This window comes from Paenibacillus sp. IHBB 3054 (assembly GCF_051594305.1).
Lineage (GTDB): Bacteria > Bacillota > Bacilli > Paenibacillales > Paenibacillaceae > Paenibacillus_AQ.
Window position 1 is genome coordinate 57,672 of the sequence record NZ_JBOFBG010000004.1, and the last position, 57,671, is coordinate 115,342.

53 protein-coding genes and 2 pseudogenes (2 of these 55 cut by a window edge) are annotated in these 57,671 nt (G+C 48.1%); 14 read left to right on the forward strand and 41 right to left on the reverse strand.

From position 1 onward, the window contains the following. Positions 1 to 863 carry the 3' portion of a DHA2 family efflux MFS transporter permease subunit gene (locus tag ACQ76X_RS07035; RefSeq protein WP_438492859.1) on the forward strand. The gene continues 574 nt to the left of window position 1, outside the view, so 863 of the gene's 1,437 nt are visible here — the last part of the coding sequence; its start codon lies off the left edge, out of view; the stop codon is at positions 861 to 863. 115 nt (positions 864 to 978) lie between these two features. Here ACQ76X_RS07035 and ACQ76X_RS07040 read toward each other — a convergent pair whose 3' ends face one another. The 11 genes from ACQ76X_RS07040 to ACQ76X_RS07090 all read right to left on the reverse strand — a co-directional run bounded on the left by ACQ76X_RS07040 (position 979) and on the right by ACQ76X_RS07090 (position 16,630). Beyond that, complete coding sequence (locus ACQ76X_RS07040; RefSeq protein WP_438492542.1) at positions 979 to 1,872, reverse strand: hypothetical protein; 894 nt, start codon at positions 1,870 to 1,872, stop codon at positions 979 to 981. Between the two features lie 187 nt (positions 1,873 to 2,059). Further along, a complete protein-coding gene (locus ACQ76X_RS07045; protein WP_438492543.1) occupies positions 2,060 to 3,256 on the reverse strand; it encodes an MFS transporter in 1,197 nt (398 codons plus the stop codon). A 70-nt stretch (positions 3,257 to 3,326) separates the two neighbouring features. Next, entirely contained in the window at positions 3,327 to 4,541 is a 1,215-nt protein-coding gene (locus ACQ76X_RS07050; protein ID WP_438492545.1) for a M24 family metallopeptidase, read from the reverse strand. Positions 4,542 to 4,546: 5 nt separating this feature from the next. Beyond that, positions 4,547 to 5,380 carry an ABC transporter permease gene (locus ACQ76X_RS07055; RefSeq protein WP_438492547.1) on the reverse strand — a complete coding sequence of 278 codons (834 nt, stop codon included), beginning with the start codon at positions 5,378 to 5,380 and terminating at the stop codon, positions 4,547 to 4,549. Further along, positions 5,373 to 6,290 (reverse strand): ABC transporter permease, encoded by a 918-nt coding sequence (locus tag ACQ76X_RS07060; RefSeq protein WP_438492548.1) that lies wholly within the window; start codon positions 6,288 to 6,290, stop codon positions 5,373 to 5,375. Before ACQ76X_RS07060 ends, ACQ76X_RS07055 begins: the two co-directional genes overlap by 8 nt. Then, the gene (locus ACQ76X_RS07065) at positions 6,287 to 7,414 is read right to left on the reverse strand and encodes an ABC transporter ATP-binding protein (protein ID WP_438492550.1); all 1,128 of its coding nucleotides are present in this window, start codon (positions 7,412 to 7,414) and stop codon (positions 6,287 to 6,289) included. Before ACQ76X_RS07065 ends, ACQ76X_RS07060 begins: the two co-directional genes overlap by 4 nt. A gap of 41 nt (positions 7,415 to 7,455) precedes the next feature. After that, positions 7,456 to 8,625 (reverse strand): ABC transporter substrate-binding protein, encoded by a 1,170-nt coding sequence (locus ACQ76X_RS07070; protein WP_438492552.1) that lies wholly within the window; start codon positions 8,623 to 8,625, stop codon positions 7,456 to 7,458. Between the two features lie 72 nt (positions 8,626 to 8,697). Next, entirely contained in the window at positions 8,698 to 10,677 is a 1,980-nt protein-coding gene (locus ACQ76X_RS07075; protein ID WP_438492553.1) for a hydantoinase B/oxoprolinase family protein, read from the reverse strand. Beyond that, positions 10,674 to 12,719, reverse strand: coding sequence for a hydantoinase/oxoprolinase family protein (locus ACQ76X_RS07080; protein WP_438492555.1), 2,046 nt, complete (start codon positions 12,717 to 12,719; stop codon positions 10,674 to 10,676). Before ACQ76X_RS07080 ends, ACQ76X_RS07075 begins: the two co-directional genes overlap by 4 nt. A gap of 26 nt (positions 12,720 to 12,745) precedes the next feature. Further along, positions 12,746 to 13,489 carry an FCD domain-containing protein gene (locus ACQ76X_RS07085; RefSeq protein WP_438492556.1) on the reverse strand — a complete coding sequence of 248 codons (744 nt, stop codon included), beginning with the start codon at positions 13,487 to 13,489 and terminating at the stop codon, positions 12,746 to 12,748. A gap of 330 nt (positions 13,490 to 13,819) precedes the next feature. Next, positions 13,820 to 16,630, reverse strand: coding sequence for a sugar-binding domain-containing protein (locus ACQ76X_RS07090; RefSeq protein ID WP_438492558.1), 2,811 nt, complete (start codon positions 16,628 to 16,630; stop codon positions 13,820 to 13,822). 491 nt (positions 16,631 to 17,121) lie between these two features. On the opposite strand from ACQ76X_RS07090, the gene ACQ76X_RS07095 reads away from it, so the two are divergent. From ACQ76X_RS07095 to ACQ76X_RS07120, 6 genes are all read left to right on the forward strand, one after another. Next, entirely contained in the window at positions 17,122 to 18,915 is a 1,794-nt protein-coding gene (locus tag ACQ76X_RS07095) for a cache domain-containing sensor histidine kinase (protein WP_438492560.1), read from the forward strand. After that, on the forward strand, positions 18,908 to 20,467 hold the full coding sequence (locus tag ACQ76X_RS07100; protein WP_438492562.1) for a response regulator transcription factor: 1,560 nt from the start codon (positions 18,908 to 18,910) through the stop codon (positions 20,465 to 20,467). The genes ACQ76X_RS07095 and ACQ76X_RS07100 overlap by 8 nt, the downstream gene beginning before the upstream one ends. A gap of 124 nt (positions 20,468 to 20,591) precedes the next feature. Continuing rightward, positions 20,592 to 21,548: an ABC transporter permease gene (locus tag ACQ76X_RS07105; protein WP_438492564.1), complete on the forward strand. Its 957-nt coding sequence runs from the start codon at positions 20,592 to 20,594 to the stop codon at positions 21,546 to 21,548. Between the two features lie 9 nt (positions 21,549 to 21,557). After that, complete coding sequence (locus ACQ76X_RS07110; RefSeq protein WP_438492566.1) at positions 21,558 to 22,460, forward strand: carbohydrate ABC transporter permease; 903 nt, start codon at positions 21,558 to 21,560, stop codon at positions 22,458 to 22,460. Positions 22,461 to 22,536: 76 nt separating this feature from the next. Further along, positions 22,537 to 24,282, forward strand: a complete 1,746-nt coding sequence (locus ACQ76X_RS07115) for an ABC transporter substrate-binding protein (RefSeq protein ID WP_438492568.1) — start codon at positions 22,537 to 22,539, stop codon at positions 24,280 to 24,282. Between the two features lie 181 nt (positions 24,283 to 24,463). Continuing rightward, positions 24,464 to 25,381: a VanZ family protein gene (locus ACQ76X_RS07120; protein ID WP_438492570.1), complete on the forward strand. Its 918-nt coding sequence runs from the start codon at positions 24,464 to 24,466 to the stop codon at positions 25,379 to 25,381. 46 nt (positions 25,382 to 25,427) lie between these two features. Here the strand turns inward: ACQ76X_RS07120 and ACQ76X_RS07125 are convergent, their stop codons facing one another. Together ACQ76X_RS07125 and ACQ76X_RS07130 are read right to left on the reverse strand one after the other, a co-directional pair. Beyond that, positions 25,428 to 26,423: a Gfo/Idh/MocA family protein gene (locus tag ACQ76X_RS07125; protein ID WP_438492572.1), complete on the reverse strand. Its 996-nt coding sequence runs from the start codon at positions 26,421 to 26,423 to the stop codon at positions 25,428 to 25,430. Position 26,424: 1 nt separating this feature from the next. Further along, the gene (locus tag ACQ76X_RS07130; protein WP_438492574.1) at positions 26,425 to 27,444 is read right to left on the reverse strand and encodes a Gfo/Idh/MocA family oxidoreductase; all 1,020 of its coding nucleotides are present in this window, start codon (positions 27,442 to 27,444) and stop codon (positions 26,425 to 26,427) included. 144 nt (positions 27,445 to 27,588) lie between these two features. Here ACQ76X_RS07130 and ACQ76X_RS07135 point away from each other — a divergent pair, with 144 nt between their 5' ends. Then, a complete protein-coding gene (locus ACQ76X_RS07135) occupies positions 27,589 to 28,455 on the forward strand; it encodes a MurR/RpiR family transcriptional regulator (RefSeq protein WP_438492576.1) in 867 nt (288 codons plus the stop codon). Here ACQ76X_RS07135 and ACQ76X_RS07140 read toward each other — a convergent pair. Continuing rightward, on the reverse strand, positions 28,450 to 28,857 hold the full coding sequence (locus ACQ76X_RS07140; RefSeq protein WP_076111903.1) for a MerR family transcriptional regulator: 408 nt from the start codon (positions 28,855 to 28,857) through the stop codon (positions 28,450 to 28,452). The two genes, ACQ76X_RS07135 and ACQ76X_RS07140, sit on opposite strands and share 6 nt — an antisense overlap. Before the next feature lie 131 nt (positions 28,858 to 28,988). Between ACQ76X_RS07140 and ACQ76X_RS07145 the strand changes: the two genes are divergently transcribed. Beyond that, positions 28,989 to 29,840: an aldo/keto reductase gene (locus tag ACQ76X_RS07145; protein WP_438492578.1), complete on the forward strand. Its 852-nt coding sequence runs from the start codon at positions 28,989 to 28,991 to the stop codon at positions 29,838 to 29,840. A 139-nt stretch (positions 29,841 to 29,979) separates the two neighbouring features. Here ACQ76X_RS07145 and ACQ76X_RS07150 read toward each other — a convergent pair whose 3' ends face one another. From ACQ76X_RS07150 to ACQ76X_RS07165, 4 genes are all read right to left on the reverse strand, one after another. Continuing rightward, complete coding sequence (locus tag ACQ76X_RS07150) at positions 29,980 to 30,567, reverse strand: NAD(P)H-binding protein (protein WP_438492580.1); 588 nt, start codon at positions 30,565 to 30,567, stop codon at positions 29,980 to 29,982. A gap of 16 nt (positions 30,568 to 30,583) precedes the next feature. After that, positions 30,584 to 31,000 (reverse strand): MerR family transcriptional regulator, encoded by a 417-nt coding sequence (locus tag ACQ76X_RS07155; RefSeq protein WP_438492582.1) that lies wholly within the window; start codon positions 30,998 to 31,000, stop codon positions 30,584 to 30,586. 32 nt (positions 31,001 to 31,032) lie between these two features. After that, complete coding sequence (locus ACQ76X_RS07160; RefSeq protein ID WP_438492584.1) at positions 31,033 to 32,388, reverse strand: MATE family efflux transporter; 1,356 nt, start codon at positions 32,386 to 32,388, stop codon at positions 31,033 to 31,035. Positions 32,389 to 32,469: 81 nt separating this feature from the next. Continuing rightward, positions 32,470 to 33,510: an NAD(P)-dependent alcohol dehydrogenase gene (locus tag ACQ76X_RS07165; protein ID WP_438492586.1), complete on the reverse strand. Its 1,041-nt coding sequence runs from the start codon at positions 33,508 to 33,510 to the stop codon at positions 32,470 to 32,472. A gap of 616 nt (positions 33,511 to 34,126) precedes the next feature. Between ACQ76X_RS07165 and ACQ76X_RS07170 the strand changes: the two genes are divergently transcribed. Then, positions 34,127 to 34,675, forward strand: a complete 549-nt coding sequence (locus ACQ76X_RS07170; RefSeq protein ID WP_438492588.1) for a TetR/AcrR family transcriptional regulator — start codon at positions 34,127 to 34,129, stop codon at positions 34,673 to 34,675. Between the two features lie 237 nt (positions 34,676 to 34,912). Then, on the forward strand, positions 34,913 to 35,473 hold the full coding sequence (locus ACQ76X_RS07175; protein ID WP_438492590.1) for a hypothetical protein: 561 nt from the start codon (positions 34,913 to 34,915) through the stop codon (positions 35,471 to 35,473). A 119-nt stretch (positions 35,474 to 35,592) separates the two neighbouring features. Here ACQ76X_RS07175 and ACQ76X_RS07180 read toward each other — a convergent pair whose 3' ends face one another. Genes ACQ76X_RS07180 through ACQ76X_RS07190 form a run of 3 tightly spaced genes read right to left on the reverse strand, consistent with a single transcriptional unit; the run spans position 35,593 to position 38,454 of the window. Further along, positions 35,593 to 36,468, reverse strand: a complete 876-nt coding sequence (locus ACQ76X_RS07180; protein WP_438492591.1) for a sugar phosphate isomerase/epimerase family protein — start codon at positions 36,466 to 36,468, stop codon at positions 35,593 to 35,595. A 41-nt stretch (positions 36,469 to 36,509) separates the two neighbouring features. After that, positions 36,510 to 37,367 (reverse strand): sugar phosphate isomerase/epimerase family protein, encoded by an 858-nt coding sequence (locus tag ACQ76X_RS07185; RefSeq protein WP_438492593.1) that lies wholly within the window; start codon positions 37,365 to 37,367, stop codon positions 36,510 to 36,512. Between the two features lie 28 nt (positions 37,368 to 37,395). Continuing rightward, the gene (locus ACQ76X_RS07190; protein ID WP_438492595.1) at positions 37,396 to 38,454 is read right to left on the reverse strand and encodes a Gfo/Idh/MocA family protein; all 1,059 of its coding nucleotides are present in this window, start codon (positions 38,452 to 38,454) and stop codon (positions 37,396 to 37,398) included. Between the two features lie 83 nt (positions 38,455 to 38,537). Here ACQ76X_RS07190 and ACQ76X_RS07195 point away from each other — a divergent pair, with 83 nt between their 5' ends. Then, positions 38,538 to 39,386, forward strand: coding sequence for an AraC family transcriptional regulator (locus ACQ76X_RS07195; protein ID WP_438492597.1), 849 nt, complete (start codon positions 38,538 to 38,540; stop codon positions 39,384 to 39,386). A gap of 19 nt (positions 39,387 to 39,405) precedes the next feature. Here the strand turns inward: ACQ76X_RS07195 and ACQ76X_RS07200 are convergent, their stop codons facing one another. The 4 genes from ACQ76X_RS07200 to ACQ76X_RS07215 form a co-directional block, all read right to left on the reverse strand. Then, a complete protein-coding gene (locus tag ACQ76X_RS07200; protein WP_438492599.1) occupies positions 39,406 to 40,038 on the reverse strand; it encodes a type 1 glutamine amidotransferase family protein in 633 nt (210 codons plus the stop codon). A gap of 127 nt (positions 40,039 to 40,165) precedes the next feature. Then, the gene (locus ACQ76X_RS07205) at positions 40,166 to 40,345 is read right to left on the reverse strand and encodes a hypothetical protein (RefSeq protein ID WP_038591888.1); all 180 of its coding nucleotides are present in this window, start codon (positions 40,343 to 40,345) and stop codon (positions 40,166 to 40,168) included. A 107-nt stretch (positions 40,346 to 40,452) separates the two neighbouring features. Continuing rightward, the gene (locus ACQ76X_RS07210) at positions 40,453 to 41,175 is read right to left on the reverse strand and encodes an SDR family NAD(P)-dependent oxidoreductase (RefSeq protein ID WP_438492601.1); all 723 of its coding nucleotides are present in this window, start codon (positions 41,173 to 41,175) and stop codon (positions 40,453 to 40,455) included. Then, positions 41,168 to 41,734 (reverse strand): cysteine hydrolase family protein, encoded by a 567-nt coding sequence (locus ACQ76X_RS07215; protein WP_438492603.1) that lies wholly within the window; start codon positions 41,732 to 41,734, stop codon positions 41,168 to 41,170. Before ACQ76X_RS07215 ends, ACQ76X_RS07210 begins: the two co-directional genes overlap by 8 nt. Positions 41,735 to 41,874: 140 nt before the next feature. On the opposite strand from ACQ76X_RS07215, the gene ACQ76X_RS07220 reads away from it, so the two are divergent. Continuing rightward, positions 41,875 to 42,465: a TetR/AcrR family transcriptional regulator gene (locus ACQ76X_RS07220; RefSeq protein WP_438492861.1), complete on the forward strand. Its 591-nt coding sequence runs from the start codon at positions 41,875 to 41,877 to the stop codon at positions 42,463 to 42,465. A gap of 265 nt (positions 42,466 to 42,730) precedes the next feature. Next, positions 42,731 to 43,444: a YwiC-like family protein gene (locus ACQ76X_RS07225; protein WP_438492604.1), complete on the forward strand. Its 714-nt coding sequence runs from the start codon at positions 42,731 to 42,733 to the stop codon at positions 43,442 to 43,444. A 77-nt stretch (positions 43,445 to 43,521) separates the two neighbouring features. Here ACQ76X_RS07225 and ilvB read toward each other — a convergent pair whose 3' ends face one another. The 16 genes and pseudogenes from ilvB to ACQ76X_RS07305 form a co-directional block, all read right to left on the reverse strand. Further along, positions 43,522 to 45,198, reverse strand: coding sequence for a biosynthetic-type acetolactate synthase large subunit (gene ilvB, locus ACQ76X_RS07230; RefSeq protein ID WP_438492605.1), 1,677 nt, complete (start codon positions 45,196 to 45,198; stop codon positions 43,522 to 43,524). A 34-nt stretch (positions 45,199 to 45,232) separates the two neighbouring features. Then, positions 45,233 to 46,249, reverse strand: coding sequence for a GTP 3',8-cyclase MoaA (gene moaA / locus ACQ76X_RS07235; protein WP_438492607.1), 1,017 nt, complete (start codon positions 46,247 to 46,249; stop codon positions 45,233 to 45,235). A 24-nt stretch (positions 46,250 to 46,273) separates the two neighbouring features. After that, on the reverse strand, positions 46,274 to 47,518 hold the full coding sequence (locus tag ACQ76X_RS07240; protein ID WP_438492608.1) for a molybdopterin molybdotransferase MoeA: 1,245 nt from the start codon (positions 47,516 to 47,518) through the stop codon (positions 46,274 to 46,276). Positions 47,519 to 47,565: 47 nt separating this feature from the next. Then, positions 47,566 to 49,056, reverse strand: a complete 1,491-nt coding sequence (locus tag ACQ76X_RS07245) for an MFS transporter (RefSeq protein ID WP_438492609.1) — start codon at positions 49,054 to 49,056, stop codon at positions 47,566 to 47,568. A gap of 608 nt (positions 49,057 to 49,664) precedes the next feature. Beyond that, on the reverse strand, positions 49,665 to 49,826 hold the full coding sequence (locus ACQ76X_RS07250) for a transposase (RefSeq protein WP_438492863.1): 162 nt from the start codon (positions 49,824 to 49,826) through the stop codon (positions 49,665 to 49,667). Further along, positions 49,781 to 50,113 (reverse strand): hypothetical protein, encoded by a 333-nt coding sequence (locus ACQ76X_RS07255; RefSeq protein WP_438492611.1) that lies wholly within the window; start codon positions 50,111 to 50,113, stop codon positions 49,781 to 49,783. The genes ACQ76X_RS07250 and ACQ76X_RS07255 overlap by 46 nt, the downstream gene beginning before the upstream one ends. Before the next feature lie 143 nt (positions 50,114 to 50,256). Beyond that, positions 50,257 to 50,368, reverse strand: a pseudogene (locus tag ACQ76X_RS07260) (transposase); the annotation flags it as partial. Positions 50,369 to 50,371: 3 nt separating this feature from the next. Then, positions 50,372 to 50,617: pseudogene (locus ACQ76X_RS07265) on the reverse strand (hypothetical protein); the annotation flags it as partial. A gap of 273 nt (positions 50,618 to 50,890) precedes the next feature. Further along, a complete protein-coding gene (locus tag ACQ76X_RS07270) occupies positions 50,891 to 51,418 on the reverse strand; it encodes a hemerythrin domain-containing protein (protein ID WP_438492613.1) in 528 nt (175 codons plus the stop codon). A 24-nt stretch (positions 51,419 to 51,442) separates the two neighbouring features. Further along, a complete protein-coding gene (locus ACQ76X_RS07275; RefSeq protein ID WP_038591872.1) occupies positions 51,443 to 52,090 on the reverse strand; it encodes a response regulator in 648 nt (215 codons plus the stop codon). Positions 52,091 to 52,097: 7 nt separating this feature from the next. Then, complete coding sequence (locus ACQ76X_RS07280; RefSeq protein ID WP_438492615.1) at positions 52,098 to 53,150, reverse strand: sensor histidine kinase; 1,053 nt, start codon at positions 53,148 to 53,150, stop codon at positions 52,098 to 52,100. A gap of 11 nt (positions 53,151 to 53,161) precedes the next feature. Continuing rightward, entirely contained in the window at positions 53,162 to 53,620 is a 459-nt protein-coding gene (locus tag ACQ76X_RS07285) for a GAF domain-containing protein (protein WP_438492617.1), read from the reverse strand. 49 nt (positions 53,621 to 53,669) lie between these two features. Beyond that, complete coding sequence (gene narI, locus ACQ76X_RS07290) at positions 53,670 to 54,356, reverse strand: respiratory nitrate reductase subunit gamma (RefSeq protein ID WP_038591863.1); 687 nt, start codon at positions 54,354 to 54,356, stop codon at positions 53,670 to 53,672. After that, positions 54,353 to 54,919, reverse strand: coding sequence for a nitrate reductase molybdenum cofactor assembly chaperone (gene narJ / locus ACQ76X_RS07295; RefSeq protein ID WP_438492619.1), 567 nt, complete (start codon positions 54,917 to 54,919; stop codon positions 54,353 to 54,355). Before narJ ends, narI begins: the two co-directional genes overlap by 4 nt. Beyond that, entirely contained in the window at positions 54,912 to 56,483 is a 1,572-nt protein-coding gene (gene narH, locus ACQ76X_RS07300; protein ID WP_076111930.1) for a nitrate reductase subunit beta, read from the reverse strand. Before narH ends, narJ begins: the two co-directional genes overlap by 8 nt. Further along, positions 56,473 to 57,671, reverse strand: partial view of a nitrate reductase subunit alpha gene (locus ACQ76X_RS07305; RefSeq protein ID WP_438492622.1) — the 3' end only. The gene runs 2,476 nt beyond the window's last position; the window shows 1,199 of its 3,675 coding nt (coding positions 2,477–3,675); its start codon lies beyond the right edge, outside the window; the stop codon is at positions 56,473 to 56,475. The genes narH and ACQ76X_RS07305 overlap by 11 nt, the downstream gene beginning before the upstream one ends.

The window sequence follows — 57,671 nt, forward strand, 5'->3', positions numbered from 1 at the left end:
TCGGCTTTGGCGCTTTGCTGTATGGCTTCAGCCGGGCCGGCAGCGCAGGCTGGTCGAGTGCGGAGGTGCTCTTGTCTCTTGGTGCGGGTATCCTTTCCCTTGCCCTGTTTACTTGGCGGCAGCTGGCTTCCATAAACCCGCTTCTCGATCTCCGGGCCTTCAAATATAAGATGTTCTCCTTAACCACCGTCATAAGTATCGCAGTTACAATCGTGATGTATGCGGATATGATTCTGCTTCCCCTGTACCTGCAGAGTGCCCGCGGCTATACGGCCATGGAGTCCGGCTTACTGCTGCTTCCCGGCTCGCTTGTGATGGGACTGCTTATGCCGGTCACCGGAAAGCTGTTCGACCGGTTCGGAGCAAAATGGCTTGCCATCATCGGTCTGCTTATAACGATCACCACGACCCTAAGTTTTGTTAATTTAACGGACTCTACCAGCTATATCTATCTGGTGTTCATGTCAACAGGCCGGCAGATCGGAATGGCGATGTTCCTGATGCCTATACAAACCGCAGGATTAAATCAATTGCCGGCAAAACTTCATGCGCATGGTACCGCAATCTCTAATACCGTTAAACAAGTCGCGGGTGCCATAGGTACTTCTTTGCTGGTAACCATCATGACAAGCCGTACCACAACTCATTTGCAGAATCTTATGGGCGCAAGTGGCGCAAAAAGCGCAACCCAGGAACACCTGATGATGGAAGCGTCCATCCAGGGCATAAATGATGCCTACCTCGTTATTGTGGGAATCGGCATTCTCGCCTTGCTGCTCTCCTTCTTCATCCAACAAGTGGGACAGTCCACCGGGAAAGAGTCCGAAATCAAGTTAAAAAAGATGATTGCCGAAAAATCCTGAATTTAAATTGTGGAGAACTCTATAAAAGTAAAAAAAATAACAGGCGCCCTCCTCTACGAGAGACGCCTGTTATTTTTTTTTTGCTCCGTTTACCGAGTCATGGCTTGGAAACTCTCTACAAACTCAACTTCTGTTGGAGCAGTACTGCCAGCTCCTCGGCTGTATCCCAAACCATCGGACGGATATCTTGTATTTGTACAAAAAGGTTATCGGCATCGCTGCCGTTTACGGTCCAGATCACCGGGATGTTTAAACCGAGCGCATATCCCGCTGCAAAATACACCTCGGGGGATTGACCGGATAAGTCCGCAATCATTAGTTTACTGTCCGCGATAAGCTCCAAGGAATACTGTTCACGGCTCTGCGTTTTTGTATGTGTAAGCAATCGCGGCAGATAACCGCACTGCTCGATTTTCGGCAACAGTAGTTCCAACCACTCCGTGCGTAAATCCCCCTCATCCGAAATGAGAACGACGCAAGGCTTTAGTTTTTTTCCTCCTGCGTTCGCAGCGGCTTCGCTCCATCCTTTGTCGGTAAGCTTAAAAGACATGCCTTCCCTGATGAGCAGCTGCTCGTTGATCAGCTTATCAATGATATAGACCAGCTCTTGCAGATTGGGCGAATAGGTCAGATTATAACTGCTGGAGAGTGGTTGAATGACCACGGGTTCCTCCGGCCCTTCGGAATGTCTGTACAAATATTGCAGTAGACGGTTTCCTTTATCTTCAATGGTAACAGGTATTTTCGGAGAATTTGCAATCGACTCTAAGTCGTTGGCCGCTAGAGTGACCTTTTCATCGCAATCGGTCAGCTCCCGGATATAAGCTGATATTAAATGAAGCATATCGCGTTTCTTGGGGTGCGGCAACGAATTAATAGGTTCGTAGCTGTCTCTCCGCAGGCTATAGAAACCGCCGGGTGAACAGGCACAGCCAATATATCTATCGTAATCGCCTTCCGGTTTAATGGGAACAATCTCATCGCAGAACAAACAGTGTTTCTTATTCATGACAACTTCTCACCTCTTATTAATTGCTAACCTCTACCTTACCAATTTTTTTAAGGAAAGTAGACAAGCAGATATTTCCTTCACTGCTGAAAACAGACGTCTATTGATGAACTTATAGTCTATCCACAGTCGGCGATCATACAAAAAAGACAGCCGTCAGGCGGCTGCCTCTTCTTTGTTTATGGAATTATAGTTTCTGAGTCCCTCCCCCGCTCTTGTGCACTAGGAAGCCGCATAACATCAGGCTAATTGCCACATAGGCTGCGATCATGCCGATGATGCCGAACCAGCCAAAATGGCTGTACAGCACCCCGCCGCCAGTACCACTCACACTAGAGCCTACGTAGTAGAAAAAGAGATACAGTGCATTGGCCTGCGACTTATGTTCATCGGCCACCAGGCCCACCCAGCTGCTGGCAATGGAATGGCCACCGAAGAACCCAAAGGCGAACAGTGCGAGGCCGATGATTTTGACCCATAGGAAGGGATGCAGCGTGCAAAGTGCTCCCGTTAAGATGATGGCAAGGGCTAACCTAATGACACCGGTACGGCCATACCGGTCAGCCAGCCGCCCCATCCAGGTGGAACTGAAGGTTCCCATCAGATACACGACGAAAATGCTGCCTGCCAGTGATTGGCTAAGATTGTACGGTTCACCGGTCAACTCGAAGCCAATATAATTAAACAAGGTGACAAAGCTGCCCATTAGCAGAAAACCTAGCCCATACAGACAAAGGAGCCGCGGATTACGGCATTGCGACCAGAGCAGTGGAATCACCTGGCCCAGCTTGCCTGTCTGCTTCACGAAATGGCGTGAAGGCGGAATCACCCTCCAGAATATCAAAGCCGCAGCCAGACCCAACACGCCTATGACACCGACAGCTGCGCGCCAGTCAAACCAGTCGGTCAACAACCCGCTGATGATCCGGCCCCCCATTCCTCCAATGGAGTTGCCGCTAATGTAAAGACCCATTGCATAGCCCAGACTGAGGGGTTCGATTTCTTCCACAAGATAAGTCATTGCTATAGCGGGTAATCCGGCGAGCGCAATACCTTGCAATATACGCAACAGCAGCAATACGGGGAAAAGCGGGCTAAAAGCGGAAATGACGGCGATCACGGAAGTTGCAACCAGAGAGGCCGTCATGATGGCTCTGCGGCCAACCGCATCGGATATGGAACCGATGAACAGCATGGTCAATGCCATGGATAGAGTGGTGACCGACAAGGTTAAACTGGCTTCCGTCGGCGTGATTCCAAACGCTTCGGTAATTTCCGGCATCAAAGGCTGCAAGGTATAAAGAAGCGCAAATGTGACAAAACCTCCGGCAAACAGTGCAAGACTAATATTTCGGAACGATTTTGAACCCTGCTGAATTTTCATTGCTCCCTACTTTCTTTGCTGGAGAAACTCCGATTGTCGGAACAGGACAGGGTGACCGGAACCCTCCTTGTTATTTGCGGAACAGCTTTCGTTCCATCTGTGTTAAGAACTCGTAGCCGTCTGCTGTCACCACGATCGTATCTTCAATCTGAAATCCGCCTGCGCCCAGTTCATAATAAGGAACTTCCACACACAGCACCATCCCCTGTTCTAGAATGCGGTGATCTCCGGGCGACAGAGTTACATCATCGTACAATTCCAGGCCGATGGCATGCCCCACATGCTGGCGCCGGTAATGCGGAATGCCTTCCTTCTGAACTCTGGCTACGGCTGCCTGGAAGACATCAGATGCTTTTACGCCGGGACGGATCATTTCAAGCGCCTGCTCCCAGCCGCTGTGAACCGCATGAAAGTGCTGTTCCATCCAAGGTGTGGCTTCTCCAAGCACTACAGTCCGGCCTGTATCTCCCCAGTACCCGTCCAACTGAAGACAAAGATCAAAACGGATCTGGTCCCCCGGCTCGATGACGCGGAAATAATTCTCAATCAGCGGCAGAGCGCTTCGCGGACCCGCACCCACTGCCGTCATCGCGGGGGTGCCCCCTGCTTTCATCACGGTAAGCCGGTAATGGTCGGCCAAGTCCTTCTCGTGCACACCCGCGGCGATCAGATCGATAAGTTGCTGCTCAATTGTCTCGTTCAGAATCGCAGACTTCCGCAGACGTTCGATTTCAAATGGTGTCTTAATCTGCCGGATCTGGCGGAACAGCTGGTAGGCTGCTACAGCCTGTCCGCCGGGAAGCCCTGCGGCAAATTTGGCAAGCAGATCCGGAGCGATCCTCATTTCGTCCACCCCTACTGCTTGTCCTTTGAGTCCAAGAGCTTCAAGAGCCGCCTCCAACGCTTCAAGCGGCCCCGCATAGGTTGTCGTATTCTGCAGCAAAGCGTAAAAAAGATCGATATCCGGAGTGGATGGTTTGCCTTCGATAGACCCCTCCACAAAGAAATCACTGTACACATATAAATCCGCTCCGGTAATCCCCAGCTGCGCGATTACACCTAGCCGGTTGGTAGGGATAATGACACAGGGACGGGTTTCCGGTTCACGCGGCAGTACAGCATAAATTTGCATCGTCCAGTTGCTGGCCCGCAGCTGCGAGCCAAGAATATAGTTGATGTTTTCCGGCGTGGTCGCCACAAGAGCGGCCAGACCTCTGGTTGCCATAAGTTCAGCGGCACGCGGCCGGTTGACTCCGGAAACAGGATTCGAGATTTGCTTGTCCATCAGGTTCAAGACCTCCTTTTATTCGTTCGGCTGCCGAGCAGTTTTTCCAGACCCGGTGCGGAGCGGATTACCAGTTTGATTGCAAAAAACAGAACAAGTGCAAAAGCGATAAGCACCATGGACACGACAGCGACCGTAGGATCCTGCCATTTTTCCATGTACAAGAAGAGCTGTATAGGCAAGGTGTAACTTCCCTGACGTAAGATAAGCAGTGCCGTCTCGACCTGATCAAAGGTGAAGACAAAGGCAATCGAACCGGCTAAAAAAAGCGAAAGCCGCAGCTGCGGCAATGTGATCGTAAAGAAAATGCGAAACGGTCCCGCCCCCAAATCGGCGGCAGCTTCGCGGTGTGCCGGATTGAGATTGGCGAGAGCGCTGCCAACAATGGACAGGACAAATGGCAGGACGATGACCGCCTCTCCCAGAATCAGGGCAAATAATCCGCCAGCGATGTGCATCTTTGAGAACAGGATCAGATATGCCACACCTAATGTAATCTTGGGCATTACCATTGGCGACATGAAAAAGGCGCGCAAAAGTCCCCTGCCCGGAAAAGGATAATGGACAATCGCCAGCGCAGCCATTGTGCCAGTAACCAGCGCCAGCAGAACTGCACCCGCTGAAGACAGCATACTATTCCGGAAGGCTTCCAGAAACTGCTTCTGATCACCCAGACGGCTATACCATTCCAGCGTCAGCCCCTCAGGCGGAAACTTGCTGGAGGCTCCGCTGCTCACTGAGGTCACCAGGATCATCAACAAAGGCAGCAGCAGATATAAGCCGACCGCGCCGGCACATACGTAGAGAATCCATTTGTAATCCCGTGGTTTTTTAGTCATGGGCCTGCCCTCCCGTCCGGGTACGCCGGAACATCAGCCGGTCAGCTCCCTTGTTAACAATCAATGATACAAAGATTGATGAAGCAAACAAAAAGAGGCTCGCCACAGCCGCCATCGGCCAGTTCGTATCCAATGTCCGCTGATAGATCAGCACCGGAAGCGTCATGACGCGCCCGCCTCCGATCAGCTGAGGCGTTGTAAATGCGGTCAGGCAGAGTGTGAAGACAATCTGCACCCCGCTCGCAATGCCCCTCGCGGACAAGGGCAGTGTAATGGTTAGAAACGTGCGCCATTTGCCTGCGCCCAGATCATGGGCTGCCGCTTTCAGTGAATCATCGGTTTGGGTAAGCACATTCAAGATCGGGAACACCATAAACGGCAGAAAGATATGTACAAGCGCAACGATAACCCCGGTCTCGTTATACATCATCTCAAATCCGCTATCCGTCAGTCCCAGTTGCATGAACAACCAGTTCATAAAACCCTGCTTGGACAACAGCAGCTGCCATCCATACGATCTGACAACAGCACTGACGAGAAGCGGAAGAAACGTTAGTAGCAAGAAGAACTGTTGTATGCCTGGCCGTTTCAGGCCGGCAATACAGTAGGCTAGCGGATAGGCAAGCAGCAGACTCCATAAAGTTACCTTGGCGGCGACTCGAAAGGTGGTACCTATCAAGGTCCAATAATAGGGGTCTCCCAGGAAAGAACGGTAGGAATCGAGATTCCAGTCCCGGATCAGCCTCCCGTTCTCGTAGAGGTCAAAACTGTACCGGCCGAAGATCAGCAGTCCACCTAGATACACGATGCCCATCAAGGCAAGCGCAGGCAACAGCAGCAGCAGCTGAGCCGCCCAGGTTCGGTTCCCCGGAGAGAACAGCCCCACGAGCTTGCCGGTAGCTTTCATCATAAGGAACCTACTCTTTGAGGAGGTCCATCAACGGGCAGGAGCAGACCGTCTTCGGGATTGAACCCGATTTGCAGCGAGTCGCCCGGAGCATACCGGGCATCTCCCCGCTGATACAGAGTGCTGGCATGGAGCTGGACATGGCCACCCATATCCAGCGTGTACTTGATGCTTGCACCGCCATATGCACATTCGGTCACTCTTCCTTCCAGCCGGTTGTCGCAGCCACTTGCTGCTTCTCCGATCCGGAGATACTCGTAACGGACGGAGAGTGAACCCGTACTCCCTGCAGGGAGCGGGGGCTGCCCTTCCGGCGGGCGCACGGCAAGCTTCAAGCCACCGGCTTGAACCCAGACCCGGCCTTCTTCCGCACCAAGTACCTTCACCCGAAGCAGGTTGGTGTCGCCGATAAATTTGGCAACAAAGCTGTCCACCGGCCGTTCGTAGATTTCATCGGGTGTTGCATATTGAAGCAGCTTGCCGCCCCGCATGACACCGATGCGGTCAGACATGTTCATCGCCTCATGCTGATCATGGGTAACGAAGATAAACGTGCCCCCGAATTCACGTTGTATCCTTTTCAGTTCACGCTGCATATCCAGCCGCAGCTGCAAATCCAGTGCTGACAGTGGTTCGTCCAGCAGCAGCACCTCCGGCTTGTTGATTAAGGCGCGGGCAATGGCAACGCGTTGCGCCTGTCCGCCGGATAGCTGGGAGACGGCGCGTTGGCTGTAGTCGCCAAGCTGCACCAGTTCCAGCATGTCCTGTACTCGCTGTTTGATTTCGTGCTTCGGGGTATTTCTGACTTTCAAACCGTAAGCGATGTTATTGTAGACATCCATATGGGGGAACAGCGCCAGTTGCTGAAAAATCATATTCGTATTCCGTCCATAGGCCGGGATCCCCGAGACATCTTGTCCCGACAGCAGCACAGTCCCCTCATCAGGCTGCTCCAGGCCGCCGAGAAGCCGGAGCAGCGTGGTTTTCCCACAGCCGCTGGGCCCGAGCAGAGAGACGAATTCTCCCCGTTTCACCTGTAGCGACACCTGATTAACGGCCGTATTTCCCGCATAACGCTTGCTCACATCTCGCGTCTCGATTGCAATCGGCCCCACTCCGTCACTCATTGTCCCAACTCCCATCTCTTCGGTTGCTGCCAGCAGCCGGTTTATAATTTTGTTTTGACCAGACGGTCCCACAGTTCCTTCCAGGCGGAGCTGTTCTTAGCCAGCGTATCCCAGTCCGGATTCATTCCCTTACTCTGCTCCTCAACGGAGAAGGATGGATCATCCTTGTATTTATCCGGGATGACTGCTGCCGTGCTCGTCACTGGAGTTCCTGTCGCCTCGGCGTAACGGGACAGCGCATCTGCGCTAAGCAGCTCGTTAATGATCTCGTTGGCCACTTTTGCCTGCTCCGGCGTAGAACCTTTGACAACCTGCAGCGAATAAGGGAAGGAAATCGCACCTTCCTTAGGATAAGCTACGGCCAGCGGCGAGCCGCCGTCGATCCAAGTCTGTGCTACTTGTGAGCTGAACGGAGCAATCAGGGCGTCGCCCGAATCGAGCAGACCCTTAAGCTGGTCGTTCGAGGTAACCAGTGTGCCGATCTGCTCGCTGTTATCCGCCCAGAACTGGAAGGCCGGCTCTGGATTCTCGTAGGATGCGCCGAGTTCTTCCCCTTTTACAGCCAGAAGCGGGGACAGATAAGAATAGAACATATAATCCCACAATGCGGTTTTTCCTTTGAACTCTTCGCTTCCCCACAGGTCGTTCCAGCTTGTCGGCGGTGTTTTTACCAGATCTTTGTTGTAGACCAGCGCAAAGCTCGACACGCCCCAGACGATCCCCTTATTATCAGCGGTATGGAATGCTTCGGGAATGTCCTTCATATGGGTGACTATGGCCGGGTCAAGCGGCTCCCACATATCGTCATTGATGCCTTTGGCTGAAGCATCTGCGTTGAAATAACCGAAGTTTACAATCGGATTGTTCGGGTCAGCCTGCTTGCCTGCCAGCATTTTCGGATACATTACAGCATTGGAGGATTCTTCAAAGGTCACCTCAACGTTCGGATGGTTCTTCACATACTCTGCTACGACTTCCTTAGGAACCACATCCTGATTGGATCCGGCCCAGATAAACATAGTCAGCTTGACCTTTTCACCACTGCCGGCTGCTTTCGAATCTTCCGATTTCCCGGCAGCATTGTTTTCAGCAACATTGTTTCCGGTAGCATTATTCGCGTTGCTTCCCCCTCCACAAGCTGTTAGTGCCACAATCATGGCAAGCGACATTGCCGGTAAGATATAAGAGCGTTTAGGTTTTTGAGTACTCATTCGGTTCTCTCCTTCAGGTTATTTAATATAATTCCTAATTTTGTCGCCTTCCGGTCATAGCCGCTGTTGTCATTAGCGCAGCCCTATTCCCCTGCGCAATTCTTCCATGATCTCTGGTACTGCTGAAGCCGAAACTGGATGGCCCGCAGCAACTCTGGACTCAGCTTCTGCCATCGTCTGTCTCTTCAAATAATCCCGAAGTGCCAGCGGATAGCTGCTTAGGGCAGCATTAACGGCGAGCTGCATTTTATCCGTCCACACCGTTTCAAACGCAGTCCGGGCTTCCCCGAAGCTGAAAGCTTCACCATTCTTACTGCGGCCATTACGCAGCAGCTTAGTGGATGCTTCATCAATGGTTTTGCCATTTGAATTTAGCACTACGCCGTATTGTTCACTCGCCTGATCTTCTGACAAAAGTCCTTTCTGCACATCATTCAGTACGAATGCAGGATCCCGTTCATAAGGATCTCCATATCCGCCGCCGCCCTGGGACAGAAAAGTCACGGTATCTCCCGGCTGTAGTAAAAGCTCATCAATCCGGCCAAGGTTACGTTCATCTGGCCGGCCTTCATTAAATATCGCTTCTCCATGCTTACCTACACCACCTCCCAAGCGGCCCCAGGGCTGGAATTCCATCCGTTCCATATTTCTTGCGGTCATCACGGTATCCGGACTGAGAATCCTGACGCGCAGGTCAATGCCGCTGCCGCCTCTGAATTTGCCGGCTCCGGCTGAATCCGCCCTTAAGCCGTAACGTTCAATCAGTACAGGCATCTCCGCCTCAACCGTTTCCGCCGGGATATTCCGCAAATGGCCTACGGCGAAATCCATCCCGTCAATTCCGTCCTTCATCGGTCTAGCCCCTGATCCGCCGCAGATCGGCTGAATTACACCGACTTTACTCTTGCCGTCGGAAGCATCGGTCATTGCCATCATCACAATGCAGGCTTGACCTGCTCCTGCAGCCGGCACCTTGCTGCTCTGTGCCTGGCTCAGCGCCCCCGTAATGACATCCATCACCCGGATAAAGGTCGCCGCTCTCGCACCTACCGCCGCCATCGGTTCCGGATTAAGCACCGATGCCGGAGGCGCGTAGTTGCGCACCATCCGCACCATCCCGGAATTCCATGGAATGGCCGGATCAAGTGTCCGGAAGTAGCGGATCAAAGCCGGCACAAGCATATAGTGCCCTTGCTGGTTATGCGTCGGAATATTAAACGAAGCTCTAACCTGCGGGTCGGTTCCGCTAAAGTCCAGATAGATGTCCGTGCCGGTAATTGTCATGCGGCAGCGCAGCCGGATCGGATAGCCGCCGGGCCCCTTCTCCAGATAGTCCCAGAAGTCATAGGAGCCGTCGGGAATATCCTGAATGATCGCGCGGGCTTTAAGCTCCGCATACTCCAGCAGGTTCTCAATGCCTTGCTCCACCTGCTCCGCACCATATCTGCCGATTAGTTCCTTCAGCCGCTGCTCCCCTCTGTTCAGCGCAGCCATAAGCGCCTTGAGATCGCCAAGGTTCTGCTCGGGGATCCGGCTGTTGTCCAGCAGCAGCCGGAGCACCTGCTCATTCATACAGCCTGCCTCATACAGCTTGACCGGCGCAATCCGGATGCCTTCCATATGTATGTCATAAGCGCTTGGCGATACGCTGCCCGGAACCTTTCCGCCGACATCCGAAGAATGTACGAAGCAAAGCCCAAAAGCAATGATCCTGCCGTCATGGAAATAAGGCTTAATCAGGTGAATATCCGGCAGATGGGTAACCATCCCCCCAGTGGTATAGGGGTCGTTGCAGATGACTATGTCGCCTTCCTGCCACTGGTCTATTGCCTTTATGGCGGTAACCGCAGGAATTCCCAGGGAGAGGTTGTATCCCGTATCCAGCGGAGAGCCGAACGTCTCGCCTTCCGGCGATAACAGGTAGGTGCCGAAATCACCCGTTTCTTTGACAAAGGCGGTAAAGCCGGTGCGCAGCACGACATTGGCCATTTCCTCTACTGCTGCCTGAATCCGGTTGTTGAAGATTTCGAGGAAGACTTTATCCGTAATCATAGATCTGCCTCCCCGATAATATTTCCGTTAGCATCTCCGTGTATTGTGTAGCCGGGAGGTACAAAGACCGTCGTATCATATTCCTCAAGGATAGCCGGACCGGAGATTCTTGTATCTGTGGTCAGATGCTCCCGGTTAAGCACCTTAGCCTGGTAATCCAATCCGTCAAAAGTGATTCCCCGGGTCTCTACAGGTTTTCCACTGCCTGCTACCTGCGGAGAAGCTGCCCTAATCTTACTTGGTAGAAGCCCGACAATGCTTGCCCGCAGATTGACAAACATGACTTCCGCCTCCGGCTGGCTGATTCCGAAGACGGATTCATATTTGCGGTGGAATTTAATCTCCGCTTCTTCAGGATCAAAAATATCGGAATCTGAGAGGGTAACCTCCAGATCAAATGCCTGTCCATCATATCGCATATCCGCGCTGTATATGACGTATGTACCTCCCAGGGTTACTCCACCCTTGGCCTCATCCTCGATCCAGCGGCGTCCTTGCTGCTCAAGCGAAAAGAAATGTGTCTGAAGTTCTCCGGCATCCAGTCCACGGCTGCGCTTGTGGAGTGTGAAGACAAAGTCGTTGCGCAAATTGGCAACCGTGCAGCCCAGTGCACAAAGCGTTCCAGGAGAAGGTGGAATCAGCACCCGGCGGATGCCAACTTCACGCGCCATCAGAAAAGCATGCATCGGGCCCGCCCCGCCATAGGCAAGCAGAGTGAAGTCACGGGGATCGACTCCTTTTCGCGCCATCAGCGGTGAGAATTGGGCATACATATTCGCGGTGGCTACATCCAGAATGGCCTGCGCCGTCTGCTTGGCAGTCAGCCCGAGCTGGTCACCCAAAATCGTAAGCGCCTGTTCAGCCAGTTCAGGGAACAGCTGCATCTGGCCGCCGAGAAAGCGGTCAGCCTGCAGAATACCCAAATGCAAATAGGCATCAGTGGTTGTTGCCTGCACACCGCCGCGGTTGTAGCACGCCGGTCCCGGCTTGGCGCCTGCACTGCGCGGCCCTACCTTCAATATCCCGACCGAATCAACCCAGGCGATCGAGCCTCCGCCCGCTCCAATGGCGGTCACATCTACCGCCGGAATAATGACCGGGAAATCCCCCACCTGATTCTCTGTGGAGTAGGCAGGCTCCTTGTCGATTAAGGCGACATCTACGCTTGTCCCGCCCATGTCGAAGGTAACGACCTGGTTAATCCCTGCCTGCTCCGCGATAAAGGTTGCGCCAATCACACCCGAAGCAGGACCGGACAGGAGCGTCCTTACTGGCTCGGCTGCAGCGCGGGCAGCGGTCATCATACCACCGTTTGACATGGTGGACAGCAGCGTCGCCGATACGCCGTAGGGTCCGATTCCGGCTTGCAGACGCTTGAAATAAGACCCCATCCGTTCGCCTACATAAGCATTCATCACTGTGGCCAGCGTCCGCTCGAACTCTCGCTGCTGCGGCCAGATTGCACTGCTTCTACAGATGAACAGCTGCGGATAACGCTCACGGATCAGCTGTTCGGCCAGCTGCTCATGCCCGGCATTGGCATATGAATGCAGGAAGCTGATGGCCAGCGCCGTAACCCCCTCCTGCACCAATTCATCCACTGCCTGGAGCAGTTGTTGCGGGTCCAGAGGGGTGAGCACTCTGCTGTCTGCGAGCTGACGTTCATCAATTTCATGTACAAGCTGGCGCGGGACAAGCGGCAGCGTTTTATCCCCATAGAGGTTAGTTGTATTCTCAAGCCGCAAGCGGCGTATTTCGAGTACATCCCGGAAACCTTTGGTCACCAGCAGCCCGGTAACTGCACCACTGCGTTCGATCAGCGTGTTTACACCAAGAGTAGTCCCATGCACGAAGAGTTCAATTTGGCGGGTGTCCACTCCCCTGGACTGCAGCTGATCTAACACCTGGAATATCGCCTGTTCGGGAGCATCGGCTATCGAGGGTATTTTGAGCGCCGCGATAAACTGACCCTGCCCGTCTGTAACGATGGCATCCGTAAAGGTTCCGCCGATATCTATGCCTAAGCGGTAATGGATCTCCACAATTTCCACTCCTTTATGCAAATCATTTACGAATTGCGCTGTTCCTGATTTTGAATAGCGTAATAACGTTTGACATCCTCTATCATTTGATTGATATGCATAACCATTGCCGCTTCCGCCTGCTCGGGTGAACCCGCAACAACGGCATCCAGAATTTTACGGTGATCAACCACAAGCTCGCTGCCCACCGTGCGGCGAATATAGGCGGTCTCCAGGAAGTCCTTGCCGGTTTGCCACACCAGCTGTGCTGCATGGAGCAATACCTGATTACGCGCCGTAAGCGCTAGTAAAGTATGAAATTCACGGTCTTCTTCATAGGGTATGATATTTCGAGATAGCAGCTCGTTCTGACTGGCAATAGAAGCCTCTAGCAGACTGATTTCTTCCTTTGTAGCCCGCTGTGCAGCCAGTGCGGCAATTTCCCGCTCAAGCGCCCGTCTGGCCACAAGCACATCCAACAGTGCAGACTCACCTGAATTATTCAATAGCTGCAGGAATTGGGAATTTACATTTTTCTGGTGCAGTTCTTTCTCCAAATATGCAATGCGCCTTGTTCCTTTTTCCGTCAGAATACGCCCTTTGCGGCCTTCCAGAACGGTATAGCCCTCGAAATCAAATTCCATCAGCTTGCGTCCGATGGTTGCCTGGCTGAGTTCATATTTCTTCCCCAGCGTATGAACCAGAGTGCTGGCTCCAAGCGGAACTTCAGCATTCCTCAGAGCCTTTAAGAATTCATACTCGAGCTGCAGATGATGCGAGTCCAGTGCCACTCTGTTCATCCTTTCATGTTGCTAGAATTGACATCGTTACTCATTGATGATTAATAGAATTATAACTAAATAATGACAAACCTACAACAAAATACTCCCAAATAAAGCATGATTTTGACAATTTATTTTAATGAGCACTAACGGGCAAGAAAAGCATACTCTGCGAGGTAATTATTCGATATCTATTTTTCAATATGCTTGAGTGATCTCCCTATCAAAGTCTCTCCTTTTTCTACTTCTGTTTATCTAAAAAAAACAGGAAGCCGATATTACTTCGGCTCCCTGCAAAATTGAACTTAAGATTTATTCAAATCAAACTGGCCCTGATGCTTATTGAATAAGCTTGTGCAGCTCTGAAACGCTAGCTGTGTACTGCGGCTTGAATTCGCTGGATGCCATATAACCGGCTACGCTGGACAAGAATTGTCTTCCTTCCGGTGTTTCGCCTGCTTTACTGGCGTCGAGAGCGCAGACCAGCAGATTACCAGCTCCTACTCGGCACTCAAACAGGAACCCCAGCTTATGATTACGCTCAAAGTTGTCGATTGTCTGCACAATTGGGCTCCATTCCCGGTCGGTTCCGTCCAGGATAATTGATTTTGAGTTCTCGATGATACTCCACCAAGGGTACGTGGAATATTGTTCGCACGGGAAATCACGGAACACAGGATGGCTGTTGTCGATCAGAAGCCCCATGGTACCAACAGGTACCGGGCGGTTCATGCTCTCAGAGATGGAGCGGAACATCGGGTAGCACCAGAAATCCGTACAATAGAAGCCTTCAACAGCGTTATGAAGAGACTCAGGTTTCGGCATAAGCAGCACGTTGTCACCTTGCTCCAGCAACGCAAGCGCCTCGTCGGAAAGCTCTTCGAAAATGCGGATGCCGTCCAGCCCGGAACCGCTTTTCTCTGGATATACCCACAGGTCGTAGGATTTACGGATATCTGATCCCGCAATTCTCAGAGTAAGTACAGCTTTGGTCATCTTCTGGATGGCAGGAAGATCAATGGCCAGCTGGCAGATATCGATGTAATTCGTACCCGCCGGGATGTTAACTTCACTTGAGCCTTCGGCCAGCGTTCTGCCGTCTGCGGTCAACTCCCATTGCAGCACAAGGGAATCTGGTGTTCCGGACCGGAACCATCTCAGCTCGACGCTGGCGCTGAAGACTTCTCCGGAGACATAATTGTATTTCGGGAATCTTGCCAACAGGACTGCATCGCTACAGAAGGTGCGCCATTCCTCTGGTGTAATCATTCCTTTGGAGTCCATAAATGCATCAAGAATACCTACCAAGGCTGTTCCCTGTCCGCTGAAATCCTGCAGATCCAGCAGCTGGAATCCGGCAAGTCTCCGGGTGCGGAAAGCGGCCTCAAGCTCTTCTTTGTAACAAGCTGCCGCCAGCTGTCCAGAAGCCTCGAAATATTTGCCCGCGAGATGCCCCAGGCCATTGCTTTCCAGCCGTTCTTGGAAAACTTTGAAATTCCCAGCTTTGAGCGGTCCTGTATATTTGCTGATTTCCTCATAATTCGGATAGGTCGCGTATTGCCCGATCTCATGCGAGATCACAGGAATATGCGGAATCCATTCTCCGGACGTGTCTCCGACCTGCACCGTCTTGGCTTCGGTACCATACTGAATTTGGACAGTACCTCCAGCTTCTGCTATCTCCCCGCTCTGCAGGGACGGAGGAACGAACTGGTCGTCATAATCCTTCATCGTACCCGGCAGTGCGGTCTGGACATGACCAAGTGGTGCGTCGCACATCGCATAAGAGCCTCTGAACAGACGATCCTTCGAGAAACGCACTCCGCAGAAGAAATCTTCATGCTCCAGAATTTCCGGTACCCATTGGTGGTTGTTCGAGCCTTGAGTGTACAGGGGTCTGTCGTCGAATGCTTTATAGTCTTTGAGAATGGAATCGATCTTGGTTCTGCTGCCCCACAGCTCGTTACCGAGAGACATCATCACGAATGACGGATGATTGCCGAACGCTTTCAGAATTTCATATCCTTCGCTGACCAGATAGTCTTGTTCCGCCTGGTTATGACCCTCATCGGTTGGTTCCGTAATCGTTCCCCAGAACGGCAGCTCCGGCTCCATATAGATCCCGAGCATATCGGCAGCGGTAAAGGCCGCTTCCGGCGGACAGCAGGTGTGGAACCGGTAATGGTTGATACCATAAGATTTGGAAATCCCCAGGATTCTAAGCCATTCCTCTACGTCAGTCGGGGCATAGCCGGTCAATGGGAAGATCAGTCCGTCATGTTTGCCGCGAAGAAAAGTCTTCTCCCCGTTGATCGTGAATTTATCGCCGTCCGTCTTGAACTCCCTTAAGCCGAAGAACGACTCATGCAATTCGTCGGTTCCGCCTTCTCCATCCTTCAGGAGGATGTTAAGGTTATAGAGATTGGGTGCGTTTTCACTCCAAGGAAGCGCATCCAAACCTAACGCATAGTCGATCGTAAAGTTCCCCGGCGAGATTGTGAATTCCTGCTCAGCCACCGAATGGGCTGCCTGGCTATTAAAACTGGAAGCTGATACAGCAATCGTTGTTGCAGCCGTTCCTTCCAGTGTTCCTGTGATTCGGACAGAACGTTCGGACAGATTCGGATCGAGCCGAATTCCGCTCAAATAGGACTTGCCGTAGAACTGAAGCTCGATGCGTCCGGTGATTCCGTTCCAGTTGGTCTGAGTGTCCGGTGAAGTCATATGTCCGCCTTTGGTCGGATATCCAGTATTGTCGACCCGGACGGTGAGTGTCTGACTGCCAGACTGAAGCTTCCCTGTCAAATCATATACATGCGCGGTATTCAGGCTGTCACGGCTGCCAATTTCTAGGCCGTTCAGCCAAAGTGTCGTAAGCCTGGTGCGCTCCAAATATAAGAAACAAGTCTTTCCTGCGAGTTCTTCTGGAACTACTACTTCCTTCGAATACCAAGCTGACCCTTCGAACAGGTATTCATCTGTCAGGGCGCTGACCAGAACCTCTTCGTTCTTCGGTCCCTTGCGGGCATGTGATGTCGTTCCCGGCAATGTAATGACATCGGAAAAAGGCAGCTGTAGTCCCTGTTTCTCTTTATCTAATTGCAATTTCCACTCGCCTATAAGGCTAATCTTTGTCTGCAAATCTTTCACTCCTAATCATGGTAATCTATGCAACCCTATGTTGTTGCTCCTGATCTTTGGTTCCCCATTACTTTCTCCTTGAACATAGCTGTTTCCTGCTTCACCCATCTTACTTCTCAGCTTCTTTAGCTATATAGATTGAACTTAAGATCCTTCTATTTTGGATTATAGTCGTAACTGCGGAGAATGTTTGGACTTCCGGCCGCTGTTGTCGTAAGAATTTCTTGATTTTAACTGCTCTTAGCGGTAGAAATCCGAAGACTGCTTATGCTTTCGATGCTAGCTTTCCTTCGGAAAGCTTTCAGGCGGACGCTACCGCTCCGTAAGTATCCAAAATCCCCCTCCCTCCTTTTCCTTATCTCAAGTTTATAAGTTCAATCTATATAGTGGTTCTTTCACGAGACAATAAATGCATATTATATTACATTTAATGGATGGTAGTTTAACGATACACTAAGTTGTAAGCGCTATCAAATACGTCAATGGAGGTGTTTGTTTCTGTGTATGCCCGAATCATCACCCTAATGAACAATCTGCGGCTCAGGACGAAGCTGTTCTTGTCTTTTGGCTGTGTCGCCCTAATTCCGGTGTTGATTGTTGGGGTATTTCTGACGAGTGAACTGCGGAATATGGCGATGGACAATGCTCTGGAGCAAATTACTGCCAATGTGGACCGGGTGAAAAAACGGACCGGCGAATTGCTGGGTGTCCCGCTCGACATTGCTTACCGGCTGTCCAATGACAGCCGACTGGAGGAAGCTGCCAACCACCGCTACGAGTCGGTCTATGATGTTGTGAAGGCTTATTGGGACTATCCTGACTTTCGTGATTTTATCCGCCTGTACAAAGAGATCTCCAGCATCCGCCTGTATATCAATAACCCCACGATTCTTGACAACTGGGAGTTTCTGCAGGCGGATGAAACGGTCACACAAGAGCAGTGGTATCAAACCGCTATCGCCAAAAAAGGCCTGGTCTGCTGGAATTATATCCGTGACAACCGCAACGGCCAGTATTATCTCAGTCTGATCCGCAAAGTAGATTTTCTGAAGCAGCGTACCGCCGGAGTTTTAGTTGTAAATGTGAATACAGACGAACTTAATGCCATCCTCAATCAGGAGACTTTTGAAACCATAATAGTAGATGAGAACGACAATATAGTAGCCTCCAACCGTGCAGATACGCTGGGCAAATCGCTGGATGATATTAACTTCAGCCCTGTATCTGCCGCCACCGCCGGACAAGGTCCCTATGATATAACGATTGATGGCAACCCTTTCAAAATGCTGATTGATGATTGGCATCCAGGGGGAAGCCTGAACAGTCTGCGCATCATCTCCATCTTTTCCGTTGAAAGTATCGTGAGCGAACCCAACCGGATTATCTCACTGGCTTCCTCTGTCATTATTTCTGCATTACTGATGGCTATTCTGCTTATCTATTATTTCTCCCGGCTGCTCACCGGACGGATGCTGCACTTAAGCAAGCATATATCCAAGGTCGCTTCCGGTAATCTGGGTGCTACGCTGGTAATTGACGGTAAAGATGAAATCGGCCAGCTGGCGAGACAGTTCAATCATATGGTGCGGAATATTAACGACCTCATGAGCGAGGTACAGGAATCCAACCGGCAAAAAAATGCAATCGAGCTGAAGCAGAATGAGATTAAATTCAAAATGATGGCCAGCCAGATCAACCCCCATTTTCTGTTCAATGCTCTGGAATCAATCCGTATGAAAGCACTAGTCAGGGGCCAGTCTGATATATCCCAGGTCGTGCGGCTGCTCGGTAAAATGATGCGCAAAAACCTGGAGGTCGGCAATGGGATGATCAGTCTGCACAGTGAGCTGGAGACCGTAAACTGCTACCTGGTCATTCAGAAATTCCGCTATGATGATAGGCTCGCTTATGAGCTTCAGGTGGACCCCAAGGCTCACAGTATTCAGATTCCGCCGCTGATCATTCAGCCCCTGGTGGAGAATTGTGTGATCCACGGGCTGGAGAACCGGATTGACGGCGGTATGGTCCGGGTGGATATCCGCATAGAAGACAAACAGCTCAAGGTGCAGGTATCCGACAATGGCATAGGTATTTCCAAAGAACGGATGCAAGAAATCCGGCAGATGCTGGAGAACAAGGATGACTATGAAACCAATAATATCGGGATGCGCAATATTCATTTGCGGCTTCAGTTAACCTACGGCCCGGAATGCGGACTTACCCTGTCCAGTCAAACCGGATTCGGAACGCAGATCAGTTTTTCCATCCCCCTGAGGAGTGATTCTTATGTATAGTGTGTTGATTGTGGATGATGAGCTGGCAATCCGTGAGGGACTTACTGCTCTGCTGGACTGGGAGAGCTGTGGATATCAGATTATAGATACAGCGGCGAACGCCATAGAAGCCAAGTATAAATATGAACTCTATAGTCCTGATCTAATGATTGTAGATATCCGGATGCCCGGCAGAGATGGTCTGGAGCTCATTAAAGAGCTGCGGGAAAACGATCCGGAGTTGCACATCATTATCCTCAGCGGTTATGCCGATTTCGACTATGCTAAGCGTGCGCTGGCTTTTGGCATTGATAACTATTTACTTAAGCCGGTAGATGAATTGGAATTGCAGTTATATCTGGCAAAACTGTCCGCAGAGCTGGATGCGCGGAGCGCCCATCGCAAGAATCATGCCGCCGCAAAGGTGTGGAGCCGCGAAATGCTGGTTCAATCCCTGCTGATGGAGAACAGCCCGCAGATGCTGCCTTCAATGGAGGCATCCATCCATGAAGCAGGACTGCTATGGGATTCCTATCAGGTAGTCCTGATCCGGCTGCTGCTCCAGGACAATGCGGACAACGGGCCTTCAACGGCCGTTAAAGCCAGACTTGCAGCAAGCTTTGATGAACAGGCGTGGGGGATTGTCTTCTCGCTGGACTCCTATTTGGGGGTTCTGCTGCAGCCCTCTTATCAGAAGGAGCTTGTACGCAAATTAATGGTCCAGAATATACTGCAAGCCGTAACTGCCCATGGGCTTGAATGCATCATCACCGCGGGTGATATGGTGGATACCCTGGAGGAGCTTCACGTCTCCCACCAAACCGCACTGGTACGGATGAAGGAGCATTTTTTCTACGACGAGTCAGGTATGATTGGACCGGATTCCCTGAAGCTGAAGAAAGTACTCAAGGTCAGATCAGAGGAAGTGGAATGCAGGCTTGATGCTGTGGTGGAGCGCCTGTATTTCGCCATGGAAATCGGCAGCTTCGATGTACTCCCTTCCTTAATCCAGGAAACCGGTGAACTGATGATCGCCGCCAGTTACTCCGAGATGGCTGTGAAATCACACTATGTACGAATGGTCACGCATTTGATCAACAAACTCTCGCTCCAATACAGTGAGCTGGCTTTGCAGCACAACCGGATGGATGAGCAAATCCAGCAAATCTATAAACATACCTCCCTGCCCCAGCTGTATCGCTACATCACTACTATGCTGGAGCAGCATGCAGGCGGAATTACCCGAGACGATATGGACGTCTTAATGAAGCGAATGCTAGACCTTATTCACCGCCATTACAATGAGAACCTGAAACTCGAAACGCTGGCGGATGTGTTTACTTACAGCAGCGCGTACCTGGGCAAGCTTTTCAAAAACAGTACAGGCCTTTCCTTCAATAGCTATCTGGACAAGGTCCGCATTGAGAAAGCCAAGGAGCTGCTGGATCAGGGCTGGAAAATCCATCAGGCCGCAAGCGAAGTCGGCTTCAGCGATGTGGATTATTTTCGGGAAAAGTTCAAAAAAGTTGAAGGTATCTCTCCTTCCGTCTACCGCAGAAGAAACTCTATGTGAGCGTACAATTTCAGAAAGCGCTTACGAAAAGGGCTGATTTCCCCCTGTTTTTTATAGAAAATGTTCGGGTGTTTCCCTGATTTCCTGTAGCTTATGATAATGCCATATCGAAGGAGGGACATAAATGAAAGCGATTACCACCAAAGTGAAGCCGGAGCCGAAGAAGCCTGCCTCACGCTTTTGGCTAACGTTCCTACAGCAGAAATATCTCTATATGATGGCCATCCCGTTTGTGCTCTGGGCATTTGTATTTAACTATCTTCCGTTATGGGGATGGACTATGGCCTTTCAAAAATATAAACCCGGCAAATCCTTTTTCGAGCAGAAATGGGTCGGGCTACAGTACTTCAGGGAGCTTTTCCAGGATGAGCAATTCTTCAATGCGCTGCGCAATACGCTCGCTATGAGTATCATGGGCCTGCTTGCCGGATTCATCATTCCCATCATATTCGCCATCCTTCTGAATGAGTTGCGGCTGCAGATTCTGAAACGCTTCGTACAGACGGTCTCTTATCTTCCCCACTTCGTATCCTGGGTAGTTGCCGCCGGGATTATCAGCAAGATGCTCTCTACCGACAACGGTGCGGTGAACGATCTGCTGATGGGCCTCCATCTTATCAGTGAACCCATTCAATTTATGGCCAAAGGCCATTTCTTCTGGGGGATTGTCACGGCTTCGGATGTCTGGAAGGAAACAGGCTGGAACACGATTATCTATCTAGCAGCCATTTCGGGCATAGGCCCGGAGCTGTATGAAGCTGCAAGGGTGGATGGTGCGAGCCGGTTGCAGCAGGTGAGAAACATTACACTGCCCGGCATCCGGACTACAATCGTTATACTGCTTATTATTTCAATCGGGCATTTAATCAGTATAGGTTTCGAGAAGCAGTTCCTGCTAGGAAATAATCTGGTGCGCGACTTCTCGCAGACATTGGATCTATATGCACTGAACTATGGGCTGGGCATGGGACGTTTCTCTTTCGGCACTTCTATTAACATCTTCAACTCTGTGGTGAGTGTGATTCTGCTATTTGTCGCCAATGGAATTTTCAAAAAAATAACGAAGGAAAGCATCATATAGGAGGCCCTTATGCTGAACAATAAAATGGCCGCTGCGTCTTGGTCGGACCGCATCTTTGATTTGGTAGTCTATGTTGCGATTACTGTGGTGACTATAGCCACGTTATATCCTTTTCTGAATGTGCTGGCGATTTCCTTCAATGACTCCACAGACAGCATCAAAGGCGGGATTACGGTTTTCCCCCGTGTGTTCACCTTCAAGAACTATGAGACGATCTTTGCCTATTCCGGGTTGATGACCGGACTTAAAATTTCTGTCCTGCGCACCGTCATCGGCACGATCCTCGGGCTAGTCAGTGCCTCCATGCTGGCCTTCACCCTGAGCCGGGTGGACTTTCAGGCCCGCAAATTTGTCTCCACATTTCTGGCGCTTACTATGTACGTCTCGGGCGGACTGATCCCCATCTACATCCTGATCAAAAATCTGCATATGATGGGGACCTTCGGCGTCTATGTCCTCCCCAGTCTCGTAAGTGCATTTAATGTCTTCGTCATCCGTTCCTTCATCGATGGCCTCCCTTACGCCCTGCAGGAATCCGCTAAGCTGGACGGGGCCAACGACTTCACAATTTACTGGCGGGTCATTCTCCCGCTAACCAAACCGGCCTTAGCAACCATCGCCCTGTTCCTGGCTGTCGGCCAGTGGAATTCCTGGTTAGATACCTACCTCTATAACGGTTCCAAGGATGAGTTGACCACCCTGCAGTTTGAGCTGATGAAGGTCATCCAGAGCACGACGACCAATGCGGATAATTTCCGCGGCCGCAATATGACCGAGGTTATGGCGCAAATCTCCCCGGAATCGGTCAAAATGGCGATCACGATCGTCGTCACTGTACCTATTCTGGTCGTCTATCCGTTTCTGCAGCGCTATTTCGTCAAAGGCATGACTTTGGGTTCGGTAAAAAGCTAGTCCGTCTCCGGTATCGGCAGGCTTAGCCTGTGTATACAATACATTTTGTGACCAGAAAAAGGGAGGTTTTCTATTCATGACAAGAAAGACAGCGAAACCGTACGTCGTGTTGATGGTCTTGACCTTGCTCCTCAGTGTGCTGGCAGGCTGCGGCGGCTCGAACAATACCAAGAATACGGCAGAGAATACCGGAGGCACTAAGGCTACAAATGGTGGCAGCGCCACCGCAGAGGCTACGGCGAAAGCCGAAGATTTAAGTCCGCTTACACTCTCCTTCTTCGCGGAGGACCCGAATCCGAACTGGAACAATATGAAAGACGAAGTCAGTAAAGTACTTACTGAGAAAACAGGTGTCACCCTCGATGCGGAATTTGCTGTCGGTGACCCGCAGCAAAAAATCGCATTGATCGCAGCCGGCGGCGAATATCCGGATATTATTTCCGCCAAAGCGGATATCCGCAAGCTTGTCGATGCCGGAGCAGTCATCGATCTGACCGAATTAATTGATAAATATGCTCCCAACATCAAACGTGTGCTCGGCGACAACCTCGCCCGGGCCAAGTATACCAATGAAGACCAGTCCATCTATGCCATTCCGACCTGGGCAGCAGTGGATGAGAAGAAATTCGTGGCCGGGGGCGGGTTCGAACTGCAGCACCGTGTGGTGAAAGAAGCCGGATATCCGGAAATCAGAACGGTTGCCGATTATGAGAATGTGATCAAAGCCTATCTGGAGAAGCATCCGACCGATGAGAACGGCAACAAAAACATTGGGGTTTCCCTAAACGCAGATGACTGGCATATGTACATTTCCGTCACCAACCCTGCGGTTGCCACGACAGGCGGCTCGGATGACGGGGAATATTACGTCGATCAGGAGACACATGAGGCCATCTACCACTTCCGCCGTCCAGAGGAGAAAGAATATTTCCGCTGGCTGAACCATATGAATGACATCGGCCTGCTCGATAAGGAAAGCTTCGTCCAGAAGTATGACCAATACAAAGCTAAAGTAGCTACCGGACGGGTGCTCGGCCTGATTGACCAGGATTGGGACTACAACGACGCCCAGCAGGCACTCAAGACGGCAGGCAAATTCGATCAGACCTATGGCCATTATCCGGTAACGCTGACGAAAGAATATAAGGAAACCAGCTTCTGGCCTACCGGCTTTATGGGTGGTTACGGCATCTCGATCTCCAGCACGAATCCAGATCCGGTCCGTACGATTAAGTTCCTGGATTACCTCGCTTCCGACGAAGGGCAAATCCTGAACAACTGGGGAATTGAAGGCAAGCATTATGTAGTGGAAAACGGCAAACGCGTCATTCCTGCAGAAGTTCAGGACCGGATTAACAACGACAATACGGCGTTCACTAAAGAATCCGGACTTGGCTTCTACTGGAATATGATGGTACACTACGGTGATGGCGCCAAGGACTCAACCGGGAACTATTACACTAGAAATTTCCCGGAACAGCTTGTATTGGGATACAGCGATATTGAAAAAGAAACCTTGGCCGCTTACAAGGCTACCACCTGGAAGGATTTGTTCCCGAAAGAAGAAGAATTCACGGAAAAAGCTTATGGAGCGGCATGGAATATCGCGATTCCGGGCGAAGATGAAGTCTCCATTCTGGGTAACAAAATGAGGGATATTACGTGGAAACGCATTCCCCAGGCCATCCTGGCGAAACCGGCCGAATTCGATAAAATCTGGGATGCCTACATGGCTGAACTGGATAAAGCCGGCGTTGAGAAAATGGAAAAAGGCTATACCAAATACGTTCAGGACCGTGTAGCCTTATGGAGCAGTAAATAAGGGTATTATGTGTAGATAACGACAGGGGTGTCCCAAGCAGTCATTTATGGCTGAGGGTCACCCCTATTCGATTAAAGCAGGTGAATGGGTTCCTCACTTCGTTTACATCCACCAATATAAATATTATAATATAAATCGTGTGCATCAAAGTGTGTTTTAGTATGAGATTAAGGAGATATTTATGGAAACGAAATGGCGTAAGTTCATCTCTGCAGGAACCATTCTATACACCATTTTAATTTTGTATTTTATATTCTTTGCTTTTAACAGATTAGAGAATGCAACGGGCCAATCTGGATACACATTTATACTTGTTCCAGAAACCATTCCGCTTCGTTTTCCAAAACTGACTTTTTCATGGGTATATGATTTTGGCAATATTGCTGCCTTTATCCCTTTCGGCATACTTTTCCCCCTGTTGTATCGTGTCAGATTCAGGAAGTTCATTTCTTTGTTTGTCTTGGCGATTCTCGTTCTGGAAACGTTGCAGGCTTTAACTTATCTCGGCAGCTTTGATGTAGATGATGTAATATCCAATACATTAGGTGGCGCGATAGGATTTTTCGCATACAAGGTTGGATTTTCTCCGAAAATCACTTATAAAAAGCTCATGGTTGCAGCTTTGTCAGTTGTTCTATTTTTTATAGGGATAATTATGATCTCTGAAACTGTCAATTATGCTTTAGTGAAACAAGAAGCCCCTATCCGAGCTCTACATGAACTGAAGGAAGTTACAGGTAATATTCCTATGACCGGGAACCTTCCAACTTTCACTGTAGCAGGCAAGAGAATTGAACCTGAATTTAACTTGTATAGCAGTGATGGCGACAAAGATAAAAAGTACACCTATATCCTGGGGAACAAAATGGATGTAAAGTTCTATTCCAATTATGGCATTCAGGACAATGGAGATTCTAAGGGTGCGGTCACTGTAATGGCAGATGGGAACATGGTGGCTCAATACAATGATGAATATAGTAAAGAAGCCGAACCTCTGGAGATACCCTTTGATAAAATCAACGAAATTACGATTATAGTTTCCGGCAATGCTAAACTGTGGGATGTTGGAATTACAGAAATGAAGCATTGGTGGGAATGAATGTAGAGAAGGACCACTGAATATGTCAGTGGCCCTTTTTTTATATTTATTGCTTCGATCTGTCCGGACCAAACACAAGATTGGCAGACAGCTTGGCAAGCTCAATCACACGCATGACTCTCTCGCTATGTTCGAGCCTATCCGTAACCTTTTCCATATCCATTTCATTTATCATACGGTCAAAGGCGATGAATTCATCATACATCCGGTGGGGATGATCTTTACGATCTACCCGGATGGGTTGCTCCTTATTGGGAACATAATCAAAGCAATCTATACTGTTAGTCGAGCCTGTCAGGCGGATATATCCTTTATTGCCTTGAATGTTAACCGCACTAGGGGCTGTGCTGTCTTTTGAACCTATGCAGACACATTTGAATTCACCGTAATCAAGCATCAGAATGCCTGAAGTATCAATCCCACGCTCCATGTTCGCAAAGTACTCCACCTTCTCCGGGCTTCCGAAGAGGCCTATCGCCAAATGAATATTATAAATATTGATATCCACCAACGCTCCCCCAGACAGTTCCGGGTTAAAGGCGGGCAGCACCTCTCCTGCTTTGAAGGCATCATAGCGGGATGAATATTGGGAATAGTTGCATTCCACGATTTTGAGCTCACCCAGTTTGGGCAGAAATTCCTTCATGCTTAGATAGTTTTTTAAATATTGATTCGTGATGGCTTCTACCAGTATTAATCCACTATGAAGTGCAATCTCTTTCAACTCCAGAAATTCACCCAAGTTGGATGTGAACGGCTTCTCACAAATGACATGCTTGCCTCTCAGTAAAGCTTCTTTCGCATAGGAATAATGCAGATGATTGGGCAGCCCGATATAGACCGTATCCACTTCATCACTCCCAAGCATCTCAGCATAATTGCAGAAGATCTGAGAGATTCCATATTGGCTTTGCAGAGTCAGCAATTTTTCCTGATGGTCAGGTTTTGAACAGATGGCCTGCAATGAAATAGTAGGAATATCACGAACAAAACTTAATAACTCCATTACTATGTTGCCGGCTCCCACGATTCCTAATTTCATTCTAGCTGCACCCCTCTATCCCATTCTCGATGATCTCCATAACGGCAATCGTTTCTTCATCCTCTATCGTCTTATCTTTGCCCTGCACGATGGCTTGATACATATCGTCATATACCCGGGCATAGTCCCCCTTCTCAGAGACGACTTTTTCTTCATGATATTGGCCTGCATCATCCAGATAAGTCAGGGTACCATAATGCTCCGGCAAATCAATGCCAAAATCAGCATGTCCCTTAGGCAAATAAAATAATTTCAGGTGTTCTTCCTGGCGGTCCTGCGTTTGTTTAACGAATACGCCCTTTTTTCCGTATACAACAAAACTGGGCCGCGCCTTCAAGCGGAAGAAGCTCGATTTAACCGATACCTTGAGTGAGGAATAATAGAAATCCAGATCAAAGTAATCATTCATTCTGCCGCTTCCCAGCAGTTGACGAACATCGTAATGTATATATTCCGGTTCCCCAAAGTAGGCTAAGACCTGATCAATGGTGTGAACCCCATGTCCGTATAAGTAACTGTTATTTTTGGAGTAATGCGTAACTGAATTTGGGGTCTCAGGGCGATAATAATCGTAATGCATCTCCACCTCCAGCAAATCACCCAGTTTACCTGATTCGATAACCTTCTTGGTCGTGAGGAAGTCTGAATCGTAACGTCTATTCTGATAACATTGGAGTACCAGATTTTTCTCTTTGGCGTATTGGAAGATGGACACTGCTGCTTCTTTGGTTGGCATAAAAGGTTTTTCGACAAGCACATTCTTCCCGTGGTCAAGCGCCATTTTGGCATAAGCATAATGCGAATCAATATGTGTACAGATCACGATCAACTGAATCTCTTCATCGTTCATTAACGTTTCAAGTTCATCAGTGTAAAGGACACCAGGCGCTTTCTCCCACTCTCCTTTATCCGGATTACGGGCGTAGATCGTCTTCACCTTCAAATTTTCCCGGTTTAATGAAAAAGGCAGATGATAACGGTTCGTGCTTTTGCCATTCCCGATATACCCGATCGTAAGCATATGAATTCCCCCTCAGGTCTTTTTCATTTATTATAGAAGAACTCAGTCTAACGTAAAGGCTCAGCCGGCAAAACGGTACATTCCACCAATTCCTTGGTTAGATTCCGGTTTTTTTTGAACAAAATGTTTATAGGAGTGAACCTGTTGAAAATATTGACCCAATTATCGGAAATGCATAACTTTACACCAAACGAAAAAAGTATCGCTGCCTATATTCTGATGCATAAAGAAAGCATACTGCATTTAAATATTCAGGAGCTTGCAAAGGCTACCTATACGTCGCATTCAGCGGTCAATCGCTTAACCCATAAACTTGGGCTGTCCGGATTTAAAGAGTTCATCATTAAACTTGCCCGGGAATTCCAGCAATATACCCAGAACATTTCCAGCGTCGACCCTAATTATCCGTTTAGTGATGAGGAATCTCCACTTCAAGTGGCGAAAGAAATTGCTGAATTGATGAAGGAAACGATCGACAAAACCTTTGCCTACATGGATGATAATTTGCTGTCCCAAACAGCCATGATGCTGGACCAAGCCAAAAGGATCTTTATCTATGCCTTGGGCGATTCTCAAATCCGCGCGAAGAGTTTTCAGAATAAAATGATTAAAATCAACAAATATGTAGTGATCGCTACTGAGCTGTACGAATGGGCGTATCATACCGTTAATTTGACGGAAGAGGATTGCGCGATTTTCTTGACTTACCACGGAAAGTCACCGATTTATGTAAGGGCTGCTCAGCACTTCAGACGTGAACAGATCCCTTTTATCACCATCACAGCTACCAGTCAAAGTGAACTGGCAAAACTCAGTACGCTCTGTATTCAAGTGCCAAATGACGAAGTAAAACATGCCAAGATCGGAACCTTTTCCTCGCAAATAGCATTTGAATACGTTCTTAACGTGATATACTCCTGTATCTATAAAATTTCTTATTCAATAAACAGGGAATCCGCAGTCCAATCGCTGAAAAGCACCTACATTAATGAAATGATGAATGACTTATAATGCCACCGTCTTCCATTTCCCTGGATTCGTGTCATCCGGTATCAAATGCTTAATAATGTCATGATAGTGGTTTGCTTTGTCTTCCATATATTTGGCTCTTCGTTTCGCTTCTTCCAGCTGTTCCATTGCAGCAGCTTTATATTTCACAATGATCTGATAACGTTCTTGAATGGTAGAATCCCCTACCAGGCACAGATCTACATAGGTCTTGATGTCTCCTAATGACATCCCGGATTGTTTAAGGTATTTTATACCGGTTAACCAATTTAAGGATTCTTCATCAAAAAGACGGTTGTTGTTCTTATCACGCTGCACATTTGGAACTAATCCCTTATCCGAATAGTAACGGACGGTATGTTCGGTCAGATCCAGCAGCACCGCTACTTCTTTCACTGTATACATTTATAATCTCTCCCCGGGAAAAATAATTTAAATCTTCGAAAACGATTGACTTCGAGTTACTCGAAGGCGTTAGGCTTATATTATCCAGTCGTCGTGCTGGAGTTATAAATTGATATATTGGAGGATTTCATATGCAAAAAGTAATGTTGAACAATGGTGTGGAGATGCCGATACTCGGCTTTGGCGTGTATCAGATCCAGGATGCTAATGAATGTGAACAAAGCGTTTATGACGCGCTTATGGCAGGTTATCGCCTGATAGATACTGCTGCCGCCTATCAGAATGAGCAAGCTGTTGGCAGAGCCATCAAACGCAGCGGCGTGCCTAGAGAAGATATCTTTATTACTACAAAACTCTGGATTCAGGATGCCGGTTACGGAAGCACTAAGAAGGCATTTGCTAAATCACTGGAAAGATTGCAGTTAGATGTTCTGGATCTTTATTTAATCCACCAGCCATTTGGTGATGTATATGGTTCTTGGCGTGCTATGGAAGAATTGTATCGTGAAGGTAAGATCAAAGCAATCGGAGTCAGCAACTTCCAAATGGACCGCCTGACTGATTTGATGGTTCATCATGAAGTAACTCCTGCTGTAAACCAGATTGAAACGCATCCCTTCTGCCAGCAAATCGAAAGCGGCAGCTTTATGAAAGACAACAATGTTCAGATCGAATCCTGGGGGCCTTTCGCTGAAGGCAGAAATAACATGTTCCAGAATGAAGTATTAGTGTCACTGGCTGAAAAGTATAATAAGTCCGTTGCTCAGGTGATTTTACGCTGGTTGACACAAAGAGGTGTGGTTGTGATTCCAAAGTCTGTCCATAAAGAAAGAATCGTCGAAAACTTCAACATCTTTGACTTTGAAATAAGTCCAGAAGATATGGAGTCCATTGCTTCGTTAGATACGAAGAAGAGCGTGTTCTTTTCTCATAACGACCCTGAAATCGTGAAAGGTCTCGCTAACGTTAAACTTGATATATAATGCTCATTGCAGCAGCGAAAAGTTAATCAACAAAAGCGAACCAGCAGCACTGTAGCTGCCGGTTCGCTTTTTATTACGCCTTAAAGGGATCGTACATAGGTGTTTGAGGAAACCGTTGCATGACCCCCTATTTGTCTTCTTATTCGGGTTTGTTCACTCCTAGGCTGCGGCGGACTTCCATCCCTGGTGTTTCAGCCAACTTTACAACCAGATCGGCAACACTTTTACAAGATACGATTCCACCTTTGAAAGGCTCGCCTTTCTGTGTCGTTTCGTAGTCAATTTCATCTTTATGGGTAAACCAGGCGGGTCTCAAGATCGTGTAATCCAAATCTGATGCTTCAACGACCCCGGCCGAATTCCGGTAGGGATCTAATATACTGCGGTATGTCTGTCCCGGTACTTCATCATAAATCCCCATAGAGCTGATAAAAAGAAGACGTTTGAGCTCTGCCCTACCCATTGCTTCCACAATGGTTTTGGCCATCCGTTCCAAATCCCCAGCCAGATTGGCATAAACCACGTCTTGTCCGGTCATCGCATCTATTAATGTTTCTATATTCAATACATCACCTTCGATGATGCGAACACGATTTGGATCGATGTTGCCCAGTCTGCGGGGGTTACGCAGATAAAGTGTCAGCTCGGCATCCGTGTTCTGTAAAAACAACTCAATCGCATGTCGTGCGATTTGGCCATTTGCGCCTAGAATGAGTACTTTCCTCAACTGCAAGGCCCCCCTTTTAATCCGAGATTTCGTTATCAGACTGCTCAGCAGATCTTCTTAGTGTTTTTTCTCTTTTTCCTATAGTTTGCTCATACCTTGAAATCTTAGAATCCAGGCGTTCCAGCGTTTTTTTCATGACTTCCATTCTTATCGCGAGCTGCTTGCGTTCCTCGATTAATAGATCTTTTCTGGCCTCGGCGGATTCATCACCCTGGTTAAACAAATCGACATATTCAATCAATACTTCAATCGAGAGACCGGCATGTCGCATACAGATGATAAACTCAACCCATTTGCAGTCTTCTTCCGTATAATCTCTGTTACCGCTTTTGTTACGATTCACATGAGGAATCAGCCCAATCCGTTCATAATAACGGAGTGTATCCTGAGAAACATCAAATTTCTCTGCAACCTGCTTAATGGCCAACGCCATACTCGCTTCACCTCCCGGTTTAGATCCAATTATTAAATTGCATGAAACTTAGTCCATTTTCCACTTATATAGCGTCGCAGGAAAATGATTGACTTGATAATCCAGTCTATAAACATTGCAATCCATGTGCCGAACATTCCCATTTCGAAATAGATGCCCAGCAGATAGGCTAAGGCAATCCGGCAGAAAAACATGGACAACATCGCAACAATCATCGGGAATTGGGCATCCCCTGAGGCACGGAAGGTGACAGGTAAGGTGTAACCCAGCGGCCAAATGAAAAGTGCAACAGCTCCATGCCACCAAACGATTTGTGTGGTGAGTGAGGTTGCCGACTCCGATAATCCATAAATATTTAATATGACCGGAAGTAAAGCAAGCACGATTGCACAGCTGAACACATGTGCCACATACACAATACCCATAACCTTTTTAGTGTAATATTTAGCCTGCTCATAATCTCCTGCGCCGACACATCTGGAGATCACTACTGTTAAACCAAGACCAATCGCCATACCCGGCAGCACTTCAAACATAACAATAGTGCCTGACACCGCGTTTGCCGCAATGGCTGCCGTACCAAAGGAGGCGACAAGACTGAGCACAATAATTCTCCCCAGATAGAACAAACCATTTTCCAGTCCATAGGGAGCGCCAATGTTTAGAATTTGTTTGATCATGGGCCAGTTGAATTTATGTTTTAAGCTTTTCTTTATATAGATGGATTGTTTTGTGTTAAAAGCCAATGTAATAATAATAACTGCTGCTGCAATCCGCGAGATCAGGGTTGGTATAGCCACACCCGCAGTCCCAAAGTGAAACCCGTAAATAAGTACTGCATTTCCCGCCGCATGTGCTATGTTCATAGCCAGCATGATCATCATGGGCAGTTTGGAATTCCCCATCGTACGGAATATCGCTGCTCCGGCATTATATAACGCAAGAAACGGAATAGACAAGGCTGTAATCATCAGGTAAGTATTTGCTTCGCTCCGCACTTCAGTTGTAATCTGTCCAAACAGACCATTTAAGATAAACGGCTTGATCAGATACACAATAACCATGATGAGGATGGAAAACGCACCGACAAACCATACCAGTTGATTCGCAGCTTCCCTTGATTCTTCCATCTGCTTCCTGCCCATATACTGTCCTACTATAACTGCGCCACCGGTAGCCAGGGCTGCGAACAAGCTAATAAGCAAAGTCATGACAAAATCCACTAAAGACACGCCGGAAACGGCTGCTTCACTTACAGAGGCTACCATGATGGAATCCGCTAATCCCACCAAAAATTCTAAAAACTGCTCTATAATAAGGGGCAAAAACAATATGGATAAATCCCGGTTCGTAAATAACCTTTTTGTTGCTAAAGCTTGCTGTGCCAATTAAAGTCCTCCAACCTATAGAAGTGGCTAACCCTGCCTCATCAAGCCAGAACACAGATGCCGGTACGCCATCCTAAGCAGTTACAAGGTAGACATGTCGATGACAAAACGATAACGCACATCACTGCGGACAACACGTTCAAAGGCTTCGTCTACTTGGTCAGCAGAAATGACCTCGATTTTTGGAGCAATATCATGCTCTGCAGAGAAATCGAGCATTTCTTGAGTTTCCTGAATTCCGCCAACGAGTGAACCCGCAATGCTGCGGCGGCTCATGATTAGTGAGAATACTTGATACTTGTCAGGCTCGGTTGGTGCACCGACATTTACAAGCGTTCCGTCGATCCGAAGCATAGACAGATAGGCATCGACATTTAGATTTGAAGATACTGTGTTCAAGATGAGGTCAAAATGATTGGCCAGCTCAGTGAATGTTGCGGGATCGCTGGTTGCATAATACTGATCTGCGCCAAGCTCCAGCGACTCACTTTTCTTATTCATAGATTGGCTGAGGACGGTTACTTCAGCACCCATGGCATGTGCATATTGGACCGCCAGATGACCAAGACCTCCCATACCCACAATAGCAACCTTTTTGCCTGGGCCGGCGTTCCACTTTTTCAAAGGAGAGTAAGTGGTGATGCCTGCACATAATAGCGGGCTTGCCACATCCAAAGCCAGGCTGTCGGGGATACGGACAACGAAGTCTTCTTTGACCACGATGTTTTGGCTGTATCCGCCATAGGTCACATTACCATCGTAATCATATGAATTGTACGAGTTCACAACACCTTTCGTACAAAACTGCTCCTCACCACGTAGGCAATACTCACATTCTCCACAGGAGTCCACAAAGCAGCCGACACCCACTCGATCGCCAATATCAAATTTAGTGACCTCAGTACCCACAGCTGTTACGACTCCGGCCATTTCATGACCGGGGACCATCGGGAAGATTCCGCCGCCCCATTCATCGAAAGCATTGTGAATATCGGAGTGGCAAATGCCGCAAAATTGAATATCAATTAAGATGTCATTGGGCCGCAATTCTCTTCGCTCAATCGTTGTTTTTTCAAAAGGTGCTTTTGCACTTGGCACACTTAGTACATGAGTTCTACACATGTTTTCTTCACTCCTTAGTATCTGATATAACCTCTATAAATAATGAATTCCAACACAATAATGTATCGCTGTTTATTATTATACAAGACGCTATGTTACTTACAATTGTTAATTGAACGCAATTTGTATATTAGTAGACATACGGATCAAAATTGTTAATTATCTTTCGTTGTTTCTATATAAGTTGAACTTTAGATTTACCGATCCGGCATAGATCGCAACTGCGGTGAATGTTTGGACTTCCGGCCGCTGTTGTCTATAGATTTCTTGATTTATACCGCTCTTAGCGGTTGAAATCCGCAGACAAAGGCGGTCGCTATCGCTCCTACAGTTCCAAAATTCCCCTCCGCTGCTTTTGCCTCTAGGTAGTTCTTGTGTTCAACTTTTATAGTTAAATGTCTGCTCCGGTATACCTAGACTGATCGACAATGCCTCCTCTATTTTTTATTAGCTATAGCTACATAGAGGAGTTTACCCTCTGGAGTTAACTCCAAGTCAACACCCATTTTTCACGAGTATAATAATCCTTGATATATTAATGTACAATTGTCTATAATTATAACTAGGTTCAAGTGTTGTGTTAGTTATTACCTTAAGAAAGTCTGGTGACCATAAGATGGCTAAAATAGATCGGAGAATACTCAAGACGCAAGAAGCTTTAAAGAAAGCCATTATCGAACTAATGTCTGAAAAGAATTTTGATGATATCACCTTACAGGATCTATCCGACAGAGCAAATATCAGCCGGGGAACATTCTATCTTCATTACATGGATAAATACGATTTGCTGGACAAACTCATAGAGACCCATATTAACGAGCTGAGGGAGCGGTGTGAAGCAGCCGCTGATCTGGATTTTGTAAGCGGTTCGTTGATCTGGACGGAATACCTCGAAGACAATTACTCCTTTTTTTCAATGATGCTGGCAAGTAAAGGAGCCCCATATTTTCGCAACCGGTTCGTAGACTTTCTGATTGAAGAGTTTCGTAATGAGGTGGATGTGACGAAAGGAAAAAACCATGGGTTAAATGCAGACCTTACCGTGACATTTGTGGCCTCGGCTTATGTAGGCGTAGTGGAATGGTGGTTTTCGAATGAAATGCCGATCTCACATCAAGCATTAGCTGAACAATTGGGAACATTGCTGGAGCGAATCTGCGAATAGTTCCTAATTGCTATATAGATTGAACTTATAATTCTTCTATTTTGGGATTGGCCGTGACTACAGAGAATGTTTGGACTTCCGGCCGCTGTTAGGTTTGGATTTCCTGAATTTAACCGCGAATCGCGGTAGAAATCCAAACCTAAAGGCGGACGCTATCACTCCTCCAGTTCCAAAATTCCCCTCCGTCACTTTTCCCTAAATGTATATTCTCAAGGTCAATCAAAGGGGGTTTTGTTAATGAAAAAGCTTGTCACAATATTGGTTGCCTCCATGGTCTACTTTTGTTCTATCAGTATCCCTGTAGATGCTCAAGGTCAAGGACCCAAAGAAATATTTGCAAAGAAATATCCAAACGAAACCATCAGAATCATCAAAACAGCAGATCTTAATAATGACAAAAAAAATGAAAGCTTCATCATCACAAAATCAGGAAATTTCTTTCTAATCAACTCCAAGGGTGTAATAGTTCTGATTGGTAAGGGGATTGGTGAGTATGAAGAGGATGACGTAAATCTTAAATTATTCGCTGTTTCGGCTAAAGAAAAACATGTCGCTATTACAGTGGACTACCTTCCTTCTAATACTCAGTTGTATGTCTATCGCCTTCAAAACGGTACTCTTACAAAAAAACTTGAAGTCATGGGCGATGTTGGTATAGAAATTGATACTAAAGGTCGTGTACATCAAAATTGGAAAAATTTCAAGGCTGACGGTGGCTGGGATTTAGCCGAAGGTGTGTTCACTTGGAATCCTAAAACAAATAAGTATATCGGTTCTGGAGAATTGGTTCTTCGATAAAAAATCGAGCGATTCATTTACTAGGTTGCCTAAGCTAAACGCGGAACAACAAAAAGAGGCAAGTCTCCACTATTCAGAGACTCGCCTTTTTTTGTTGTATTCATCACTGCCCTATTTCCTTAACGATATTGCCGGATAAAATCAATCGCTTTGGCAATATCAGCTTCCGGCTGATCGCCCACTTCGCGTTCAATGGTCAAATACCCGGTGTAGCCAATATCCTGGAGTGCTTTGAAATAGTTATCAAAATCCACATGGCCTTCCCCTAAAGCCAGTTCTCGATAGCTTGCACCAGATGCAGCATCTTCGGCAATACGGTCGTGACTCATCGGCTCATAGCCTAGTGCTCCATAGACTTCACGGGGATCTACTTCCCGCAGGCGGATGCCATCCTTCACATGCGTATGAACAATGTAATCTTTCAGATTGTGCACCCCTTGAACAGGATCGTCACCTGTTACCATGACCATGTTGGCAGGGTCAAAGTTGACAGAAACGCCATTCGTGCTCAGCGAATTGAGGAATTGCTTCAAATGTGCAGATTTTTCCGGTCCAGTCTCAATTGCAAAATAGGCATCCAAGCTCTTGGCATAGACACCAAGCTCTTCACACGCACGCTGCATCGTATCATAGACTGGATCATTCACCTGATTCGGAACAATACCAATATGCGTGGTAACAATCTGAGTTCCCAGATCAACAGCTAAATCAAGAATGCGCTTCGATTTCTCAATTTTCGCCGAATTTACCTTTGCATCTTGAAAGCCATGGCCAGCCAGATCACCACACAATGCTGAAATTCGCAGACCTAGGGATTCGATATAACTCTTCAATTCCTTTCGGTCTCGCGGGGACAGATTCTCAGGGTCCATCTCACCTTCAACTGCATAGATTTGTACACCATCTGCCCCCAGCTCTTTAGCTTTCGCCAGTCCATCCCGCAAGTTAAGACGCAGACTATCGACCATTATACCAATCGGGTTTGCCAAATTCATTATTAAGCCTCCTCTTTATTGGGTTCTGATCTCATCGCAGATTAACTTTCGTCCCAAAGCCTTCTCACATTATCAAGACCTATCCGGGTTCCCCGTTTACATTCCTCAAGCCCTTCAAATTCCAGTGAAATATATCCGTCATATCCTGACGCTTTAACCACACGAAGCACTTCACGCATATCAATATCTCCATGGCCTGCGATTGCACCTCTTAAAAAATTACCGCTTGCCGTTTGGAACCAGCCCTCCCCGGGATTCTGATACGAAGGTCTCCAATAGAAGTCTTTTACATGCACCACAGAAGCATATGCAATATTGTTCTTCACGGCAACCACAGAGTTCTCGTCCACGCACATGAAATTGCCCACATCCAGCGTTGTACGGAAATTTGTCCGATTCACCCGCTGAATCAATGCTTGTACCCGGTCGCTGGCTTGTATAAAATATCCATGATTCTCCACGCTGGTTACTATACCATACTGTGCTGCATAATCGGCAATGCGCCCGCAGGCTTCTGCCAGACGGTCCAATTGACGATGAAAGTTGCCGATTGAAGTATCGCTGCTACTGGCTACATCATGGCGCATACGAGTTACACCCAGCCTTGCGGCAACATCGACTTCATCCATTACCCGCTTGATTTCCAGCTCAAAGGCTTCTTGGGAATCACTTTCAAAATTGGCGCTGATGGCATAGTTGGACACATCTATGTTCCGCGACTTTGCCTTTTCTCGAATAGCGTCCGCCAAGTCAGGATTACCAGTCAATTCGAATCCAATGGGTACAATCTCAATATGCTCGCCGCCTTGGTCGGCAATCCAATCAATTACACCCAAAATATCCATTTCACCCGATTCCAATTCATTCACCAAGCTGTATGAACTGATTCCCAGTTTCATTGTTTCACCCTCTTTTCCTGAAATTCTATTAGAGCTGAACTTCTTGTCCTTTGCTCGCAGACTCATAGATACCGCACAATATCTTCATGATTTGCAAGCCATCTTCTACCGGACTGATCGGTGTTTCTCCAGATTGCAGGCAGGCCAGAAAGTGATTCACTTCATTACAAAATGCTTCCGGCACATTTATGGATTTGCTGTCTGTTTGCGGAGCTACATTCAGAATGGTGTCATATTTTTCAGTAATCATGGTCAATTCAGGTTCAATTTCCACTCCGCCCTTATCACCGTATAAACGAATAGCAAGCTCATCCGACTTCGCATGAAGTGTAAAGCTGACATCAACCATAAGCGATGCCCCATTCTCGAAACGGATTAATGCATTTGCCATATCTTCCACTCCATTGGTGCTTGGATCATAATCGGCTGCCTGATAAAAGGATAAGTTCTTCACATTCGCGCGGTTGCCTAATTTGTGATACGTGTTGCCGCTAACCGAAACGGGCTTTGGACGCCCCATCATATACCAGCACAAATCGATAACATGGACTCCGAGATCAATTAATGGGCCGCCCCCGGAACGTTCAACATCTGCAAACCAGCCACCCGGATTACCAAGTCTACGGATACAAGTAGCTTTAGCATAATAGATTTCACCCAGTTCATCTTTCTCAATGAAGTTCTTTACAAGCTGCGCATTGGCGTCGTAACGGCGTACAAATCCGACCTGCAACAACTTTCCAGTCTCACGTACAGCATCCTGGATGGCATTCGCTTCTTCAACGCTGCGGCATAAAGGTTTCTCCACTAACACATGCTTACCGGCACGCAGGGCTGCAATACTGATCTCTGCATGACTGTTGTTCCATGTACAAATGCTGACCGCTTCCACTTCGGGATTAGCTAATAAATCATGATAATCTGTATAAACGTTCGGAATATTGTACTGCTTCGCTTTATCTTCTGCCCGTTGCTGATTCAAGTCACATATAGCATATAGTTCTGCATGTTCATTACCCTGATAGGCTTGCAGGTGCAAGTCGGAGATGGATCCCGCTCCGATCAATCCAATTTTCTTTTTACTCATGCTGCATGAACCCTCCTATATATTGGTCATATTTTATTATACAATTAAGATAACATGACTCTTCTGGAGGTAGAATAACCATCATGACCACCTACATGGACTATACAATCAGTTCTAAGCCTATACGCATTATTGATCGCACGACAGATGAAAGTAAGCTGCAGCTAAAATCATTATCGATCGTCAATGTCGGGCACCTCCCCAACCGGTCTCTGTATCGAACCCAAGCCCAATTCCAATATTATGCTTTCGTTTACATTGCTGGCGGCAAGGGCACGTATCAGGTTAACAATAAGGAAAAGCAGCCTGTTCATAAAGGTTCTTTTTTTGTCTTTTTTCCAGATGCCACCTTTGACTATGGACCCGACCCGCAAGAGACTTGGGATGAGTTCTATTTCACAGTAGAAGGATCGCGAACTGCGGAGTGGCTCTCTACCTGGTTAACCGAGCCTTACCGTGTTCGCCAGACAGGACTCGATGATGCACAGCAGAGCAAAATTGATCGAATCTTCATGTTGATGGAAAGCGGCATTCCAAGCAATCTGGACCGGGCTTCCTTACTCCTTGAATCCCTTTTGTACGAATTTGTACAAAGCAGCCAACCTAATACCGATTCGACCGACTACATCACCAAGCTCATGGATGATATTGCGGCATCCCTGCATCAAAGTTTTGATGCTGATGCATTTTGCGATCGCTACCACATTTCGATATCCACGCTCCGGCGGATCATTCAGAAACATACCGGGTACTCACTTAATAAGTACATTCACCGTCTCAAAATTTCCGAAGCCAAAAATATACTCCTGAATACAGATCGGTCGATTAAAGATACTGCCGTTTCCCTTGGATACAATGATGTTTTTTACTTTTCGCGGCTATTCAAAAAATATGTAGGTGTTTCCCCCCAACATTTTCGCAATAATGTATAATCACATGTTGATTCCACGCTTACAAGGATATTGAATTCATTAACTGGAAAAAGTATTCAGGTTGTTGAGTCTTATTGAGGTTGTACCATGAATGCAACGTATCTGGTGTAAATACATCTAATTGCTTCAGTACCTCCATCGCAAATTCCAGAGGAGCTACCCCTGAGGCAGTAACCAAATTCTCACCAGATACAGCAGGCCCTATCTCATAGAAGTTTTCTCCTTTATAATTCGGACAGACCATTTTAAGATACTCCAAATTATTGCTTGTATGCTTTCTAGAATCTAGGTATCCATTATTCGCCAGCCCCTCAGTTGCCCCGCAAATTGCAGCAACAATAGTGCCTAGCTGTAAAGCTTGGCCAACTTTTTTCAAGACAGGCTGGTGAATATCTTCTCCCCAAGTATTCCCTCCGGGCAACACTAAAAGATCTTTACTCTGAATTGTACACTCATCAATGGAAATATCCGGTTTTATGCTCAGTCCTCCCATCGTAGTAACCATTTCTTTATTAGCACCTACCGTAACTACTTTTAAAGGTGCTAAATCTTTTTTGAAATATCTGCCTGTGTTTAGTTCAGCAATTAAATATCCGTATTCCCAGTCTGACATTGTATTAAATACATAAAGATAAGCTTTTTGGGTTTGCATTCTATAACACTCCAATCACATTTGATAAGCCTATTATAATTAAACTTCCCTGACAGCTATCGTCAGGGAAGTTTAACAAGCAATATAAAAAAGCGCGTATCAGGTTAACCTGCACGCGCTTGATTCATTAATTATTGTCTTCCAGCTCATCCGGTACATCATATTTATTGATATGTGAGGTCATAGCTACAACGGCTTCGTCGATCCCCTTTGGGGCAGACACACTACGGACTACATCATCCGTTTGGTCGTGAAAGTTCAACTGGTCCGCTTCAATAGCGTTCTGTTTAATTTCTTTTTCTTTCATGCTCCACAGCACTCCTTTCTTATTCCACTTCATGAGCAGCATTCTTCTTTACTATGCACGAGGTAAATGTCTGTTATTCATACATTTGCAGTTATCACTACACATGACTACGTTAATGCTCTGACAACCTCTCCACTGGAGCCGTTTTCCGGCAAGGAAGCCAACTGTACAATTATATCAACTACCGAAACGGGATCCTTTGCACCCTTCGGGTTCTGTTCGGTTTTCAGATTGCCTGGATCGAACATATTCACTAATATCCCATGCTTAGCCTCCTCAATGGCAGCAGTTTTCATCAGGGCTTCCAGCCCTGCTTTGGCGGCTGAATATGCACTCATTCCTGGGTACGCCATATTGGCCAATATTGAAGTAATGGATACGATGCGCCCATAATGCTGCTCTCTCATAATCGGAAGAAAAGCGTGCGTTACTAAAAATGGGCTGTATAAATTAAGACGAATATTATCATCCCACTCCGAAAATGTTAAATCATGAATAAGAGCATGTACTCCAGTACCGCCAGCGTTGTTTATTAGTATGTCTACCCGTCCTGTCTGAGCCAATACTTGATCCCGGAGGGATTGAACCTCTTCCGGACTCGTCACATCTGCGGGAATTATAACCGATTGACCGCCTGATTGCTCAATGACCCCAGCCACCTCCTGCAGCTTTTCTGTGCGGCGTCCAACTAAAACTACATTTGCGCCCTCTTCAGCCAGCTTAATCGCTGCAGCCCGCCCTAATCCTGTTCCTGCACCTGTGACAATTGCAACTTTATTAGTTAATAGATTCATGATCATTCTCCTTTTAAATACAGTATATTTACTCAAATGTATGGCTCCAGGCATCCACAGTCAGCACATCGGCCTGGCGCGGGAATACCTTTTCCGTGAGCATACGGTGAACCTCCGGATCGGCATCCAGGCAAGCATCGGAAAGCACGCTCACTGCAAAGTCCTTATCTGCCGCTTCACATAAAGTAGACAACACCACACCACTCGTTGCAATGCCGCTGAGCACCAGCGTATTGATCCCACGGGACTTAAGCAACGATTCCAGCTCGCTTCCAGCAAAGGCGCTAACGCGATACTTGTCTATAACTGGCTCACCCGGAAGGGGCTGAACCGAGTCATGAATTTCCATCATCGGGTTTAGAGCGGTAGTTCCACTGTTGCTAGCCATTTTCCCGAACACTTTGTTGCGCGGGCTAATTTCAGCGCCTTCACGAACTGCAACTTTCACATATATAACAGGTACGTGAGCCTTGCGAGCAGCCTCAATCGCTTTCTGGAATGGCAGCAAGACACCCTCTTGCTTCGCATATTGCGATACAATAATATTTTGCATATCCATGACCAGTAGTGCGGCATTATTAAACTGCTTCTCCATGGGTTGCACACTCCTATTCCATCGTTTAAAATTAAGTGGAGAATTCTCCACTTACTCTCCACTTGATACTAAACGGAGAACTCTCCTCTTGTCAAATATTAAGCTCCTCAAAGGATGGGAAGTGATGGACAGTGAATAAAATGAAGACAACCTGCCGTTCCGAACGCCGGGATGCTGCAGAGAACCGTCAGCGTATTCTGGATGCAGCTTTTAAGTTATTTGAGCAGCAAGGAGTAGAGCCGGTCAGCATGAATCAGATCGCCGCGGAAGCACAGATCGGAGCAGGAACGCTGTACCGCAGATACCGCAACAAAAGTGAGTTGTGCCTAGACTTGATCCAAGACAGTAAAGATTTGTTGTTCGAAGATATCGGGGTGTACCTGGAAGAGAACGCATCCCGGCAACCAGCTGAACGCTTGCGGGGACTGCTAGCTTTGTTCATCCGGTTCAAAGAGAAAAATGCGCAGATGCTTGCAGGTATCGAGAATTCCGCCTCCTCATCAGAGGCTCATTCTAGAACAACAAGTCCCCTATATATCGAATTACATGAGCTGCTAGTCAGACTTTTTGATGAAATGGCAGCAGAAAGCGGAAACTCCAAGCCGGACAGTGTGTTCAGAACGGATATGCTAATGACTGCCTTGAGCAGCAATTCCTATCTGTTTCAAAGAGAGGTTCGCGGCAACTCTCCTGAGCTCATTTTGGAGCAGCTGTGCCAGACGTTTATTTAAGGCATTATGGAAACTGCGAACAAGCCTCGTTCATCCACGGCTCTGCCGATTGAACAAAGGCTTGTTATTTTTCGAAAGAAGGCGACTAGCTTTTGTACTGAAAATTCAAGCCATGCAGTACTTACGTTTGTATCTACTTACATAGTTCAAGATTGTAGATACTTAGTGTCTCAAATCACTATAACAACATAGGTAAGGACGTATAGTTAAGTAGTGTGGCAACCTAAGGTTGCCGTTTATTTTCAGGGAAGGAGGTTTTGTTCTCATGAGGAAGTACATACCCAACCAGCACGGGGCTTGGGCGATGCTTATCCTTCCATTTCTGTTCGGAGTCGCTTCATCGAAAGGGCAATTTATACATATTCCTCTGTTTGTTTGCTGGCTTCTGATTTATTTGTTCAGTTTCCCATTGCTGCAATGGGTAAAGACAGGGAAATTGGAGCGTTACCTCCAGCCCATGCGGGTTTACGGGATTCTGCTTCTGCCCTTTATCCTATATCTGGTGATTGCTGAACCTAAGCTGTTAGGATTTGTTCTGCCGCTTGTTCCCCTGTTCGCTGTTAATCTCTACTATGCAAAAACCAAAAATGAACGTGCCTTACTTAATGATATTTGCGCCATTTTGGCATTTTGCCTGATCATTTATCCTGTCTTTTATGTCGGCAAAGGAGAAGGCTGGGGAGCGGTGACAGAGCTGTTCCTGCTCAGCGTGCTCTATTTTATCGGGACCGCCTTGTATGTCAAAACGGTTATTCGTGAAAGAAACAACATCCGCTTCTATTACGGATCTGTTCTGTATCATCTGCTGTTCGCTGTGGCTGGTCTGCTGCTATTCCCTTCATTGCTCGCTCCACTTGTTATCCTGCTGCTGCGGGCAGCCATTCTCCCCAAGACAGGGATCACCGCCAAGCGTACCGGAATGATTGAAATAGGTTTTTCCCTTATGTTGTATGTGTCTGTGCTTGTCCTGTACTTCTAGTGGTTGGCAGCAAAAAAAAAGGATGTTCCTCTACCGGTGATTCGATAGAGAAACATCCTTTTTGAATTGGCCTAGTGTTATTCAACAATCATGTCCTGATTGCTGGACCCCGGAGGTACGATGGGATATACATTCGTTTCCTCAGTAATATCGAACTCCATGACGACAAGTCCGTCCGTGTGGAGGGCAAGATCAATAATATGCTCGGCATCGGCAAGATTATCGGCCCGAAGCCCCTGGGCACCAAAGGATTTGGCCAAAGCTACGAAATCGGGTGAACTGATGCGTACGGAAGAATAACGGCGGCCAAGAAACAGCTGCTGCCACTGCCTTACCATACCCAGATAGCCATTTTTGAAGATAGCGACTTTGACGTTCAGGCCCAGATCGACCGCCGTCATCATTTCCTGCATATTCATCTGGATGCTTCCGTCTCCCGTGATGCACACCACTTGGCGGTCAGGATAAGCTACTGCCGCGCCAATAGCAGCTGGCAAGCCATAGCCCATTGTCCCAAGCCCCCCTGAGGTCAGGAAAGAGCGGGCCTCTGAGAACTTATAATGTGTGGCCGTCCAGATTTGGTGCTGTCCAACGTCCGTAGAGATGATGGCATCGCCATCTGTTGCATTTTGTATGCACCTTATCACCTCAACCGGGGTCAGCTTATTATCCTGCACCCGCGGTGATTTTGTTGAACGCTTGGACCAGATTCGGATTTGCTGATTCCATACAGCAGGTTCTTGCATATGTATTTTTCCCAACAGTCCGGCAAGCAGATCTGCGCATTCTCCTGTGATAGCAAGATCGACTGCAACGTTCTTATTTAATTCGGAAGTATCGATATCAACTTGGATCTTATAAGAACCCGGCGAGAACGCCTTACGGTTGCCTGTAACACGGTCACTGAAACGAACCCCGAGACATAACACAACGTCAGCACCCTGCAGCGCGCGATTGGCTGCGACTGTTCCGTGCATCCCGACCATACCCAGATGCAGGGAATGCCCGGATGGAAAGGCACCCAAGCCCATTAGCGTACTGGCTACAGGAAGGTTGAATTGCTCGGCGAACTCTTTTAATAATGCCGGAGTATTACCTGTCATACAGCCTCCACCAATAAGAATAAGCGGGCGTTCAGAACGGTTCAACTGATCAGCTGCAAGCTGGATATCCTGAGGATTAATAGAATGCTTTGGCTGATAACCCCGGATATACGGGTGGGATTCCTGATTGCCAGAGAGTTCCTCCATGTTAAATTCAGCTGCCATTACATTCTTCGGCAAATCAATGAGGACTGGGCCGGGACGTCCCGTTGTTGCGACATGGAATGCCTCGTTCACAATCTTCGGAAGATCGGCGACCTCCCTGACAATATAGTTGTGCTTGGTGATGGGCATCGTCATGCCATAAATGTCTACTTCCTGAAAGCTGTCCAGACCTATGAGATCGGTGGAAACCTGGCCCGTCAGGACGATTAACGGAATCGAGTCCATAAAGGCTGTAGCAATACCGGTAACCGCATTTGTTGCACCCGGTCCGCTGGTTACAAGCGCCACTCCCGGGCGTCCCGTTGCTCTTGCATATCCATCAGCGGCATGTACCGCTGCCTGCTCATGCCTAACGAGAACATGCTGTATGCTGTCGCAATCATACAAAGCATCATACAAAGGCAATACCGCACCGCCGGGGTATCCGAATAGGGTGTCAATTTTCTTCTCTATCAACATCTGAATTAGCAGCTGTGCTCCGTTCATTGGCACAATTCATCTCCCATCGTACTATCAGTCGTTAACCTCCAATATAGGACATCCCTATCTTTGTTCTATTCCTTACGGTTTGTTCCGTCCGGTCATCAGAATAGCGGTCTGTACGCTGCTCCCAGACGTTCCTAATAGCTTCGAGCAAGCTTTGATCATCCGCCCCGCTGCGAATCATCTTCCTGAGATCAAAACCGCTTGATGCGAACAGGCAGGTGTAGAATTTGCCGTCTGAGGACAGCCGGGCGCGCGTGCAGGAAGAACAAAACGACTCGGATACCGAAGTAATAAAACCAACCTCTGCCTTGCTGCCCTTATAGCGGTAGCGTTGGGCAACTTCACCGAAATAATTGTTGTCAAGTGCTTCCAGCTCGAATGTACTTTGGAGGCGCTCCATGATTTCTTTTTTCGTTACGACTTTTTCAAAGCTCCAGCCATTGTCGTTGCCGACATCCATGAATTCGATGAACCGCAACGTTATATTTCTTTCATTGAAATAGCGGGCCATCGGCAGAATCTCCGATTCGTTCAGACCTCTTTGCACCACCATGTTCACTTTGACCTCAAAACCTGTTTCTATCGCATGATCAATCTGTTTTAAAATAAAACCAGGTTTGATGCCACGACCGTTCATTCTCCCAAAAAGCTCAGGACTCAGTGCATCCAGGCTAACATTCAGTCTGCGCAGTCCCGCCTCGTATATAGGCTCCGCCTGTTGTCCTAGCAGTACCCCATTGGTCGTCAATCCGATATCTTCTACACCGTCCAAAGAGCCAATCTTGGCAACAAGCTCGGGAAGGCCCCGCCGCATCAGCGGTTCACCGCCGGTCAGCCTGATTTTGCTTACTCCAAGCGAAATAAACAACCTCGTCAAGCGGTGAATTTCTTCAATTGTCAGCAGTTCACTTGTCGGAAGGAAGGCATAATCTTCACCGTACACTTCTTTTGGCATGCAGTAGGAACACCGGAAATTGCACCGGTCGGTTACAGATATTCGCAAATCGTGGATGGGCCGCCGCAGTTGATCTTGTGGTGGATGTACATTCATCTGGCATCGTCCCTTTCGATTAGCTTACAGAACCCATTCATCTGTTCCTTCTTCTACGCCTAATAACAATACATCCACAGGATCACCTGCAGCGTAACCTCTTGTCCCGCCCGGCAGCACAATCAGCGAGTTTCCGCGTGCAATCGAAGAAACTGCATTCGATTTATTAAATCCGGCAGGACGCACCGATGTCCGGTCATGAACCGCGCGGATAAACCGGGTAAACGGATTGGCCATCGGGTAATCCTCTGCCAATATCGCGGTTGTCCGCGGCAGGTAGGTCTTGTCTGCACCCATCATTTTTAACAGTGCCGGCCTTACAAACAGCTCGAAGCCCGTGAAGCACGCAGACGGATTACCTGACAGTCCGAACAAGAAAGCTCCCTCCGAAACCGCCACCGTTGTCACACTGCCGGGACGCATCGCTACCTTATTGAAGAGCACATCCGCACCAATCTGCTCATAAATTTCCGGAAGGTAATCATAGTCACCGACCGATACGCCCCCCGTTGTGATCAGACAGTCCGTTTCCACTAAGGCTTCCCGCACCGTCAGCAAACATTCTTCCAGTTGATCCGCTGCCGTATCGTACATTTTGTAGGGGATGCCCATCCGTGCGAGCTGCGCCGCAATCATCGGTCCGTTGCTGTTGCGGATTTTGCCGGGTTCCAGCGGGGAATGAACGTCCAGCAGTTCTGTTCCCGTTGACAGTATGCCTACCACTGGCCGCCTTGCTACCTGAACTTGCCCATAACCGAATGTGGCTAGCAGCGCTACGGTTCCGGGGTGTATGAAGCTGCCGGCTGGAACAACCGTCTCTCCTGTTCTCATATCTTCACCCTGTAGTGACAGATTCTCCGGAGGGGCAAAAACTTTTCGGATTGTAAAAGAGTGCTCCGTCACAATCGCTTGTTCAAACATCACAACGGCATCCGCACCAGACGGGAGTGCCGCTCCAGTCATAATACGGACGGCTTCGAAATCGCCTATCGTTACTTTGGACACGTCTCCTGCACCGATATGATCCACTACTGTAAATTTAATCCGATGTTCACGGGATGCACCAACCGAATCCGCTGAACGAATCGCAAAACCATCGTAGGGAGAGCGGTCGAAATGCGGAACATCATGGGTGGCCGCCAGCGGTTCCACCATTATTCGCCCATAACTTTCGGCTAGCGGCACAGTTTCTGTGCCTGTGCGGCGTGCTCTTTCGACTACCCGGAACACGGCTTCTGCAACCGAAATCGGATTTCTACTGTTTTTCAACTTCATCTGCTCCTAACTTCATGCTGGGCTGAACCCGGTTTATCCGGTTACTTCTGTGTGATATCGCTAAACGTGCCCACATAGCGGACATCTTCGCCTGTCTCGTCTTTGACAGCGCTGATATTTAGCCACTGCAAATATTCCTCACCATTTTTACGTCGATTCCAAATTTCGCCCTGCCACATCCCCTTCGCCCTGATTTCACTCCACATGCCGCTGTAGAAATCCTTGGATTGGCGGCCTGACTTCAGGATGCTGGGCTGTTTGCCGAGTACCTCTTCTTCGGTGAAGCCCGTGAGCTTCGTAAATGCCGGATTCACGGTTTTAATAAGTCCTGATACATCGGTTACCAGAATCCCCTGTCCGGTCGAGTTGAACACTTCAGAGGTAAGCGCAAGCCGATCCTGATAATACAGCCATACCACCAGCACCAGACTGGCTAGGGCCACCTGCGAGAGCAGCATGAATCCAATGGAATATTGACCTGTGACCGAATAAATCAACGACAGCATAATCGGCGGGAAAAAGCCGCCAAGACCACCCATCATTGACACAATCCCGTTGGCAATCCCTGCCTGCTTATTGAAGTACAAAGGCATCAATTTGAAAATAACACCGTTTCCGATTCCCGCACTTACCGCAATGGCAAGGCAGCCCGCTGTATACAGACCCATGGAAGGCATAAATGCAAGAATGATCGCTGCAACCGTATAGATACTGAATGTGCCAATCAGCAGGAACAAAGGCTGGAATTTATCCCCGAGCCAGCCACCTACCGGCCGGAAAAAGGTAGCAACCGCTATGAAGCCGGCTGTGCGCATGCCTGCGTCCACCTTTTCCAGTCCAAAATTGGAGACCAGGAAGTTCGGCAAATAAATCGTAAACGCTACAAAAGACCCGAAGGTAATAAAGTAGAACAGCGAGAACAGCCAGAGCTTCTCATTTTTGGCAACACCTTTGATTTGCTCGATGATCGGTGTTTTCATCTTGGGTTCGTGCCGGTCCCCGAAAAAGAAATTCAATGCAATAAAGATAAGTAAAAGAATCAAGTACATCTTCACAGTCGGTGACCAGCCGATTTGTGCGGCTACGAACGGGGCCGAGAAGGTTGTGACGGCAGTTCCGATATTGCCTATTCCGTAAACCCCGTTTACCAAACCATGTTTTTCTTTAGGGAAATACTTAGGCAGTGAAGTAACCCCTACTGAGAATACAGCTCCGCCGACTCCAAGAAAAAGTCCTCCAATAATTAAATGAGTCATCGTAGAAGCTTCACTAATAAAGTAGACCGGAAACAAGAGCAGAATAAAGCTGGTCATAAAGATGATCCGCGCTCCAAAAATATTAGCATAATAGCCAAGCGGAATTCTTAGAATCGAACCCAGGACAACCGGAATCGCGGTGACCATCGCCAATTTTCCGGGTGGAATGCTGATGTCTTCGGAAATAAAAGGCATCAGGGAGGAAATGATAACCCATACCATGAATCCGAGAATCAAGTTTAATGTTTGTAGCGGCAACTGCATTTTTTTAATCATTCAACTCACCTTTTCGCCATTTATTCTCCTGATTGTTTATCTAGATACGTATTTCCTGATTTCATTGTATCCGCCGATCCCCCTGTTCAGATATAGGGGAGAACCCTTTCCCTGACAGGGTAAACCCTGAAAATAGGCTGGAACTGCTTCGCGGTTGTATGCAGACAATGGAACCACCTTCTTAAGTTCTATATAACTTGAACTGAAAAGTTTAGAGTAAAGGTTCAGTCGCAACTGCGGAGAATATTTGGACTTCCGGCCGCTGTTGTCGTAAGAATTTCTTGATTATGACCGCTGTTTGCGGTTGAAATCCGAAGACTGGTTAGGCTTCCGAAGCGAGCTTTCCTACGGAAAGCTTTCAGGCGGTCGCTATCGCTCCTACAGTTCCAAAATCCCCCTCCGTCGCTCCGCTCCCTTTCCTCAAGTTTCAAGTTCAATCTATATAGCTACAAAGCATAAAAAAGGGGCTGTCCCAAAAGTAGTTTTCTACGAGCGGAGACAGACCACATTCATTCTCAAAACCGTAAAATTCAACAGAGCAGCGATTCTCCTATTAATGGAGGATCGCTGCTCTGCGGTTTTGGTCATTTGCAGCCTGCTTCAGTAGATTATGAGCAAGTGAAAGCCCACTGACCTGGGGGCGTCACTTTTCCCATGCCGCGAAGCAGAAATCGCCTAAAGCCCCGGTTATTTTTCAGTTGTCCAAATACACTTTCCGGTTCCGTCATTCGTCGTACGGAAAGGGCGTAGCCTTCCTCACTTCGCAGGATGTCCCGAGCCTGTTGACTTTTCGCATGTGGTCTTCCTTCATCCGTATGAAGGTCGCATCCGGGTCAGTCTTGCTGAAGCTGTTTCTGTCACCAAGCAGCGTTTGGTACTGTTCGTTCTCAGCAGTCTGGGTCAGGTGTTCCAATTTCTCACTGCTCATCTCGCAAGATTCGCCGAGTTCGGCGAGGTCCTTTCCCTGGCACTCCCGTTCTTCTTGGTGCTCTGCCGCTTCAATGTCAGCAAACAGAGCATGGACGTTCTCCTGCAATTTAGCCTTGTGTTTACTCACGGCTTTCCCCTAAACGAACGTGTAGCGATAGGCATTGGCCTCAATCTTGGTGCCGTCTACAAAGTAATGCTCCAGAGAGACGTATTTTTCGTCTGCGAGAAATTGAAGGACTGTGGTAAATACGGTTTCGAGGACGTCCCTCATTCGCTGGGAACGGAAATGGTTGATCGTGCAGAAATCCGGTTGCTGCCGTCCGGCTAGTTACATGAAGGGAAGGTTCTCTCGGACGGCTTTGGCAATTTTCCGAGAGGAATAGATGCGCTGGGTGTAGGCGTAAATAATGACTTTGGTGAGCATTTTGGGGTGGTAACTATCACGGCAGCCGCCAGGATAGACAGCGTCAAAGATAGCGTCGTCCAGCCGATTTACGGCTGCGTTAACGACACGAACGAGATGATTTTGTGGGATGTCTTCTTCTAAATCCTTTGGCAAGCAAAGTTGGTCCATGGTATATTGAATGTACAAAGAAATCGCTTCTTTCGGGATGGTTGGTGGTACTTCCATTTTACCAAAAGGGCGATTTCTTTGTTTTTTTTTAGAAGATTGTAGAAACAACTCCCGCTTAAACAGCGGAGAGGACGGACTGATTGTGGAAAAGCGGTCGCCTTTGTCCCCGGATTTTCACCGCTAAGGAGAATCAAAAAAATCTGGGGACAACAGCGATTGGAACAACGGTCCGTTCGCGGAGCGTCCACACCAAGTGCTCATGTCGATCCTGCTCAAAAAACTGGGGTGTCCCAGCCATTCATGGCTTTTGGGACACCCTCTAGCGTGTTTTCAGGTGATGAGCGTATTTAGTTTCTGGCATAACCGCTCTTTGTCCAAGGCATTCATCTGATTTTCGGCCATCGGGAATATGACAGCTTCTTCTTTTACAAAGTGCACAGTCAATACTTCAAAAGCTTCACCGGCGTATTTCACAGCTTCACGGAGTTCTTCAAGTGACAGTAATTCTATCCCGCCACTCGTGTGATGCAGGAAATGGCCGATGTATCCGTCTATTTCGCTGTGTTCCTCCTGGATACCGACAAGCGGCCCTTGTTCAAAACCGATATAAGTGCCCAGCAGCGGGAAGAAGTGTATTTCTTCCTTCGCCGTATGCTTCTTCAGCGGACCAGTAAAATCGAGGACCCCTTTACGCAGCTCTTGAAGCCGTGTCCTGCCTTCTTCCACACTTATCGTTTCCTGTTCAAACCAAAGCACGATGGTATGCCATTCTTCCATAAGAAAAGAAAGATAACGGTGTTCGTTCTCAAGAATGCGCATGGCGGGTGTAGTAAACTGCAATTCTGCAAAATCCGGCACGCAAGCATAACCTCCATTCACCGGTTAGAAATCCAGCATTTTTTTCCTTAATGCATATTCAACCAGCTCAGGCCGGCTTTTAAGATTTAATTTCTCCATGATTTTAGCTTTGTGAGCTTCAACTGTTTTGACGGAGATGAACAGCTTCTCAGCAATTTCCTTGTTGCCGTATCCCTTGGCGATGAGCGGTAGAATCTCCAGTTCCCGTTTCGATAACAGTTCGAACAGGTCTTCTGTGCTGACGGTCTTATCCTTTTTGATGAACTCACGGACTAGAGAAGTCGCCATCTTGGGATGGATGTAGGTGCCGCCTTCATAAATGGTCCGAATGGCCAGCAATAACTCCTCATCCGGCGCGCTTTTGAGGACATATCCGGAAGCTCCGTTCTTGAGTACATGGAATAAGTATTCCTCATCATCATGCATCGTCAGAATCAGGATTTTGGTATCCGGGTAATCCTCTTTAATCTTGCCTGTCGCAATCAGTCCGCTTTCTCCCGGCGGCATGCTCAGATCCATGATTAGAATATCCGGCCGGAATTTGGCTACCATGGCATAAGCTTCTCTTCCGTCTGCCGCCGCTCCGATCACTTCAATATCATCCTGAAAATTCAGGATCATGGAGAATCCGCTGCGTACTATCGCATGGTCGTCTGCAATGACGATCTTCATCAGAATCTCATTCCTTCCCTTGAGCAAATCCTACAGGAACCTGTAAAAGGATTCTTGTACCTCTGCCAATACCTGAATCTACATTGAAAGTACCGCCTACCAATTCCGCCCGTTCCTGCATGCCAAAGAGGCCAAGTCCGGTTCCGCTAGGTTCGTCCCCCAATTTGAAGCCGGTCCCTTCATCTTCGACCAGGAGCCGCAGGACACCGTCTTTCTCTGTAAGAGAAACTTTGACCGTGTCTACTTGGGCATACTTTAGCGCGTTCAAAACGGCTTCCTGGCAAACCCGGTACATGACGGTCTCGATTTCACTTTCATAGCGCTTCTCTGAAAGCTGAGATTTATATTCTATTACAAGGCCATAGCTTTGTTCCATCCGTTTGAAGTGGGACCGGAATGCAGCTTCCAATCCGAAATCATCGAGTGCCGCAGGTCTAAGCTCTACTGAGAGGTTGCGGATATCATTCAGCAGCCGGGTCATTGATACCTCAGTCTGCTTGACTTTCCTCAGCAGCTGCTCGTCAGATGTCATATACTTGAGCACGCGAAGATCAATGACGGCGCTCATCAACTCCTGGGCAACACTGTCATGCAGCTCGCGGGATATCCGTTTGCGTTCATTCTCCTGCGCTTCTATCACATGCTTCATCATTTTGTTCTGATAAAACTTCTCTTGCGTTTTGAACTGTCTGGTTAAATCCCTCAGCATAAATACACGGATACCTTGCTCGTAATCAATGGTATGAAACGTAGCGGCATAAGGAACAATCCCTTTGTCTTTGGTTTCCAGGTAAACTTGATAGGATGTGAAATCCTCGGAGTCCGGTGTATTGAAATAACAGTTAAGGCAGGTGCGCAGTTCTGTTTCACTGGTATACCCCCGGCATGTTCCACAAAGGGCTTGGGGATTTCCCTGATAAAGCTGCTTCAGGATATCCTTGTCTACGATATTCTCGGCAGCCGGATTCATTGCCAGGGCTTTCCCTTCCCGGTCAAAAAAGAACATGGCCTCCATGCTGTTCTCAAACAACTTCGTCATTAACAGATTCGGCAGATCCATTCCGGGCACCCTCAACTCAGCAACAATTCCTTCCCGTTCAAGTCTCCAATACCTTTACGCACAACTGTCTCCAAGGCGTGCAGCATTTCATCGGTTACCTGCTCTTCTCCCCTGAATCCTCCAAGCAGTACACCTGCGACGCGGGCATCGTTCCATATGGGTACAGCGCCAATGCTGTTCAAATTCTCCATCTTGGTAATGGGATAGTTAAACAATGTATCAGGCTGCACATGTTTCTGTACAGAAGAGAGTAAAAACGGTTTTCCGGTCTTGAACACGATTCCCGCAATTCCTCTTCCCGATTGCAGCACAATCCGTTTGAAACGGTCATTCGTATTACCGGAGGCGTATTTCCATCGGATCACATAGTCATATTCTGCCGGTTCAGCAAGGGCCATTGACATGAAATCATAACCTAAAACCTTGCGGATCTGATCTAGCTCCTTTTGGTAATCCACCGTATTTGTCATCGTTTTCTCTCCTAATTGAACAGGGAAAGAAGATTTCGCTTGCTTTCCTTTAATTCGATTTATTTCTTCTGTATAGAATATAACTTCTGCCTACATAATTCAATGGAACACTCCATACATGGACTAAGCGGGTGAACGGCCAAAAGGCAAAGATGGCAAAGCCGGACAGGATGTGCAGCTTGAAGGAAAACGGCACACTTTCCATAAGTGACGGATCCGGCCTAAACATGAAGAGGCCCCGGAACCAGACGGAAATCGTCTCACGGTAATCAAACTCGGGCTGTACGGCATTGGTTACGATTGTGGAGTACATTCCCATAAAGACGATAAAGAGCAGCAGTGAATTGACAATCAAATCGGAGGCGCTGCTGAGCCGGCGGACATTCTTGATCGTAAAGCGCCGGGAGGTCAGAATGATCATCCCCAGCAACGTGGCTACTCCGAAAAATCCGCCAATATACACCGCGCCTATGTGGTAAAGATGTTCATTGACACCGATTGCCTCCATCCATGACTTCGGTATGGCGAGACCCCCGACATGGCCAAAAATGACCGGAATAATCCCAAGATGGAATAAGATACTTCCATATTTCAGCTGTTTCTTTTCAATGAATTCACTGGATTTCGCCGTCCAGTTAAACTGATCCTTGCGGTAGCGGAAAATATGTCCGCCGATAAAGACCACCATACAAATATAAGGGAAAATAACCCATAGAAACTGAGCAAACATATTCATTGACTGGGGGCCTCCTGTCGGGCACAAGCTTTGAATGTTTCCCGCAATCCCTTCACCAGGTGGAAATAGGGACTTTTATTCTTATCAAGCGCCTTGAGCAGATGATAGGTGCCATCCTCAAGAATCGCAATCAGCATCCCGAAATTATCAGGCGCTGAAGGATCCTCAAGCCATTCTGCAGCATACAGAAACTCACACATCAGCGGAAGATAATCGGGCAGCTCACCTTCCGGCATTTGAAGCCCGAACATTTCGTATAATAGCTTCAGTTTGGCCAGCATCTGTCCGCGTTCTTTGGCATCTTCAAATTTAAAATAGGTCATGTACAGGGCGCAGTCTTTCTGGAAATCAAAAGTGGCCGCATAACTCTCCTGAATCTCTTCCAGGCTGAAGTTTTGCATCAGTGACCAGTAGGTGTGCACATGGGCGTAACCCGGGTGGTCGCTGCTGAACGCCTCTTCCAGAAAAGCCGGATGAAAATCCAGCTTCTCCGGGTACATAAGCTGCAGGGCGAAATATCCAAAGGATTGCTTGAAATCGTACAATTTGATCAGATCAATCACGCCAAATCCCTCCGTAGAAGTTCTCTTCATACATTTCCTTGCCGTTCTTCATCGTGGTTCCTGCAGCACTGGCCGGGCCGCAGCCGTCACAGCCGGAGCCGGAGCCCATATCTCCCATGCTATTGCCATAGCCGGTCGAACCTTGGGCACGATAAGGGTTCATATGCTGTTCTCTATGGGAAGTCGGAATTACAAAGCGGTCCTCATATTTGGCGATGGCGAGCAGCCGGTACATTTGTTCCGTCTGATGCGCAGTCATGCCTACACGTTCCAGACGGCTTAGGTCGAATTCCTGACCTGTGGATTTGGCGCGCATATATGAGCGCATCATTGCCATCCGCTGCAAGGCTTCTTTGACCGTCTGTGTGTCACCTGCAGTCAGCATGTTGGCCAAATACTGGATCGGAGTGCGCATTTCTTCGATAGCCGGGAAGATCTGATCCGGATTCTTAAGCGAATCTTTTCCTTCAAAATAATTCATGATCGGACTAAGCGGCGGCACATACCAAACCATTGGCAGCGTCCGGTATTCCGGATGAAGCGGGAATGCCAGCTTATGCTCGATGGCAAGCTTGTAGACCGGGGAGTTCTGGGCTGCCTCCAGCCAGTCTTCCGAAATGCCGTCTTTTCTTGCCTGAGCGATCACTTCCGGATCATGCGGATTCATAAACAGATCACATTGTGCTTTGTACAGGTCCTTCTCGTCCGGCGTCGAAGCGGCATCAAGGACTTTGTCGGCGTCATACAGCAGAACGCCCAAATAACGAATCCGGCCGGTACAAGTCTCGGAGCAGACCGTCGGCAAGCCCGCTTCCACACGCGGGAAGCAGAAGGTACATTTCTCCGCCTTATTAGTCTGCCAGTTGAAGTACACCTTCTTATACGGGCAGCCCGTCATGCAATATCTCCAGCCGCGGCAGGCTTCCTGGTCGACGAGTACAATTCCGTCTTCATCCCGTTTGTACATCGCACCGGAAGGACAGGACGCGACACAACTCGGATTAAGGCAGTGTTCACAAAGGCGGGGCAGATAGATCATAAAGGATTTTTCGAAGTTGAATTTGATCTCTTCCTCAATTTTCTGGATGTTCGGATCCAGCGGTCCGGTTACATGCGCTCCCGCGAGATCATCTTCCCAGTTCGGCCCCCATTCCAGATCCATCTTCTCACCTGTTACCGCCGAATGTGCCCGTGCGACCGGGGAATGTTTTTGCTCACCTGCATTCGTCAAATGTTCGTAATTGTAAGTCCACGGCTCATAGTAATCCTTCATTTCCGGCATGTCTGGATTGTAGAAGATTTTGCCGAGCGCGATCTTGGACAGCTTGTTGCCTGACTTCAGCTCCAGCTTTCCTTTACGCAGCTTCCAGCCGCCTTTATAGAGCTCCTGGTCTTCCCAACGTTTCGGATAGCCGATCCCCGGCTTCGTTTCAACGTTGTTGAACCACATATATTCCGCGCCTTTACGGTTAGTCCAGGTTGTCTTGCAGGTGACACTGCATGTGTGGCAGCCAATGCATTTATCCAGATTCATTACCATTGCTACTTGCGCTTTAATTTTCAAGCCAGTTAACCTCCTTCATTTTGCGTACGGCTACGTAGACATCCCGCTGGTTGCCGATTGGACCATAGTAGTTGAAACCGTAGCTAAGCTGTGCGTATCCGCCCACCATCTGAGTAGGCTTCAAATGAATTCGTGTAGGAGCATTATGGCTTCCGCCGCGAGTATCCGTGATCTCAGAGCCTGGTACTTGAATATGCTTGTCCTGGGCATGGTACATAAACATGGTACCTCTCGGCATCCGGTGGCTGACGACTGCGCGTGCGGTTACGACACCGTTGCGGTTGTATACTTCCAGCCAGTCATTATCGGAAATCTGATGCGCTTCGGCATCCTCATTATTGATCCATACGGTTGGACCCCCGCGGAACAAGGTCAGCATGTGCTGGTTATCCTGGTAGGTAGAGTGGATATTCCACTTGCCATGCGGTGTCAAATACCGTAGAACAAGCGAATCCTGTCCGCCTTTCACTGCCTTGTCACGCGGTCCGAAGACCATCGGCGGCAAGGTGGGCTTATAGACTGGCAGCGATTCTCCAAACTGCAGGAAAATCTCATGGTCAATATAGAAATGCTGTCTTCCGGTCAAGGTACGGAAAGGAACAAGACGTTCGATATTAGTTGTGAACGGCGAATAACGGCGGCCCTGCTTGTTCGAGCCGCTGAATACCGGTGTGGGAATGACTTCCCTCGGCTGAGCGGTGATGCTCTGGAACGTAATCTTCTCTGCTGCCCGGTCAGCCGAGATATCTCTGAGCTCAACGCCCGAATCTTTCTCCGCTTGCGCGTAAGCCTTCTGGGATACACGGCCATTGGTAGCCGATGACAGATGAAGGATCGTATCTGCCGCCTGGCGGGCAGTTTGAAGTTTTGGCAGTCCGTTTTTGATTGAATCGTCGAAATGAACCCCGCTTATCTGCTTCAATTCCTCGTATTCTTCGGCGACAGAGAAGCTGATGCCATGTGCCCCTGCTTTGCCGGTTGCAAGGTTGGGTCCGAGCGAGATGTATTTATCATGTATTTGGGTATAGTCCCGTTCAACAATGCTTAGGTTTGGCATTGTTTTACCCGGGATCGCTTCAATCTCGCCTTTGGCCCAGTCTTTGACAAGACCCATAGGCTGTGAAATCTCGCTTACCGAGTCATGGCCGAGAGGTGTTGAGACAAGGTCTTTGTAGACGCCAGGCAGAT

Coding starts and splice junctions, on each gene's coding strand:
- ACQ76X_RS07040 (WP_438492542.1), bottom strand. CDS start 1,872: ATGAATAAGAAACACTGTTTGTTCTGCGATGAGATTGTTCCCATTAAA.
- ACQ76X_RS07045 (WP_438492543.1), bottom strand. CDS start 3,256: ATGAAAATTCAGCAGGGTTCAAAATCGTTCCGAAATATTAGTCTTGCA.
- ACQ76X_RS07050 (WP_438492545.1), bottom strand. CDS start 4,541: ATGGACAAGCAAATCTCGAATCCTGTTTCCGGAGTCAACCGGCCGCGT.
- ACQ76X_RS07055 (WP_438492547.1), bottom strand. CDS start 5,380: ATGACTAAAAAACCACGGGATTACAAATGGATTCTCTACGTATGTGCC.
- ACQ76X_RS07060 (WP_438492548.1), bottom strand. CDS start 6,290: ATGATGAAAGCTACCGGCAAGCTCGTGGGGCTGTTCTCTCCGGGGAAC.
- ACQ76X_RS07065 (WP_438492550.1), bottom strand. CDS start 7,414: ATGAGTGACGGAGTGGGGCCGATTGCAATCGAGACGCGAGATGTGAGC.
- ACQ76X_RS07070 (WP_438492552.1), bottom strand. CDS start 8,625: ATGAGTACTCAAAAACCTAAACGCTCTTATATCTTACCGGCAATGTCG.
- ACQ76X_RS07075 (WP_438492553.1), bottom strand. CDS start 10,677: ATGATTACGGATAAAGTCTTCCTCGAAATCTTCAACAACCGGATTCAG.
- ACQ76X_RS07100 (WP_438492562.1), top strand. CDS start 18,908: ATGTATAGTGTGTTGATTGTGGATGATGAGCTGGCAATCCGTGAGGGA.
- ACQ76X_RS07105 (WP_438492564.1), top strand. CDS start 20,592: ATGAAAGCGATTACCACCAAAGTGAAGCCGGAGCCGAAGAAGCCTGCC.
- ACQ76X_RS07110 (WP_438492566.1), top strand. CDS start 21,558: ATGCTGAACAATAAAATGGCCGCTGCGTCTTGGTCGGACCGCATCTTT.
- ACQ76X_RS07115 (WP_438492568.1), top strand. CDS start 22,537: ATGACAAGAAAGACAGCGAAACCGTACGTCGTGTTGATGGTCTTGACC.
- ACQ76X_RS07120 (WP_438492570.1), top strand. CDS start 24,464: ATGGAAACGAAATGGCGTAAGTTCATCTCTGCAGGAACCATTCTATAC.
- ACQ76X_RS07125 (WP_438492572.1), bottom strand. CDS start 26,423: ATGAAATTAGGAATCGTGGGAGCCGGCAACATAGTAATGGAGTTATTA.
- ACQ76X_RS07130 (WP_438492574.1), bottom strand. CDS start 27,444: ATGCTTACGATCGGGTATATCGGGAATGGCAAAAGCACGAACCGTTAT.
- ACQ76X_RS07140 (WP_076111903.1), bottom strand. CDS start 28,857: ATGTATACAGTGAAAGAAGTAGCGGTGCTGCTGGATCTGACCGAACAT.
- ACQ76X_RS07145 (WP_438492578.1), top strand. CDS start 28,989: ATGCAAAAAGTAATGTTGAACAATGGTGTGGAGATGCCGATACTCGGC.
- ACQ76X_RS07155 (WP_438492582.1), bottom strand. CDS start 31,000: ATGGCGTTGGCCATTAAGCAGGTTGCAGAGAAATTTGATGTTTCTCAG.
- ACQ76X_RS07165 (WP_438492586.1), bottom strand. CDS start 33,510: ATGTGTAGAACTCATGTACTAAGTGTGCCAAGTGCAAAAGCACCTTTT.
- ACQ76X_RS07170 (WP_438492588.1), top strand. CDS start 34,127: ATGGCTAAAATAGATCGGAGAATACTCAAGACGCAAGAAGCTTTAAAG.
- ACQ76X_RS07175 (WP_438492590.1), top strand. CDS start 34,913: ATGAAAAAGCTTGTCACAATATTGGTTGCCTCCATGGTCTACTTTTGT.
- ACQ76X_RS07180 (WP_438492591.1), bottom strand. CDS start 36,468: ATGAATTTGGCAAACCCGATTGGTATAATGGTCGATAGTCTGCGTCTT.
- ACQ76X_RS07185 (WP_438492593.1), bottom strand. CDS start 37,367: ATGAAACTGGGAATCAGTTCATACAGCTTGGTGAATGAATTGGAATCG.
- ACQ76X_RS07190 (WP_438492595.1), bottom strand. CDS start 38,454: ATGAGTAAAAAGAAAATTGGATTGATCGGAGCGGGATCCATCTCCGAC.
- ACQ76X_RS07195 (WP_438492597.1), top strand. CDS start 38,538: ATGACCACCTACATGGACTATACAATCAGTTCTAAGCCTATACGCATT.
- ACQ76X_RS07200 (WP_438492599.1), bottom strand. CDS start 40,038: ATGCAAACCCAAAAAGCTTATCTTTATGTATTTAATACAATGTCAGAC.
- ACQ76X_RS07205 (WP_038591888.1), bottom strand. CDS start 40,345: ATGAAAGAAAAAGAAATTAAACAGAACGCTATTGAAGCGGACCAGTTG.
- ACQ76X_RS07215 (WP_438492603.1), bottom strand. CDS start 41,734: ATGGAGAAGCAGTTTAATAATGCCGCACTACTGGTCATGGATATGCAA.
- ACQ76X_RS07220 (WP_438492861.1), top strand. CDS start 41,875: ATGAAGACAACCTGCCGTTCCGAACGCCGGGATGCTGCAGAGAACCGT.
- ACQ76X_RS07225 (WP_438492604.1), top strand. CDS start 42,731: ATGAGGAAGTACATACCCAACCAGCACGGGGCTTGGGCGATGCTTATC.
- ilvB (WP_438492605.1), bottom strand. CDS start 45,198: ATGAACGGAGCACAGCTGCTAATTCAGATGTTGATAGAGAAGAAAATT.
- moaA (WP_438492607.1), bottom strand. CDS start 46,249: ATGAATGTACATCCACCACAAGATCAACTGCGGCGGCCCATCCACGAT.
- ACQ76X_RS07245 (WP_438492609.1), bottom strand. CDS start 49,056: ATGATTAAAAAAATGCAGTTGCCGCTACAAACATTAAACTTGATTCTC.
- ACQ76X_RS07275 (WP_038591872.1), bottom strand. CDS start 52,090: ATGAAGATCGTCATTGCAGACGACCATGCGATAGTACGCAGCGGATTC.
- ACQ76X_RS07280 (WP_438492615.1), bottom strand. CDS start 53,150: ATGGATCTGCCGAATCTGTTAATGACGAAGTTGTTTGAGAACAGCATG.
- ACQ76X_RS07285 (WP_438492617.1), bottom strand. CDS start 53,620: ATGACAAATACGGTGGATTACCAAAAGGAGCTAGATCAGATCCGCAAG.
- narI (WP_038591863.1), bottom strand. CDS start 54,356: ATGAATATGTTTGCTCAGTTTCTATGGGTTATTTTCCCTTATATTTGT.